This is a genomic window from Bacteroides faecichinchillae JCM 17102 (assembly GCF_000614145.1).
GTDB lineage: Bacteria > Bacteroidota > Bacteroidia > Bacteroidales > Bacteroidaceae > Bacteroides > Bacteroides faecichinchillae.
On record NZ_BAKK01000032.1, the window covers coordinates 1 to 54,588 of the forward strand.

At 37.0% G+C, this 54,588-nt stretch carries 47 protein-coding genes and 8 pseudogenes; 30 read left to right on the forward strand and 25 right to left on the reverse strand.

Translation table 11 applies throughout. The annotated features are described in order from the left end of the window. From JCM17102_RS14830 to JCM17102_RS27835, 5 genes and pseudogenes are all read left to right on the forward strand, one after another. A partial coding sequence (locus JCM17102_RS14830) for a DUF3871 family protein (RefSeq protein WP_025075726.1) occupies positions 1-991 on the forward strand: 991 nt, incomplete at its 5' end. A gap of 311 nt (positions 992-1,302) precedes the next feature. Then, positions 1,303-1,890 carry a tyrosine-type recombinase/integrase gene (locus JCM17102_RS14835; protein WP_025075727.1) on the forward strand — a complete coding sequence of 196 codons (588 nt, stop codon included), beginning with the start codon at positions 1,303-1,305 and terminating at the stop codon, positions 1,888-1,890. A 582-nt stretch (positions 1,891-2,472) separates the two neighbouring features. After that, positions 2,473-2,916, forward strand: a complete 444-nt coding sequence (locus JCM17102_RS14840) for a hypothetical protein (protein WP_136498499.1) — start codon at positions 2,473-2,475, stop codon at positions 2,914-2,916. Positions 2,917-2,928: 12 nt separating this feature from the next. Beyond that, positions 2,929-3,120 carry a hypothetical protein gene (locus tag JCM17102_RS14845; protein ID WP_025075729.1) on the forward strand — a complete coding sequence of 64 codons (192 nt, stop codon included), beginning with the start codon at positions 2,929-2,931 and terminating at the stop codon, positions 3,118-3,120. A gap of 1,087 nt (positions 3,121-4,207) precedes the next feature. Continuing rightward, positions 4,208-5,433 (forward strand): annotated as a pseudogene (locus JCM17102_RS27835) (site-specific integrase). 386 nt (positions 5,434-5,819) lie between these two features. Here JCM17102_RS27835 and JCM17102_RS14865 read toward each other — a convergent pair. From JCM17102_RS14865 to JCM17102_RS14895, 7 genes and pseudogenes are all read right to left on the reverse strand, one after another. Then, entirely contained in the window at positions 5,820-6,680 is an 861-nt protein-coding gene (locus JCM17102_RS14865) for an RteC domain-containing protein (RefSeq protein ID WP_051572934.1), read from the reverse strand. Positions 6,681-6,698: 18 nt separating this feature from the next. Next, a pseudogene (locus JCM17102_RS27840) lies at positions 6,699-7,666 on the reverse strand (permease). Between the two features lie 45 nt (positions 7,667-7,711). Further along, on the reverse strand, positions 7,712-8,161 hold the full coding sequence (locus JCM17102_RS14875; protein ID WP_025075731.1) for an arsenate reductase ArsC: 450 nt from the start codon (positions 8,159-8,161) through the stop codon (positions 7,712-7,714). Further along, a pseudogene (locus JCM17102_RS27845) lies at positions 8,158-8,870 on the reverse strand (aromatic aminobenezylarsenical efflux permease ArsG family transporter). Before JCM17102_RS27845 ends, JCM17102_RS14875 begins: the two are co-directional and overlap by 4 nt. Positions 8,871-8,880: 10 nt before the next feature. Then, positions 8,881-9,285, reverse strand: a complete 405-nt coding sequence (locus tag JCM17102_RS14885) for a nitrophenyl compound nitroreductase subunit ArsF family protein (protein ID WP_025075732.1) — start codon at positions 9,283-9,285, stop codon at positions 8,881-8,883. Positions 9,286-9,296: 11 nt separating this feature from the next. Then, positions 9,297-9,527, reverse strand: coding sequence for a thioredoxin family protein (locus tag JCM17102_RS14890; protein WP_025075733.1), 231 nt, complete (start codon positions 9,525-9,527; stop codon positions 9,297-9,299). 70 nt (positions 9,528-9,597) lie between these two features. Continuing rightward, positions 9,598-9,978, reverse strand: coding sequence for an ArsR/SmtB family transcription factor (locus JCM17102_RS14895; protein WP_175551331.1), 381 nt, complete (start codon positions 9,976-9,978; stop codon positions 9,598-9,600). Between the two features lie 370 nt (positions 9,979-10,348). Here JCM17102_RS14895 and JCM17102_RS32635 point away from each other — a divergent pair, with 370 nt between their 5' ends. The 4 genes and pseudogenes from JCM17102_RS32635 to JCM17102_RS30405 all read left to right on the forward strand — a co-directional run bounded on the left by JCM17102_RS32635 (position 10,349) and on the right by JCM17102_RS30405 (position 11,968). Beyond that, positions 10,349-10,486 carry an Arm DNA-binding domain-containing protein gene (locus JCM17102_RS32635; RefSeq protein ID WP_081800222.1) on the forward strand — a complete coding sequence of 46 codons (138 nt, stop codon included), beginning with the start codon at positions 10,349-10,351 and terminating at the stop codon, positions 10,484-10,486. 347 nt (positions 10,487-10,833) lie between these two features. Continuing rightward, positions 10,834-11,202: a site-specific integrase gene (locus JCM17102_RS31030; protein WP_025075735.1), complete on the forward strand. Its 369-nt coding sequence runs from the start codon at positions 10,834-10,836 to the stop codon at positions 11,200-11,202. Positions 11,203-11,490: 288 nt separating this feature from the next. Continuing rightward, a pseudogene (locus JCM17102_RS31830) lies at positions 11,491-11,748 on the forward strand (hypothetical protein); the annotation flags it as partial. 16 nt (positions 11,749-11,764) lie between these two features. Next, on the forward strand, positions 11,765-11,968 hold the full coding sequence (locus tag JCM17102_RS30405) for a hypothetical protein (protein ID WP_136498501.1): 204 nt from the start codon (positions 11,765-11,767) through the stop codon (positions 11,966-11,968). A gap of 214 nt (positions 11,969-12,182) precedes the next feature. On the opposite strand, the gene pulA is transcribed toward JCM17102_RS30405, so the two are convergent. Then, positions 12,183-14,150 (reverse strand): type I pullulanase, encoded by a 1,968-nt coding sequence (gene pulA / locus JCM17102_RS14915; protein ID WP_025075737.1) that lies wholly within the window; start codon positions 14,148-14,150, stop codon positions 12,183-12,185. A 263-nt stretch (positions 14,151-14,413) separates the two neighbouring features. Between pulA and JCM17102_RS14920 the strand changes: the two genes are divergently transcribed. Beyond that, a complete protein-coding gene (locus JCM17102_RS14920) occupies positions 14,414-15,859 on the forward strand; it encodes an alpha-amylase (protein ID WP_025075738.1) in 1,446 nt (481 codons plus the stop codon). A gap of 88 nt (positions 15,860-15,947) precedes the next feature. On the opposite strand, the pseudogene JCM17102_RS27855 reads toward JCM17102_RS14920, so the two are convergent. From JCM17102_RS27855 to JCM17102_RS14950, 4 genes and pseudogenes are all read right to left on the reverse strand, one after another. Next, a pseudogene (locus JCM17102_RS27855) lies at positions 15,948-17,022 on the reverse strand (mechanosensitive ion channel family protein). Positions 17,023-17,483: 461 nt separating this feature from the next. Next, the gene (locus tag JCM17102_RS14940; protein WP_025075739.1) at positions 17,484-17,999 is read right to left on the reverse strand and encodes an outer membrane beta-barrel protein; all 516 of its coding nucleotides are present in this window, start codon (positions 17,997-17,999) and stop codon (positions 17,484-17,486) included. Positions 18,000-18,096: 97 nt separating this feature from the next. Beyond that, on the reverse strand, positions 18,097-18,393 hold the full coding sequence (locus JCM17102_RS14945; protein WP_025075740.1) for a YtxH domain-containing protein: 297 nt from the start codon (positions 18,391-18,393) through the stop codon (positions 18,097-18,099). 36 nt (positions 18,394-18,429) lie between these two features. Continuing rightward, the gene (locus tag JCM17102_RS14950; protein ID WP_025075741.1) at positions 18,430-18,681 is read right to left on the reverse strand and encodes a GlsB/YeaQ/YmgE family stress response membrane protein; all 252 of its coding nucleotides are present in this window, start codon (positions 18,679-18,681) and stop codon (positions 18,430-18,432) included. Positions 18,682-19,072: 391 nt separating this feature from the next. Between JCM17102_RS14950 and JCM17102_RS14955 the strand changes: the two genes are divergently transcribed. After that, entirely contained in the window at positions 19,073-19,345 is a 273-nt protein-coding gene (locus JCM17102_RS14955; RefSeq protein ID WP_025075742.1) for a hypothetical protein, read from the forward strand. A gap of 190 nt (positions 19,346-19,535) precedes the next feature. Here the strand turns inward: JCM17102_RS14955 and JCM17102_RS14960 are convergent, their stop codons facing one another. Both JCM17102_RS14960 and JCM17102_RS14965 read right to left on the reverse strand, forming a co-directional pair. Continuing rightward, positions 19,536-20,276: a DUF5131 family protein gene (locus JCM17102_RS14960; RefSeq protein ID WP_033886932.1), complete on the reverse strand. Its 741-nt coding sequence runs from the start codon at positions 20,274-20,276 to the stop codon at positions 19,536-19,538. 724 nt (positions 20,277-21,000) lie between these two features. Beyond that, the gene (locus JCM17102_RS14965; RefSeq protein ID WP_025075744.1) at positions 21,001-22,386 is read right to left on the reverse strand and encodes a GDSL-type esterase/lipase family protein; all 1,386 of its coding nucleotides are present in this window, start codon (positions 22,384-22,386) and stop codon (positions 21,001-21,003) included. A 93-nt stretch (positions 22,387-22,479) separates the two neighbouring features. On the opposite strand from JCM17102_RS14965, the gene JCM17102_RS14970 reads away from it, so the two are divergent. The 3 genes from JCM17102_RS14970 (at position 22,480) to mtgA (ending at position 25,416) form a co-directional block, all read left to right on the forward strand. Further along, positions 22,480-23,853 (forward strand): MATE family efflux transporter, encoded by a 1,374-nt coding sequence (locus tag JCM17102_RS14970; RefSeq protein ID WP_025075745.1) that lies wholly within the window; start codon positions 22,480-22,482, stop codon positions 23,851-23,853. Positions 23,854-23,979: 126 nt separating this feature from the next. Continuing rightward, positions 23,980-24,693: a YiaD family glycine zipper/OmpA-like lipoprotein gene (locus tag JCM17102_RS14975; protein WP_025075746.1), complete on the forward strand. Its 714-nt coding sequence runs from the start codon at positions 23,980-23,982 to the stop codon at positions 24,691-24,693. Between the two features lie 78 nt (positions 24,694-24,771). Next, complete coding sequence (mtgA, locus tag JCM17102_RS14980) at positions 24,772-25,416, forward strand: monofunctional biosynthetic peptidoglycan transglycosylase (RefSeq protein WP_025075747.1); 645 nt, start codon at positions 24,772-24,774, stop codon at positions 25,414-25,416. A 95-nt stretch (positions 25,417-25,511) separates the two neighbouring features. On the opposite strand, the pseudogene JCM17102_RS27860 reads toward mtgA, so the two are convergent. Beyond that, positions 25,512-27,286, reverse strand: a pseudogene (locus JCM17102_RS27860) (hydroxymethylglutaryl-CoA lyase-like TIM-barrel protein). A gap of 204 nt (positions 27,287-27,490) precedes the next feature. Then, positions 27,491-27,994: an RNA polymerase sigma factor gene (locus tag JCM17102_RS14990; protein ID WP_025075748.1), complete on the reverse strand. Its 504-nt coding sequence runs from the start codon at positions 27,992-27,994 to the stop codon at positions 27,491-27,493. 240 nt (positions 27,995-28,234) lie between these two features. Here JCM17102_RS14990 and JCM17102_RS27865 point away from each other — a divergent pair. The 3 genes and pseudogenes from JCM17102_RS27865 to JCM17102_RS15005 all read left to right on the forward strand — a co-directional run bounded on the left by JCM17102_RS27865 (position 28,235) and on the right by JCM17102_RS15005 (position 30,448). After that, positions 28,235-28,794 (forward strand): annotated as a pseudogene (locus JCM17102_RS27865) (LemA family protein). 36 nt (positions 28,795-28,830) lie between these two features. Further along, positions 28,831-29,790, forward strand: a complete 960-nt coding sequence (locus JCM17102_RS15000) for a M48 family metallopeptidase (protein ID WP_025075749.1) — start codon at positions 28,831-28,833, stop codon at positions 29,788-29,790. Positions 29,791-29,947: 157 nt separating this feature from the next. Further along, positions 29,948-30,448, forward strand: a complete 501-nt coding sequence (locus tag JCM17102_RS15005) for a DUF4251 domain-containing protein (RefSeq protein WP_025075750.1) — start codon at positions 29,948-29,950, stop codon at positions 30,446-30,448. Between the two features lie 76 nt (positions 30,449-30,524). Here the strand turns inward: JCM17102_RS15005 and JCM17102_RS15010 are convergent, their stop codons facing one another. Further along, positions 30,525-31,157 carry a trimeric intracellular cation channel family protein gene (locus JCM17102_RS15010; protein ID WP_025075751.1) on the reverse strand — a complete coding sequence of 211 codons (633 nt, stop codon included), beginning with the start codon at positions 31,155-31,157 and terminating at the stop codon, positions 30,525-30,527. Positions 31,158-31,240: 83 nt separating this feature from the next. Between JCM17102_RS15010 and JCM17102_RS15015 the strand changes: the two genes are divergently transcribed. The 4 genes from JCM17102_RS15015 to JCM17102_RS15030 all read left to right on the forward strand — a co-directional run bounded on the left by JCM17102_RS15015 (position 31,241) and on the right by JCM17102_RS15030 (position 37,405). Beyond that, the gene (locus tag JCM17102_RS15015; protein WP_025075752.1) at positions 31,241-32,326 is read left to right on the forward strand and encodes a UDP-N-acetyl glucosamine 2-epimerase; all 1,086 of its coding nucleotides are present in this window, start codon (positions 31,241-31,243) and stop codon (positions 32,324-32,326) included. 242 nt (positions 32,327-32,568) lie between these two features. Then, on the forward strand, positions 32,569-35,145 hold the full coding sequence (locus tag JCM17102_RS15020) for a DUF5686 and carboxypeptidase-like regulatory domain-containing protein (RefSeq protein WP_025075753.1): 2,577 nt from the start codon (positions 32,569-32,571) through the stop codon (positions 35,143-35,145). A gap of 5 nt (positions 35,146-35,150) precedes the next feature. Then, positions 35,151-36,422 (forward strand): replication-associated recombination protein A, encoded by a 1,272-nt coding sequence (locus JCM17102_RS15025; protein ID WP_025075754.1) that lies wholly within the window; start codon positions 35,151-35,153, stop codon positions 36,420-36,422. Positions 36,423-36,448: 26 nt separating this feature from the next. Continuing rightward, entirely contained in the window at positions 36,449-37,405 is a 957-nt protein-coding gene (locus JCM17102_RS15030; RefSeq protein WP_025075755.1) for a D-2-hydroxyacid dehydrogenase, read from the forward strand. Between the two features lie 330 nt (positions 37,406-37,735). Here JCM17102_RS15030 and JCM17102_RS15035 read toward each other — a convergent pair whose 3' ends face one another. Genes JCM17102_RS15035 through JCM17102_RS15045 form a run of 3 tightly spaced genes read right to left on the reverse strand, consistent with a single transcriptional unit; the run spans position 37,736 to position 40,717 of the window. Further along, positions 37,736-38,878, reverse strand: a complete 1,143-nt coding sequence (locus JCM17102_RS15035; protein WP_025075756.1) for a cytochrome d ubiquinol oxidase subunit II — start codon at positions 38,876-38,878, stop codon at positions 37,736-37,738. 24 nt (positions 38,879-38,902) lie between these two features. After that, positions 38,903-40,459, reverse strand: a complete 1,557-nt coding sequence (locus JCM17102_RS15040; protein WP_025075757.1) for a cytochrome ubiquinol oxidase subunit I — start codon at positions 40,457-40,459, stop codon at positions 38,903-38,905. A 21-nt stretch (positions 40,460-40,480) separates the two neighbouring features. Beyond that, on the reverse strand, positions 40,481-40,717 hold the full coding sequence (locus JCM17102_RS15045) for a DUF4492 domain-containing protein (protein ID WP_025075758.1): 237 nt from the start codon (positions 40,715-40,717) through the stop codon (positions 40,481-40,483). A gap of 224 nt (positions 40,718-40,941) precedes the next feature. Between JCM17102_RS15045 and JCM17102_RS15050 the strand changes: the two genes are divergently transcribed. From JCM17102_RS15050 to JCM17102_RS15090, 9 genes and pseudogenes are all read left to right on the forward strand, one after another. Beyond that, positions 40,942-42,333: a TolC family protein gene (locus JCM17102_RS15050; RefSeq protein WP_025075759.1), complete on the forward strand. Its 1,392-nt coding sequence runs from the start codon at positions 40,942-40,944 to the stop codon at positions 42,331-42,333. A 23-nt stretch (positions 42,334-42,356) separates the two neighbouring features. Next, positions 42,357-43,580: an efflux RND transporter periplasmic adaptor subunit gene (locus JCM17102_RS15055; RefSeq protein ID WP_025075760.1), complete on the forward strand. Its 1,224-nt coding sequence runs from the start codon at positions 42,357-42,359 to the stop codon at positions 43,578-43,580. Positions 43,581-43,730: 150 nt separating this feature from the next. Continuing rightward, positions 43,731-44,474 (forward strand): ABC transporter ATP-binding protein, encoded by a 744-nt coding sequence (locus JCM17102_RS15060; RefSeq protein WP_025075761.1) that lies wholly within the window; start codon positions 43,731-43,733, stop codon positions 44,472-44,474. A 12-nt stretch (positions 44,475-44,486) separates the two neighbouring features. Beyond that, positions 44,487-45,705, forward strand: a pseudogene (locus tag JCM17102_RS27870) (ABC transporter permease). 18 nt (positions 45,706-45,723) lie between these two features. Then, entirely contained in the window at positions 45,724-46,785 is a 1,062-nt protein-coding gene (locus tag JCM17102_RS15070; RefSeq protein ID WP_025075762.1) for a sensor histidine kinase, read from the forward strand. Positions 46,786-46,798: 13 nt separating this feature from the next. Continuing rightward, positions 46,799-47,497, forward strand: coding sequence for a LytR/AlgR family response regulator transcription factor (locus tag JCM17102_RS15075; RefSeq protein ID WP_025075763.1), 699 nt, complete (start codon positions 46,799-46,801; stop codon positions 47,495-47,497). Between the two features lie 348 nt (positions 47,498-47,845). Further along, on the forward strand, positions 47,846-49,039 hold the full coding sequence (locus tag JCM17102_RS15080) for a tyrosine-type recombinase/integrase (protein WP_025075764.1): 1,194 nt from the start codon (positions 47,846-47,848) through the stop codon (positions 49,037-49,039). 97 nt (positions 49,040-49,136) lie between these two features. Further along, the gene (locus JCM17102_RS30945) at positions 49,137-49,307 is read left to right on the forward strand and encodes a hypothetical protein (protein WP_004313367.1); all 171 of its coding nucleotides are present in this window, start codon (positions 49,137-49,139) and stop codon (positions 49,305-49,307) included. 41 nt (positions 49,308-49,348) lie between these two features. After that, the gene (locus JCM17102_RS15090; RefSeq protein ID WP_025075765.1) at positions 49,349-49,798 is read left to right on the forward strand and encodes a DUF5053 domain-containing protein; all 450 of its coding nucleotides are present in this window, start codon (positions 49,349-49,351) and stop codon (positions 49,796-49,798) included. A gap of 384 nt (positions 49,799-50,182) precedes the next feature. Here JCM17102_RS15090 and JCM17102_RS15095 read toward each other — a convergent pair whose 3' ends face one another. The 5 genes from JCM17102_RS15095 to JCM17102_RS15115 form a co-directional block, all read right to left on the reverse strand. Further along, a complete protein-coding gene (locus JCM17102_RS15095; protein ID WP_025075766.1) occupies positions 50,183-52,231 on the reverse strand; it encodes an ATP-binding protein in 2,049 nt (682 codons plus the stop codon). Positions 52,232-52,256: 25 nt separating this feature from the next. After that, a complete protein-coding gene (locus JCM17102_RS15100) occupies positions 52,257-52,781 on the reverse strand; it encodes a hypothetical protein (RefSeq protein WP_025075767.1) in 525 nt (174 codons plus the stop codon). Further along, positions 52,778-53,350: an N-acetylmuramoyl-L-alanine amidase gene (locus tag JCM17102_RS15105; protein ID WP_025075768.1), complete on the reverse strand. Its 573-nt coding sequence runs from the start codon at positions 53,348-53,350 to the stop codon at positions 52,778-52,780. The genes JCM17102_RS15100 and JCM17102_RS15105 overlap by 4 nt, the downstream gene beginning before the upstream one ends. Further along, a complete protein-coding gene (locus JCM17102_RS15110) occupies positions 53,334-53,819 on the reverse strand; it encodes a phage holin family protein (protein ID WP_025075769.1) in 486 nt (161 codons plus the stop codon). The genes JCM17102_RS15105 and JCM17102_RS15110 overlap by 17 nt, the downstream gene beginning before the upstream one ends. 101 nt (positions 53,820-53,920) lie before the next feature. Continuing rightward, complete coding sequence (locus JCM17102_RS15115) at positions 53,921-54,529, reverse strand: master DNA invertase Mpi family serine-type recombinase (protein ID WP_025075770.1); 609 nt, start codon at positions 54,527-54,529, stop codon at positions 53,921-53,923. Positions 54,530-54,588: the final 59 nt, after the last annotated feature.

The following is a 54,588-nucleotide window of genomic DNA, read 5'->3' on the forward strand; positions in this document are numbered from 1 at the left end:
AGAGAACAGAGAGAGAATGAATTTAGGTGAGTTTGCAGAAGAAGCAACCATTATTGAAGAAACTGCAACGCCTAAAAGGGTAAATCATTTCATTGAGGCAAACACCCAAGAAGTTTCTTTAAGTCATTTGAAAAATGACTGCATTACTCCCGTTTTTGCCAAAGACAATGAGCTTACAGTAAACCATGCTGCATTTATTGAAACTGTTTGGGAAGCTGCAAATTCCTACTACAATGGTGAGACTATTGGAACACCCGATATTCGTGTCTCTCACGTTATTAAGGGTCGTATTCCCGAAGCTATCCACAAACCTGCCAATCAGTTGTTGGAATCTGACAAAACAATCTACTATGAAAGGGCAGCTTTCAGCATTGACATTCCTACAATCTATGAAACGGTTGAGGGTAACAAGTTGAACCTTTCAATAGTGGGGGTTAGAGCCTATAACCAAATGAATCTGTATTCAAAGAAAGTTCCAGAGTTGTTTAGGTTGGCTATTGGCTTTAAGAACCAAGTATGTTGCAACATGTGCATCTTTACCAATGGTTACAAGGATGATTTAAGAGTGAGCAATACAAGTGAACTTTACCGTTCTGCCTTGGAACTGTTCAACAACTACAATCCTGCCAAACATCTGCATTTGATGCAACAGTTAGGCAATACTTCAATGAGTGAACACCAATTTGCACAAATATTGGGCAAGGCAAGACTTTACCAATGTCTGCCACAAAGCTACCAAAAGAGACTGCCAAGAATGTTATTAACTGACACACAAATAAACAGTGTTGCAAAAGCCTACATTAATGATGAGAACTTTGGCAGCTTTGGAAATGACTTGAATATGTGGAAGTTCTACAATTTGCTCACTGGAGCAAATAAGAGTTCATATATTGATTCATTCTTAGACCGCTCTTTAAACGCTACTGAAATGGCAGTTGGAATTAATGCAGCCTTGCATGGGGATGAGCATTACAAATGGTTTATTGACTAATCAATGAGAGGACATCTATTTATTTAGGTGTCCTTTCTTTTTTAATAACTTAAAAATACTACAGAATGAATGATAATGAAAAACTAGTACTATGGAGCATACTAGTAGTATTGCTACTAATAATAATTGGTGTTATCAATCCTTTTTTATTGATACTGATTATATCTATTTTTATCTACATACAATCATAGAATATTCACTAATATGCAAAGTGAATGTTTTGCTAGAAATCAACACATTAACTAATTGGCTAGTATGTTGGTAATGGTAAAATATTCACTTTTATTTATTTACATATAAAACAGAACATTATGAGTTTAAAATATTCAAGCACTACAGCAGATTATCTGGTTTGGTCTGATGCAATGAATTTAATAAGGAAATTGGCTAAAGATGGAAATTACAAAATTTCACTTCTTATTTCTCTAGGCTGTTTCACTGGTCTAAGAATATCTGACATTCTAGCTTTGAGATGGAAACAGATACTATATACCAGTGAATTTACAGTAATAGAGAAAAAGACAAATAAGGTGAGAACTATTAGGATAAATGCCCAACTTGGGCAGCACATTAAAGAATGCTATGAACAGATAAAGCCTATAGGAATTAACGCACCTATTTTAGTGAGCCAAAAAGGAACTGTTTTCACTATCCAAAGAATCAATGTGATACTAAAAGAGATAAAGAAGAAATACCACTTAAAAGTGAAAAACTTTAGTTGTCATTCACTTAGAAAAACTTTTGGCAGACAAGTTTATAACATGAATAGTGACAATTCAGAACTAGCCTTAGTTAAACTTATGGAACTGTTTAATCATTCCAGCGTAACCATAACTAAAAGATACTTAGGTTTAAGGCAGGAAGAAATTCTACAAACTTATGACTGTTTGAGTTTCTAATCTTTAGCTAGGTAGAATTATTCAGAAATTTGCTTTTATATGCCGACTTCTGAATTTTCTACCTACTTGAAGTTATAAGGAAGAACAGCTTACCAGGTGATTTAATAAACAATAGTTCTTGCTAATCAAACGTAATTTAGTAACTTTGTGCCAATTCTAGACACCTAATGAGTTAGGGACTGGAAGGACATATTTAGTTTACGAAGAGCGTTTTACATATTATCCTAAGTTGAAATCTGGACAATTTCAAAGAATGAGGATAATAAGCAAGGACGCTCACGTCAATGTTATATACCTATCTTACAATGATAGCCTATATATCGTTTGGCGTGGGCTATTGTTTATTACTCATTCTTGGGCAGTCCAGAGCCTCAACTTAGTAATATTCAATAGTTCCCACGCTTCTTTTATTTTGTAACAGCCAATAGGGAACATTGGCTATAATACTATGGTAAAAACAGACAGTCTATCTATCAATTAATAAGTATGCAGCTTCTTGTTGTGTTCCTCATGCTTATTCTGAACTTATTTATTAATGCTATCTATTGGGAACATAGAGGCACAAATAAACTTAGATTAAAAATGAAAACATTTAGATTAATTGGAATGGCTTTACTAGCCGTAGTAATGTGTGTGAATTTTGCTTCTTGCAGTAGTGATGAAGATTTGCCCAATGCAAAGGGAGCTATACTTGTATTAGGTGGAAATACCCCTATAGAATATTCTGATTTCTGGATTAATGAAACAGAAGGAATAATACGAGTTAATGATGGTGGGCAATATGGAGGTACGTTCAATTTTCTTCCTTTTACAGAAGAAATATACTTCTATTTAGTAAGTGAACATTTAGGAAAAACAATCACAAATGAAAATTTCAATAAAGAAGTATTATTCAATAATAAAGTTCCAGAAACATGCAAAACTGCATGGCGTTTATTGAATGATTATGAATACATTGCATATATTGGAGGGGACAGCATTAGAAAAGGTGCTAAGATAACTATTTTTATTTATAACAAACGCTAATACATTCCTGCTATGAACAAATACACATTACAATTTACCTATAACGGGAAAGATTATTCTTTTGCATTACAGAATCCACAAGATTTTGATTCAAATTTAAATCAGCTTGATGCAACGGTTATTGTGGAAACAATTATAGAGAAAAAGATTCCATACCTCAAAGGTGAAAAAGTTCACAATTTGTGTTTAGTCAAAAACGAATAGAAGTATAAACATCATTTATTAATAAGCAAAAAGCCAACCTGCCCAATTACGGATAAGTTGGCTTTTTCAGTTCTGAACAAATAACATATTATTAACTTTTTCTCCTTTTGAACTTTATGGATGGGGTAAGTCCATACGCACTTTCAGGAAAATATGTGCGGAGAAATTTATCACTTGCTAATCTATAAGTGATAATAGTGTGCGTTTCCATATAATCAGGTATAAGGCATACCCTTGCATCTTTTTTCATTGAATCTTTCATAGCTACAAAATTTTAAGTTTCACATATACAACTGTATTCATGATTACAGAGAATACCAAGTAATAGGAACAGATTTTCAGCAGGTAGATTTTTAAGAAGATATAGCTTTATATACCCACTACTGATTTCTATACCGCTACTATATTATATAATGGAAATACAGTATATGAATACTTTTTAAGTAAAGAGAAAGCTACACTATACTATTATATACCATATCATTAGATATATAAAAAACTGATGGTCAAAAGCAAAACTATAAGAAAGATTCATTGCATAACAGCGCAATATTGACTAACTTTGTGATGCAGTTCAATGCTGCAAAGAGATTATTAATTTATTGTTGAATCTATATTGGTATTCGCAAATGTGTAAACCGTAGTGTAAACCACAAGGTAAATCGAAAAAAGAAACAAAAAGGTTATAGATAGCTGTAAGATTCGCTAGCTCAGCAGGTTGCCTTTGAAAGTCGAGCCGTAGGCGAGGCTTTTAAAGGTCTTGAGAGACAACACTTTTAATGTTGGGGTCCTGGGTTCGAGCCCCAGGCGGATCACCAAGAAGCTGGACAAAACCAGACAAAGAAAAGACAACTCCTACAATATCAAGGTATTGTAGGAGTTTTTTCTTTGTATACTGTCCGTGACCGAAGACACGAAAAGGTCACTAAAAGACACACTTTCGTGACCAATTCGTGACCTGTCCACCCTCTAAGATTTTAGGTCACGGAATGTCCAAAATTGGCGGTTTGTTGTCTTGATTTGTCCGTACTGCAAATATCTCATTTTCAGTTTATCAATTTAAGTTTGTAACTAAAAAAAAGAGATTATGAGAAGTACTTTTAAGCTACTCTATTTCGTCAAACGAAATGCAGTAAAGAAAAATGGTAACGCACCGATTATCGCACGTATCACTATCGACCAAGTTGTAGCCCAGTTTAACACCAAGTTGGAAATAAATCCGGCTCACTGGAGCGTGGAATTAGGCAAGGCTTCCGGCAGAACCGCAGAAGCCGTACACATCAATTCCATGCTGGAAAGTATTCGTAGCACAGTTCATCAACATTACCATGCGTTAATGGCGCAAGACGGATATGTAACCGCAGAACTGGTAAAGAACGCTTTTTTAGGCAAGATAGCAAGGGAACGGACTTTGATAGAGTTCTTCAAACAGCACAACGAACAGTATTTGCAAAAGGTTAAAATGAATACCGCAGACAAAACCTACTCACGTTATGAACTGACAAAGAAACGACTTATGGAGTTTATGAAGTTTAAATACTCCGTTTCCGATATGCTCATTAAAGATATAAATGTGGTATTCATTGAAGATTTCCTGTTGTATATCAAGAATAACTATGGGTGCAGCATAATACGGCTATGAAGTTCGTACAACGTTTTCGCACGGTAGTAAACTTTGCCAAGAATACGGGTTTAGTGACTGCCGACCCTTTCGGGAGTTATCGGGTAAGGTTTGAACGTACCGATAGGGATTATCTGACTATGGAAGAAATTACCACCATTTACAACCACGAGTTTAGCTCTAAACGGTTGGAGCAGGTACGTGATTTGTTCATTTTCAGTTGTTACACGGCACTTTCCTACATTGATGTATGCGAGTTAAGGCAGGAGGACATTCGCACCGGATTTGACGGTAATTTGTGGATTATACGGAAAAGACATAAAACAAATGTTACATCTACCGTCCGATTGCTGGATATACCAAAAGCCATATTGGAAAAGTACAAAGACAAATTGCCAAACGGTAAGATTTTACCAGTTATCAGCAATCAGAAAATGAATGATTACTTAAAAGAAATCGCAGCCATTTGCGGGATTGAAAAGACCTTGACCTATCATGTAGCGCGCCATTCGTGCGCCACTTCGGTGCTGCTCGCCAATGGTGTACCTATTGAGACAGTATCTAAAATTTTAGGTCATACTAATATCCGGACTACTCAAATTTATGCGAGGATTACCGATTTGAAAGTAAGTGGCGACATGGAAATGTTGGCTCAAAAACTGGACGTTCCAAATCGTACTGCCAGCCGTTAAAATCGTGTTATCGTCAGATAACAGCAAGGTGTGATTTGTGGCACACAAATCTGTTTTCCGTGCCGCAAAACACCTTGGGCAAATTCACTCCGAAGTCGTGTTGCCAATGAAAGAAAGACATTCCCTAACTAAAAATTTTTTCGCTCGTCGGGACGGGTGGTCCCGCCCCTTGCCGCTGGGCGTTCCCCGACCGATGAGTTTATTTCTGTAATTCTACAATCTTGTTTTATTGAAATATTGATAGCTTGATTGATTGAAAGCAAGATTTCAATATGGCAGGATTGAATGAAAACAATAAACCATTCAATATTGATTGAAATACTGAATGGTTTATTTATTGCCAAGAATATAATTACTTGCGAAAAGAAAATAAAATAAAACTCGCATCATGTATCGTTTTCATCCATTCTTCGGAGCAGACTTTTTTGCAATGTTTCCAAATACCGAGTTCTATTTATCTTACGGCTTCGCATTTCCAAATAAGAATGATATAAATCACCAATATCTATACTGAACACATTTTCAAAATATCCTGCAATCTCTTTTAAAGTAGCCGTTCCTTTATTAAAATCCCCATTCGCTTCTAAAGCATAAATCAGTTCTACCAACGCCCTTTTAGAGCCAGTCCAACGCAAAATAGTTTCTACAACCTGTCCGTTATCCGCTTTGCGCTGTACAATACGCTCCAATTCTTGCAATCTGTTAGTCAAATAGATTTTCAACAGTTCGTTAGTAATAATTTTAGCCACTTTAAAATCATATCCGGTTGAATATAGAGGGTCTTTATCAATATGGGAACTGTCTGTACATATTCGTAAATCGTTTTGGTTTCGGGTAAAATAGTATCTATCCAAATAAGTAGATTTAGAACGGTAATACTGGTAAAAGTCCAAATTCCTACTGAAATAGAATGTTAAACTATTTAGTTCATTGTACAGATATTCTTTTTGCGCAACATCACTACCTGTTGGGAATTTGCTTTCTATAACATAAATTTTGTTGTAGTACATATATTTACTTAATACTTCCGGCTTTAGTTCTTTAAAGAAATAGATTTCTTCCGCCTCGTCCCTAAACTGATAATTTACTGTATACTTCCTAAGTTCATCACACAAAGGTCTAATAAAACGCATCATGTGTAACGCCCTATCAATCCCTATACATTCGTCAGAATTAGAAATATTTATTTCGGTCTGTATCTGAAAGAGTAATTTACTAACGTAGCTTTTAATTGCTGCATATTCCATACTCACAACATATTGCGGCTATAACACAATGTTATAAAGATAACCTAACATAATAATAAATAAGGTTATCAATCCAAAAAATATCCCTATCAGCCGCCAAGTCATTACTTTTTTCAACAGCGTAGCTCGGGCAATGACAGCCCAACAACTGCCATCATAAAAGCAAGCGCAGTCCCTATGGGGATACCCTTAGCTACAAAAACTTCAATTACCGGTACTATTCCGGCAGCATTGGCATACATTGGAACAGCCAACACTACTGATAAAGGAACTGCAAACCAATTATCCTTAGACATATACTGCTCAAAAAATCCTTCCGGCACATAGCCGTGCATAAATGCACCGATACCGATTCCGATAAGGATATACAGAAGTACACCTTTGACAATGCCCCATGCTTCTTGCATGATAATCGGCAATCGTCTAAAGAACGGAGTATGCTCTTTTTCCCATGTTCCGGAGTCGGAAGTTGAGTTTTGCTGAATTTGTTTTACCCAATCACTCAAATAAGGCTCCAATTTCATCTTGCCCAAAATAAATCCACCTACCATACCTAACAGAATACCGCTAATCACATAAATAGAAGTAATACGCAACCCAAAAGTGCCGATAAACATGGCAACAGCAACCTCATTCACCAAAGGCGAGGTTATCAAATAGGAGAATGTTACCCCTAAAGGAATCCCCCCTTTCACAAACCCAATAAACAGCGGTATGGAAGAACAGGAACAGAACGGGGTAATAGCACCAAATAAGGCTGCAAAGAAATATTGCAATCCATATAGTTTACGAGAGGTCAAATAATTGCGCAAACGTTCTATCGGGAAATAAGCATTTATAATTCCCATTATCACGCTGATAAAAAATAATAATATCAAAATCTTTATCGTATCGTAAAAGAAGAAGTTTATAGCTTCTCCTAAAGCTGTTGAAGCATCCAAACCGAAGATGTCATACACCAGCCAATCTGCAAACCTTTGTATCATAATCCTATTATTGTTTGTAATAATACGAACATATTACCTAAAAAATTAGCGGTTACAAGCACATTTAGGCAGTTCTTGTTTTTTTATCTCTGTAATGTAGAACTTGGCAAATTCATTCTTGATTTCATTACGCACTCTTTCAAATTCGCTTCTGATGAAGTCCGTTGTCCCTATTACTTCCGAGGGGTCATCAAAACCAATATGCAACCGTTTCCCTACATTGCCCTCAAAAGCCGGACACGTTTCGTTAGCACTACCGCATACTGTTATCACATAATCCCATGTATCACTTAAATAAGCAGTTACATTGGTAGGAATATGCTTACTTATATCAATGCCAACTTCTGCCATTGCCTTAACAGCCAAAGGATTAACTTTCTCAGCCGGATACGTACCAGCGGAATACACTTGTATATTCTTATCAAACGATTGCAGGAAACCATGCGCCATTTGGCTGCGACAGCTATTTCCTGTACATAAAATTAAAATTTTCATATTATACCCAAATTTATCAATCCATAATAAATGCCAACCAAAATAAACAGTATAGCTACCATATTATTAAACCACTTCTGAAAAGTCTGCACACGGTTATAAAACTTTCCTATCCCTGCTACACTGTATGCCAAAATCCAAGCGACAAGCATAACTGGGAGCCTGTTGCCAATGCAAAAATGACAGGTAGCAAATACCCCTCACTTTCCATAGCTGACATGGGAATAAGCATGCCAAAATAAAATAGACCACTGGTCGGACAAAACGCCATGGCAAACAATATCCCCAACAACAAACTACCCCATGAGCCTTTTAGTTTTTCTGTCTTTTCAGTAGCGGAAAATCCGAACTTAGGTAATTGCAATTTATCTCCGAATAGCATAAACAGCCCTATCAACATCAAAGCAGGAGCAAGCAGCAGTTCCCCCCATTCGCTGATACCTTTTTGTATGGCAAACATATCTGCACCCTTTCGGAGTATTGCGATAAGTATTGCGCCTAATGCAGAATAAGCCAATACACGCCCTAAAGTATATAAAACACCATTTGTAAATATCCGGTTACGGTTATTTATATCCTTACTGATAAATCCAATAGCGGTAATGTTGGTAGCCAATGGGCAAGGACTTACAGCAGTCAACAGACCGAGCAGAAAAGCGGTAATAATAGGTATCTCACTATTATCCAACCATGTTTGCAAGTATTCCATAAAACTGTATTTATTTTAGCAACTGATTGATTTTCTGTTTTAATTCTTTCTTGAAAGCCGATGTATTGTTTCGGGCATTCTGAAAGCCAAAGCGTGTCATGTCGTTACATTCTTCTTTACCGTTCTTCCATTTATTAACATAAAGAGAAGACCAATTTACACGATATTTCTCTGCCAGCTTCTCGCCTTCGGGAGTTGAAATATCTACTTCTTTGAAACGTAGTTTGCCATTTTTAACTAACTCTGCCAAATCTGCATTGACCACTTCTTTCGTATATTTCTCAATGGCTTTGCAAGTTACACAACGTTGTTTCCCATGAAAATAAAGAACTTCCACATAGGTATCTGCGGCAATCTGAGCCATTCCCCAAATAGAAAACAAACAAGCAATGGTAAGGAATAAAAAGCGTTTCATCATAATCTGATTTACTTGGTTAATACATCTTTTACTTCTTTGGCAGAAAGTTTGCCCTTTGCCACAACCTTACCGTCAACAACGAGAGCAGGAAGCGTCATTACATTGTATTCCATAATCTTCATCAAATCTTCTTCTTTGGTTACTACCGCTTCCAAAGCCAATTCTTTCACTACTTGTTCAACTGTTGCATACAGAGCCTTGCAACCTGCACAGCCTGTTCCTAATACTTTAATTTCCATAATTTATAAATTTATTATATTAAACGTAATTCGCAAAACAACGAACATTAATATTAAAAAAAGGGGATTATCAGCAACACTCCCCCGATTTACAGATACATTGCCCGAAAAACTCCTTAAAGAGTTCACGAGCCAATTGCCAATTCTCTCGGTTGATACAGTATTTCACTTTAGGCGTTTCAACCTCTCCTTGTATAAGTCCTGCATCTTTCAACTCTTTCAAGTGCTGTGATACGGTTGCTTTGGCAATGGGAAGTTCTTCGTGAATATCCCCAAAATAACACGTTTTCTGCTTTGCCAAAAAGTGCATAATAGCAATTCGGGCAGGATGTCCCAATGCTTTGGCAAATCTTGCCAACTGTTCCTGCGTAACAGTATAATCTTTCTTTTTTTCCATATCTCGAATATCGTTCGCAAATATACGAACAATATTCGAGATAGCAAATTTCATCATATTTTTTTCAGTGCAAGGTGCAAGTGCGTATATATATACGCTTGCACCTTGCACTTGAACTATATATATTCATAATCAACCACTTGCATAATTCAAAAATAATGCGTACATTTGAACCCAAGATGTTGGCAGACAGACACCGGACAACAGCAGACAGTTTTTAAGGACTAAAGCGTGACGGATGCAAAGCCAAAATTTCTGAAAGTGCTGATATTGAGGAAGAAATAACGTTTGGTTCATAACCCAGGCGGATCACTTTTAAAGCACTGAAAATAAAGCGGTTATTTAAATCAGATAATCGTTTTTTTCTTTATATACACTATATTTTGCTACGTTTGTGTAAACCAGTGTGTAAACCGGAAACCGAATGAGCGAAACAATTAAAGTGCTGTGTTACAAATCAAGGACTTTTAGTAATGGTGAACATCCTCTGATGTTATGTGTCTATAAAGACCGTAAAAGAAAGTTTCGAAGTACTGGCATATCCATAAAAACAGAATTATGAGACTTCAAGACAAACCAACCCAAAAACAAAATGTCCGAATCGTGAAAGAATAAACCGTTCTCATAAGTGAAAAAATCAATGAGATACAGAATACCGCTGTGAATATGAGAATACCAGGCAAGGACTTTATAGCTACAACTCTTATTGAATCCACAACAAACAACACTACCAATAAAACGGTAGGCAAATACTATCTAACTTATATTCAAAACTTACAGAAAGAGAGCAGAATCAGATATGCAGGAATGTGCGAGGTGTCTTATTCGTCTTTTATAAAGTTCAACAAGCATCTTGACATACCATTTTCTAATAAAGATGTTGCTTGACTAAAACGGTATGAGAAATGAATGAAAGAGCTGAATCTTTCAGTAAGTACCATAAGCACACGAATCAGACACCTGCAAGCCGTCTCTAATCTTGCGATAACGAAACATCCAATTAAAAGCGACTGTTATCCGTTCCACTCCTATAAAATTTCCAAGTTGAATAAGCAGACCGAAAAAAGAGCTTTGAACAAGCAGGATATACTGAAAATTATACAATATAAAGGCACTTTTCCTATGGAATACTTTGCTATTGACATATTTATATTCTCGTATTTGAATGCAGGTATAAACTTCATAGATATAGCCAAGCTAAAATACTCCAACATAATAGAGAACCACCTCAACCAAAACAGAGAAAAGACTAAGAAACTGATAATCATATCATTGTAAGCGAAAGCAATAGAAATAATTGCAAAGTACAAGAATGTGAAACCCTTTGACTACATACATTGTTCGACACTCTTATGTGACAGTCCTTAAACGTGCAGGAGTTTCAACAGCCATTATCAACGAATCTTTAAGTCATAGTTCTGAAAAGATAACACAAGTTTACTTAGACAGTTTGATAACGAACAGATAAACAATGCAATGAAGAACCTGCTATAACAAAAAGAAGTCTGTAGTCTGAAAAAGATTGCAGACTTTTATTTTGCAGTATAACTAATAGCATAATGTACTATGTCAAAAGTAAAACTGCACCAAATAGAGGAACTGTCCGATTTAAAAGTGGCTTGGCATGAAAGCTACAAATGTATAAACTAACCACTCTTAGAATATGTGTGGGAAGCAGCCGATCACTTCCTGTCCGATCATGCGAAAACAGATACGGGAATGATACCCATAGAATCTTCCGCACCTACCATATTCGCCAACAGATATGCGGAAAGAAACTTATCCGTTGAAGAAAAATACAAGAGAAGCAAAGAGATAAATACCAACTGAAACGGACACTTTGAACGAAAATATAGACTTCCACCTTGAAATACAGAAAGCAATGATTAAAGTTGGAAAGACTACTCAATATGTCCCGCTGTTCAGAGAATATCCCGAATCTATCAGTACGATTCTTCCTTGCTTCAAAGGAAAAATAATGTTCAGAATCAAGCAGACAGACGAAACATTGAACTTTTTACGTGAGCAGGAACAGACTATCTAACTAATTGAGGTTGTGTCAAAGCGCTAACACAACCTCATTTTCTTGATTTTCTTAGATAGCAGAAAATAGTCGTGGTACCATTGCAGGAAAACGAGTGACCGAAAAAGATATTTAAACCATCTGCATTTCACTTACGACAAGGATACTGACACTGTAATCTACCCATAAAGAAAGAAAATGATACAGAATAATTGTGTGTTCCAATTAACTAAGATTATTCTCGATATAGTATAAGAGCCGAAGAAGGCATTATCTGGATATTTCCTCCACGCATACGCTCTTGACCGTCTAAGTCAATTCGCCCATCACGGCAAACTACAATCCAATCCTGTTTTGGAATATTAAATTCTGTCTGATGCCGATTTCCATTATAAGCCACCAGAATTTCTTTCCACTCATCTCCGTTCGCATATTCACCTAACGTATAAGCTATTACACCGGAATCGCCCGTATCCATAAAATGAAGATACTGTTGCACCCCCTCTACTGTTGGAATACGAAAAGCGGGATGCGCTTTACGGAGCATAATCAACCCTCTTATATAATCAAATACATCACGGTTCTTAGCTTTAAATGCCCAATCAATCTGGTTGACAGCATCCGGTGATTTAAAACTATTCGGCTCCCCCTGTTTGTCCTGCATGATTTCATCACCTCCGCGAATGAACGGAATTCCCTGGGATGTTAATAGTACAGTATGCACCAACTTAACAATAGGAACCAACTCATCGGCTGCCTGCTCACCATGAACTGATAGTTTCAGTTTATCTACTAAGGTATATCCGTCATGACAGGATACAAAATTAATCATTTGTGAAGGAGCACCGGCATATGGGGCATCGCAATAGAGTAATCCATCATAAACTACTTGCGGATGCTGTGTACCGCCGACAATCCCGTATTTCACCGGCTCAAAATGTCCATTTATATTTCCAGAGGCATATCCGGGCTCTTGTTCATCAAAAGTACTTCCTTTCAAACCATCACGAAATTCATCATTAAAAACGGCAATACCCTCCATCTGACCGACATTTTCCTTTACCGCCCGTTTCTCTGGTGGTAGAGGAGAATCTGCTGCAAGCCATCCTTCTCCATATATAAAAATAGTAGGATCAATCTTCAGTAACTCTTCTCTCAAGCAATTCATTGTCTCAATATCATGTATCCCCATAAGGTCGAAACGAAATCCGTCAATATGATATTCATTAGCCCAGAACTTAACAGATTCAATGATATAGTGTCGCACCATCTCCCGTTCTGAAGCAGTTTCATTTCCACAACCGGAAGCATCCGAATATGATCCGTCCGGGTTCTGCCTATAAAAATAATCCGGAACCGTCAGATTAAAGTTCGAATGTTTAGTAGAAGCAGTATGGTTGTATACCACATCGAGAACGATACGGAAACCGTTTTGATGAAGACTTTGAACCATTTTTTTGAATTCACGAATGCGGATAACAGGATCAGACGGATTGCTAGAATAACTCCCATCAGGTACATTATAGTTTTTCGGGTCATAGCCCCAATTGTAATTGTTTTCCTCCAATTTTGTTTCATCTACCGTTGCAAAATCGAAAGAAGGCAGGATATGGATATGCGTCACGCCAAGCTCTTTTAAATGATCCAAACCAGTAGCTTCACCTTCGGTAGTTTTAGTTCCAGTTTCGGTCAAAGCCAGAAACTTTCCTTTATTTTCAATACCTGAATCAGGATCAATACTAAAATCTCGGTGATGCAGTTCATACAGAATGATGTCGGAATACATTTTCAGTTCGGGTGCCCTATCCGATTCCCAGCCTTCTGGATTCGTTTCATTCCAGTCGATTACGGCAGCGCGATAGCCATTAACACCGACTGCTTTTGCCCAAATACCTGGTGTTTCATCCAGCCAATTTCCATCTTTTTCTATCTGGAATGTATAGAAAGAACCTTTCAGATCACGATTTAACTCAATACGCCATGTGCCATCATCGGCCATATCCATTTCCAATTGCTCCTCTGCTTCTCCTACTTCACCTGACGAATACAAATTCAGTCGAACTTTGCTTGCAGAAGGTGCCCACAAAGTAAAAATTGATTTTTCAGATGTATACACCAACTCCAAATCACTTCCATAATAACATGGATAACTGTCAAACGAATCCAATTGCTTTGCAGACGGATGATTCTTTATCTTTTCCATATATTAAATTATTTTGATCTCATAAATATTTTTTCACTTTTCAAAACAAACAGCTTTGGAAATTTTGTTTTCTATTATAACAACGTAAAAATCAAAATAATCGTTGCCAAATCAAATAAATATAAATATAAAAAGAATAATTAAGATAAATTCTAATTAAAAAGGCAAGTCTGGCATATTAAAAAAAATAAAACAAACATGTAAATACAAGAACTTTACTATGACATTTTTGTTATGTCTTAGTTCTTAAAAATTTTAGAATTATGGAAAATGGTGTAATGATGCAGTATTTTGAATGGAATCTGCCAAATGATGGAAAATTATGGAAACAATTAAAAGAGGACGCATCGCATTTGCATGATATCGGTGTAACTGCTGTCTGGATTCCCCCCGCTTACAAAGCCGATGAACAACAGGATGAAGGTTATGCAACCTATGATTTGTATGACTTGGGCGAATTTGAGCAGAAAGGAACCATAAGAACCAAGTATGGAACGAAAGATGAACTGAAAGAAATGATTGATGAATTACATAAAAATCATATTTCAGTCTATCTAGATGTAGTATTGAACCATAAAGCGGGAGGCGATTTCACCGAAAAGTTTATGGTTATGGAAGTAGACCCGAATGATAGAGAAAAAACATTAGGAGAACCATATGAAATACAGGGCTGGACCGGATATAGTTTTCACGGACGTAAGGATAAATATTCGGATTTCAAATGGCATTTTTACCACTTCTCTGGAACAGGTTTTGATGATGCCCAAAAACGAAGCGGCATCTTCCAGATACAGGGAGAAGGAAAATCGTGGAGTACAGGTGTAGATAATGAAAACGGAAACTACGATTTCTTGTTATGTAATGACATCGATTTGGATCATCCGGAGGTCGTTGCCGAACTAAACAAATGGGGAAAATGGGTTTCTAATGAGCTGAACCTTGACGGGATGCGCTTAGATGCCATCAAGCACATGAAAGACAAATTCATCGCACAATTTCTGGATGCGGTAAGAAGCGAAAAAGGTGATGAATTTTATGCGGTAGGAGAATACTGGAACGGTGATCTGGAAACACTTGATGCTTACGTGGAATCTGTAGGTCATAAAGTCAATTTATTCGATGTTCCGTTACATTATAATATGTTTCAGGCATCACAAGAGGGAAAAAATTATGATTTACAAAATATCCTAAAAAATACCCTAACTGAACATCATTGCGACTTAGCCGTTACTTTTGTTGATAATCATGATTCGCAATCAGGAAGCTCTCTTGAGTCACAAATCGAAGATTGGTTTAAGCCATTGGCTTATGGACTGATTTTGCTGATGAAAGATGGTTATCCCTGCGTGTTCTATGGAGATTATTACGGCATTAAAGGAGAAAAGTCGCCTCATATTAAAATTATTGACATTTTATTGAATACAAGAAAAAAATATGCTTATGGCGAGCAGATAGATTACTTTGATCATCCCTCAACAATAGGCTTTATTCGTACTGGAGATGAAGAACATCCCGGTTCCGGTTTGGTTTTCTTAATGTCTAATGACGAGGCGGGCAGTAAAACAATGAGTTTAGGAGAGAAACATAAAAACGAAGTATGGCATGAAATAACTGGAAGTATTCAGAAAGAAGTTACTTTGGATGAAGAAGGTAACGGAGAATTTTCTGTTGAGCCTCGTAATATAGCCGTTTGGATAAGAAAAGATTGAGTATTAATAAATTCAATAAATTATGAAGATGCCCTTTACATTGTAAAATTGCATCTTCATAATTTATTTATATCTACTTCATAGACTTTCAAGATACGGTATATGTGTCCGAATTAACAGGTTCGTTCTTATTTATATAAAGAGTTTGAGTAGGGAATGCAAAATCGAGTCCTGCTTTATTAAAAGAAGTAAGTATCTCCAAGTTCATATCCGAAGTAACTTTTAATATATCACCTTGTTTCTTGATATAGTAGTAATATGTAATAATCAGTGCCGAGTCAGTATAATCCGTAAAAACTGCAGTGATATCCGAAGGATTATCAGATACATTTTCCATCCTTTGGGGAATATTCCTCAATATATCCAGAGCCTCTTTCATCTTTTCGGGTGTTGTATCATACGTCAATCCAAGCTTTACAGTTACCCGGCGCATCGGTTCGGAAGAGATATTGACGATTGATGTATCCGTAATCTTATAATTCGGGAGAGTGGTAATACGTTTATCATAACCTAATATTTTTGTACTCCGCACACCAACATCTACTACTGTTCCCTCAGAACCATTTACATTTATTGTATCGCCAATGCTGAAAGGCTTGTCCGTAAAGATGGTAAAAGCACCGAAAATATTCTTCACCGTATCCTGTGCAGCTAAAGCGAAAGCAATACCACCAATACCCAGAGTTCCTAACAATGCACTGATATTAACCCCGACGTTACTTAATGCCATTACAAGTCCGATAATCCATACAACAACCAAAATTGTTCTTTTAATAACCGGCATCATTGTATTAGTCTTTCCGTCAGACTTATACCCCCAATAAATCTGGAGTAAGCCACTGAACAGACGAGCAAAGATCCAAGTGATATCAAGAATAATCAGAATCCGGTAAGCATTGTCAACAACCTTGACAAAACTGTCCGGATAAACCAACCTATGAATGGCTATCCAGATACCAAGTAATATTACAGCAAACTTTATAGGTGATTCCAAAGAATAATAAATAATATCATCTACTGTTAGTGGTGCTGTTGGTAAATGGCTTAATAACCTTCTTCCCCAACAATGATAAAAGTTTTACCAATATGAACGCTCCTACTATAATAAATATGGAAATAACCCAGTTCTCAACGGTATTTCCCCAAATTTCCTGTTCCAACATATTCTCAATATTTTTAATTATTCATTTTAAAAATCATACTCTTATCTACATTCTTCTACCATTTTACTCTTCCCACATTAATATTACCCCAATTGTAATTCTTTTGCAATTCTCTCTCCGCTAAATCACATTGTGTCAATTGGCAACACATTTTTTTTTGTATCAACAATTCTTCCACAGATAAATTCATGAAATCCTGCTTTTGTAAAGTTTGTCATTTTTTATCAAAGTAGAAATTCCATAAGCATAACAACTTTTCTTTTTAAGCTTACCTCCAAAAGTCCAATCGTTTTCGGAACATAAACCATTCTCCAATACCATCCCTTATCTATCTGTAATAGTCAATACCTCGTTCCCCATGGTTGTTTTATATATTATTTATGGTCAGAGTAATCCGTTCCTGAGTGATAACTATTCAGGAATGGGCTCTATTAATGATCTTAGTTCCAAATGAAACATTATTAAAACTTATAGCCATATCCTAACATTATGACTACATTATCTTCATGTGCAAACATAAATTTGGCTTCCGCATTTAAAAAGCTATGAGAGGATAAAGGGAGAGAAATGCCACCACCTAAATTGAATGCAAACTTTGATGTGTTATCGCTCTTTTGCTCAATGTTTTCACCGTTTACCATAATTGTACGTTTTCCGTAAAAATTATTCTGCAGACCAATTCCGGCAAGCGGGTAAACAGAGAATCCCTGTTTATCTTTACTAAAATTAAATACATAGTGAAAGTTGAGGTTAACATCCAGTCCTGTAATTTTATCTTTAGGAAAGAATAGTGTAACATCCGGAGCTAGACGAAGATTGTTTGCTATAACATAGCGCCCCTGTACTTCCAGCCCAAATCTTTCATAATTTGTCTGGTAACCTAAATTCCCCAAGATAGAGCCTTCACCTTTCAATGTCTGAGCATTTACTCCAGCGGTAGCCATAATAATCATAATAAATAATAATAATTTCTTCATGATTTCTTTTTTAGATTTATAACACGCTTAAAAAATACAGAGAGAGCAATGCGAAATATTCTTTCATAATCCTCCCTCTGTAAAAATCAACATCCACTTATTTTTTTGCATTGTCTGCAAAATTGTGGACTTTGTTCTTCACTTCATCAGCTTTCTCTGCAACATTAAAAGTCGTGTCGGCTACCTTATCAGCTACTTTTGCCCCAGCATCTATGACTTTATCTTTAGCAGAACCAACAAAATCTTCTGTCTGATCAGTAGCTACATGAAGAGCATGAGATATTTTATCCTTTACTTGCTTTGCTTTTGAAGATTGACAACAGCGATAAACAATTGCTCCGAGAATGGAACCTAATCCAAGCCCCATCCAGAAATTTGAACATTTACTTTCCATAATTAAAATTCAGTTTAAAAAGTTAATAAACACAATTCAAGAAATACGTGGTTTTCTGAATAAAGAAACAATCCATAACAGCAGAATAGCACCTACAACAGATGTTATAAGGTTACCAAGAATTCCAGCAGTGGCGATTCCTAACAAACCAAAAACCCAGCCACCCAGAAGACCGCCTACGATACCTACCAATAAGTTGATGAGTAATCCGAAACCGCCTCCTCTCATAATTTTGCCAGCAACAAATCCAGCAATAATTCCAATAATAATGTACCAAATAAAATACATACACTTTTAAATTTAGGATTTATAATCAATAAAAAACTTCTGTCTTTTCAGTCTTTTTCAGAAAACAGAAGTTTCAATATATAGTTCGATATACAAAAATACAATTAACAATAATTTCAATATTAGAAAATTATCACTTTAAACCACTAAAAAGTTTCAATTTACAATTAAATAGTGATCTTTTTAAAATTATAGTTTGTTCCTTTTTCGAATTAACCTAAACATTTATAATCATGGATTTACATTAGGTGACTACTTTACTGGATTATCAAAAATCCACAGTTTGATTACTCTCACTCATTATGGGAAGAATATTCTATGGATAGTCATTAGTCAATCGGTTCAGTATTTCCAGCACTCTAATAGTTCTATAAATAAAATAGATATAATTATGGAATGGAAAAATATCCTTAAAGAGAAGTTCTCGCAATCAAGCAAAGCTAATTATGAGGAAATACTTCAAATATGTCTAAACGCTTATTCCGAAGGATGCGAAAAGGAAAAGACTCTAGCTATCGAAGCCTATAGATTGCGTTGTCATAATTTAATAGGGAATCGTTGTATGTGTCCCAGACTTCCGGAAGAAAAACAAAAAAAGATATGCGACGGGAAGTGTATATATCTGAAACAATACGAATTTGATTTATACAAATTAGAATCGTAATATATAGACTTATATCTTAATCAAATTAGTCACATAGAAACAAAAGCAATTGTTAACAGAAAAGCAATATGTTCTGTTAGATAAATCACATTTGTACTCCAAATCCCTTTCAAATTTTAGCATACTCTATAAATTCAAAGTAACACAAAACAAGAAATTAGGGATAATGATAACCTAACAGTCAAACCATTTATTTGAAATTTATTCCAGCTTTTCGTGCTTGTAAATGTTGGAATTGACGTTTGATAGAATATAATTTTTTATCTTTGATAAATTTTGCTCCAGTTTGCTTGAACCAGAATGCAATGTCATTCTCTACACATACATTACGCAGTTCCATCACCCAATCAAAATCGCATGAACGAGCCTCATATCCCGATTCTCCTCCCACAACTACCTGTTCGATCCACATACCAATATCGAAAGCACTCAGGTCTATCCTTTCTAAAAGAGGTTCACAAATTATGATTTTATGTTTGATAGGTGCAGCTTTGTATATAGGCAAACGGTAGTCGGCACACATCTGATTCTCAACCGTACAACAGATAGTTACATTCTCATACCCATCCCCATCTTCAGGTAAATTCTGAGCAAAACGATCAATACGTTTGGTAATCATCATAAAATTAAGATCACTACGCTCACGCATCATCGCCCACGCCTCCATGCGCCAAAGATCAGCATCCTCAATGAAGAAATCGGATGTAAAACAAGTATATACCATTGTTCCTGAAGGAACTTTGTAATCCCCATTACGTTTCCTTCGTAGTGGCAAATCAAAGTTTTTCGTTTGTGCCACTACTGAACTATCCACACCACGCTTGGCATCTCCACGATAAACGTAACAGTGTTTGCAACCTGGGCTTAACTTATGGCAACCATGCCATAAATTCCACATCACTGATCCTTTTACAATAGCGTTCGTTGGCATTAAAATATTTGTCGTTATTAAAATTGATCATTATTATTTTGCAAACAATTTAAATAGGTTTTCAATTAAACTACCTTCGTTGAATCTAAATTTATTGCAATAATTTTAAATCAGGCATTGATCTTTTAATATGAACTCATTGCGTTTCCAATAATCATATGCCTCTTACACCGAGCTTCATAAAACTTTCTATATCAAAGTATAATTTACTTAACATACAAAATGGAGAAACAAAACATTACGTATAAACTTCTTCTTCCAATACCAATTTATAGACTCAAAAACTACTTTGAATACAGTATCTATCCACTCCCCTATTATTCTAATAACTGAAACAAAGAGTTTTCATTGAACAAATCAATCCCTGAGCCACCATCATCCTTACATCCAAACAAGTGATAATATTATATCTTTATTACTATTAAAAAACACCTATAAAGTTAATCATAGTTTCTCGATACTCAAACCAACAAGATGAGAATAATAATCCTGTAGAACTGATTATACGATTAAGGTCATATTTGTACAACACTTTTCTAAATCACGAGATAAAGAGTTATTATAAATATAAAAATACTAGATTGAAGCACTAACTTCCCACATAACCTATTACCAAACCGTTTACATAAACTGAGTACATAACAGTATTTTCACTAAAAAACCTTCCACAGACTCCTGACATTTTACATACCATAACACGTCAGGAGCTATAAAAATAATTAATCTATTTCATTAAAGACTGATACACAGTTTTCGCCATTACCTTTGCGCCCTCTTCGTTAGGATGAATACGGTCCGGGAATAATTGAGACATTCCATCCATTGCTGTATGAAGGTCTATAATAGGTAAATCATTCTTCTTGGCAACTTTCTTGATCATTGGAATAATTTCCTTGACAATAATATCATCGTTTATATGTTCTCCAACCTGATAAGCTTTAGAAGGAAAACAAAGATAAATTTTCGGCTGAACAGGTAATGCTTTAAATGAATCAATCATAGTCTGTAGATCCTTCATGTAATCTGCCTTGTACTTCCAATTAAATGATTTACTGTCATTAGTCCCTAACTTGATAACGACTATATTAGGCGCAAAGGCTAATGCATTTTTATATGCTTGTTCTTTCATATAAGGATGATCACCTTTATTTAATAAAGTACGTGCACTGACTCCGAAGTTTTTCACCCAATAGTTATCCCCTAACAGACGGCTTAATACAGAAGGATAACTATCATACTTCGGATTTCTTGTTCCTACTCCATACGTAATACTGTTACCAATGCATGCCACGCGTACAGCATCTTTACGAATGGCTTTAAAACTACGTAACCAAGAAGTCAGCTCATCAAGCATTTCATTTTTATAGGCAAAATCCTCACGAATCCCCCAACCATGACCACCGCTTGGATAAATATGAAGAACGGCAGGAACCCCCTTTTTATTTAAAGCCAAATAATAATTAACTCCATTGGCAGGAGGAACCGCCTTATCATCATCACTATAAACAATAAAAGCACGAGGAGTCTCTTTCGTCACCTGCTTTTCATTAGAATATTCGTTTTCAAGCTCAGCAGAAGCATCCTTACCCAAAAGAAAATCATGAGAACCTATATGAGTATATGATTTATCCATTGTGATCACTGGATAGAATAAAATCTGGAAATTAGGACGAAGTTCTGGTTTGGTATGTGTAGCAATAGTCGATGCAAGATGTCCTCCTGCAGAAGAACCCATGACACCAATATCATTCGGATTCAGATTCCATACATCAGCACTGTCCCTTGCCATTTTCATAGCTGCTTCCGCATCAGAAATAGGAATTGAATGATCTCCGTTAGGCATACGATATTTCACAACAATCAAAGCAATACCTTGTTTATTAAAGTAAGGCGCCCAATCGTATCCTTCATGGCCTACAGCTAGATTCACATATCCCCCACCAGGAAAAGCAACTACGGCACGACCTGTTGCCAATTCCGGAGCCGGAAGGAAAACTCGTAGTGATGGTTGTTCAATATCAAAAGATTTGGGAGCATTTTGAGCAGCTACCCGCGAACCTGCTATCAATATGATTAATAGCAAAAAAAGAGTAGAAAATTTCTGTTTCATAGTATCTTTATACTTTGATTAATGAATAATTAGATGTGCAAAGATAAGCATTTTATGTATCTTTGCACATCCTTTTAAACAGATAATATTTATATGCAAGGAATAAAAAGCCTTACACAAGGTTCCATTAATCGCCAATTATTCAACTTGGCAATGCCCATTATGGCAACCTCATTTATCCAAATGGCCTATAGTCTAACAGATATGGCTTGGGTGGGACGATTGGGAAGTGAGGCAGTTGCTGCTATTGGTTCTGTAGGAATCTTAACGTGGATGTCTGGTTCCATATCCTTATTAAATAAGGTAGGTTCCGAAGTCAGCGTCGGACAATCCATCGGAGCACAAAATCAGGAAGATGCCCGCCATTTCGCCTCACACAACATAACGATTGCACTTATTATCTCCATTTGTTGGGGCGGATTGCTTTTCATATTTGCAGATCCTATAATACGCATCTACGAACTGGATGAACACATCACAATCAACGCAATCAAATACCTGAGAATTATTTCTACTGGATTACCCTTCATTTTCCTTTCCGCAGCTTTCACCGGAATTTACAATGCTGCCGGACGAAGCAAAATTCCATTTTATATCAGTGGCACGGGATTAATCCTTAACATAATACTCGATCCTCTGTTTATTTTCGGTTTCGGACTAGGAACAAATGGTGCTGCCTATGCAACCTGGATATCAGAAGCAACCGTTTTCCTTATTTTTATCTATCAATTACGTTACCATGATGCATTGCTCGGAGGTTTCCCTTTCTTCACCCAATTAAAAAAGAAATATACTGGGCGTATTTTGAAACTTGGATTACCTGTAGCCACTCTAAATACATTGTTTGCCTTCGTTAATATGTTCCTTTGTCGGACAGCTTCCGAACAAGGAGGGCACCTCGGGCTAATGACCTTTACCACCGGAGGGCAAATTGAAGCTATCACATGGAATACATCACAAGGATTCTCTACCGCACTTAGTGCCTTCATTGCCCAAAATTATGCAGCAGGACGTATTGAACGAGTCATCAAAGCCTGGTATACAACCCTTTGGATGACAGGCATCTTTGGAACGTTCTGCACACTGCTGTTTATCTTCTGTGGGAATGAAGTATTTTCTATTTTTGTTCCCGAACGAGCTGCTTACGAAGCTGGAGGTATTTTCTTACGTATTGATGGATACTCACAACTCTTCATGATGCTTGAGATCACCATGCAAGGAGTCTTCTATGGTATCGGACGTACTGTACCTCCTGCAATAATCAGTATCGTATGTAATTATATGCGTATACCACTCGCTATCTTATTTGTACGTATGGGTATGGGAGTAGAAGGAATTTGGTGGGCTGTCAGTGCTACTACGGTTATCAAAGGATTGATTCTTTTGGGATGGTTCATAATTATTAAACAGAAGTGTTTGAACTTACCTTCTGTAATGCAAAATCAGGTATCGTCTTCCAAAACCTAACAAATCTAAAGGATAGAGATTATTATTTTAACTTAAAAAGTACGTCGAAGACAAATAATATTTATCTTTGCATTGTTATTTATTGAAACATTATAGAATATAAACCTAATTAAAAAACATTGGATTATGAATAAGATGAAATTTATGGTTCTTTTCATGAGTATCACTATGATATTCAGTGGCTGTGCTAGTATGAGCAATACAGGTAAAGGTGCTGCTATCGGCGGTGGTTCGGGTGCTGCGCTAGGTGCTATCCTGGGTGGTGTTATCGGTAAAGGCAAAGGTGCTGCTATTGGTGCCGCTATCGGTACAGCAGTAGGTGCTGGTACAGGTGCACTTATTGGCAAGAAGATGGATAAAGCAGCAGCTCAAGCAAAACAAATTGAAGGTGCTCAAGTTGAACAAATAACTGATAACAACGGATTGCAGGCTGTAAAAGTAACATTTGACTCCGGTATTCTTTTCAATACAGGTAATGCTAGCCTGAGTGCTGCTGCAAAAGCTGCTTTGAGCAAGTTTGCCAACAATGTGTTGAACCAAAACCGAGACATGGATGTAGCTATCTATGGTTATACAGATAATCAAGGTTGGAAAAACAGTACTGCAGAACAAAGTCGCCAGAAGAATATAAACTTGTCACAAGAACGTGCTCAGAGTGTATCAAGTTATCTTTTGAGTTGTGGTGTTGCGGCTAGCCAGATCAAGAGTGTAGACGGAATGGGAGAAAGTGATCCTGTTGCCAGCAATGACACTGCTGCAGGTCGTGAACAGAACCGTCGTGTAGAAGTATATATGTACGCCAGCGAGCAAATGATTAAAGATGCACAAGCAGCTAATTAAAAAATACTTCGTTATACTCGTAATCTGCTGATTTTTTTCTTTGCATCTACTATTCTAGCGGTCCTTGTTTATCGTTTTATGCCGGTCTACATCACACCGTTGATGGTAATCCGTAGTGTTCAACAGATTACATCAGGAGATAAACCCACGTGGAAACACACGTGGGTTTCTTTTGATAAAATATCTCCTAATCTGCCGATGGCAGTCATTGCTTCCGAAGATAATCGTTTCGCAACACATAATGGTTTCGACTTCATCGAAATAAAAAAAGCGATGAAAGAGAATGAAAAACGGAAAAAGAAACGGGGAGCAAGTACTATTAGTCAGCAGACAGCCAAAAATGTATTCTTATGGCCGCAATCTTCATGGGTACGGAAAGGATTCGAAGTTTATTTTACTTTCCTCATCGAATTATTTTGGTCGAAAGAACGAATCATGGAAGTATATCTTAACTCTATTGAAATGGGAAATGGCATTTATGGTGCGCAGGCTGCTGCCAAATATAAATTCAATACTACAGCCGCCAAACTAACCAAAGCTCAATGTGCATTAATTGCTGCGACATTACCCAATCCCATACGATTCAACTCAGCCAAACCTTCTCCTTATATATTAAAACGACAGAAACAGATTCTTAGATTAATGAATCTTGTCCCTAAATTTCCTCCAGCTTCAGCAAAAAAGCCTGTGGAAAAGAAAAAAGCAAAGAAAAGTAAACGATAAGTGGTGAATGATATATAGGATTGTGTCATGACTCCATCAATCTACGATTTTTCATTCACCAGTTATTGTTCACCTTATTATATAGTTATTCATCTTTATGCTGTTTCCTCACATCGTTCAATATATGCCAAAGTATCTCCTTTATTAACCAATGCCCCTTGGTTTGCACAAACTTCAATGATACGTCCACTAAAATTTGCCATCACACGATCATAAGTATTCCATGGAGTAGCAATATAACAAAACACATCATTCGGCTCATACTTATGCCCTACTTCAGGTGGCATAGAAGGTGATTCGACATCTATTTCCCATATAATGCGTCCTTTTTCCATAGCAGTAATAGCTCCGCCTTAGCACGTTTCAGTCGTTTCACTTCTTCCTCTGAAAAACCTTGTTTAGCAAGAGTAACATCTTTGGCACGTTGTAAATCAGTTTCAAAACGTTTTTTGGCAATCCCCGATTTATAATCACGATATTGGCGATCATGCATGGCCAGTTCAAATAATTCCTCATCGTCCGGTCCGAATTCCCACCCGTTCTCTATCATCTCCTTGCGATATTCTTCTAACTGATCCGGATAATTCTTCTGTGGATCTTCATCTGTAAATTCATATCCTTTTTCTTTAGCTAAAGCAATTATTTCGGGAGCAAGACTTCCCGGAAGACGTCCACTCTTACCCAATATCATATCCCAAGTATGATTATCGATCATCATCCAACGCTCCTCCCCTTTAATCAAGGACATCACATTCATCAAGGCTATGTTTTTCACATACTGACTGAAAGGAGTTACCAATGGAGGATAACCAAGTTTTGGCCAGACATACTCAACTTCATCAAACAACATCACTAATAAATCATCAATACTCAATTCCGGTTTATTCTTACTTTTCAATATCATGTTAATACCGGAATGTACTCCTTTCAAATCCGCCATCATGGAGCCCATCATACCACCGGGTAATCCACACTTCAAAAGTAAGGAAGAAGTATGTTTATTGGTAGAATCTATAAAATAACCGAGAAAATCATCTATAAACTCCTGCGTCATAGCACGTGCTTTCATATAAGCTTTCATATTTATTTCCGGCACCTGGAAACCTGCATCTTTAAGCATAGCTTGCACAGAGATTAGATCCGGATGAACTTTTCCCCATGAAAGCGGTTCCATCGCTACATCAATGATATCCGCTCCGTTCTCACAAACTTCAAGAATGGATGCCATCGAAAGTCCCGGACCACTATGTCCATGATATTGAATAATAACTTCGGGATGTTTTTCTTTGATAGTCTTCGTCAGCCGTCCTAACATTTCGGGACGACCAATACCTGCCATATCCTTCAAGCAAATTTCTAGTGCACCAGCTTCTATTAGTTGGTCAGCAATTACAGCATAATACTCCACTGTATGTACCGGAGAGAAAGTAATACATAATGTAGCTTGGGGAACCATTCCCGCTTCGAGTGCATAATGGATAGAAGGAATTATATTTCGGACTTCATTTAATCCACAAAAGATACGGGTAATATCCACTCCCTGCGCATGTTTTACTTTATACATCAAACGACGAACATCTGCCGGAACTGGATACATACGAAGCCCATTCAATCCACGATCGAGCATATGAGTCAGAATACCGACTTCATGAAAAGGTTTTGTAAAAGCACGAACAGCCTCATTCGGATTTTCTCCATACAACAGATTTACTTGCTCAAATGCACCTCCATTGGTTTCAATACGGGCAAAACATCCCATTTCAATAATCAGCGGAGCAATTCTGACTAACTGATCAACACGTGGTTGATACTTTCCAGATGATTGCCACATGTCCCGATAAACGAGACTAAACTTAATTTCTTTTTTCATTGCTTTTAAATAGATGAGATTTATTTATTAGGCTAACTAGTTATTACAAATATACCAAGTCATTTAACATTATGACAAATAAAAAACAATAAAGTTCGCTCAACAAACACATTTAATAACATATTGCTATAAAGTCAAAGGAGCAATCGAAGTTATATTCCGTTGCTCCTTACAAGAACTAAGTTCTAAAAATGTTATCCTCTATTAAACAAAATCTTTCAATTCTTGTTGCAAACGTTGGCGAGTAAAGAAGATACGACTCTTTACTGTTCCAAGAGGCAGATCCAGCTTTTCAGCAATCTCCCGGTATTTAAAACCGGATACGTGCATGGAGAAAGGAACTTTATATTCTTTCGGCAACGCATTGACAATACGGTGCATCTCTTTCAAGTCATAAGCACCTTCTGTACTCTCAAATCCTGAGTCTTGAGGAAGATTCAAATGATATAAGTTATCGGTTTGGTCTACATAAGTCTGATCCCGTACTATCTTACGGTAATTATTTATAAATATATTGCGCATGATGGTATACATCCATCCTTTAAAATTAGTATCCGGGACATATTTTTCCTCATTATCTAATGCTTTTAATGATGTTTCTTGCAATAAATCGTTTGCTTCCTCACGATTAGCTGTTAATTTATATGCAAAACGAAGCAATTCTTCCTGAACTCCAATTAAATCTTTTCTGAAACTTAAACTTTTCATACTCTAAAGGTTTTTGGTTAATATTTCGTTTCTTTCTCAATGGTTGCAAGTTTAAAGGTATTTTCAGAGTCTAACAGGGGAGGATTCAACATTTCATAGGGGGTAAAACTGTCAATTGATAGAATTTAGGTGGTTTTTGATAGTTTTTGGGTGGTTATTAATGTTTTTTATTTGCCTCTTTTTGGTGAAAAAGACTAAATAGCCTACCTTTGACAAATAAATTAAATTAATTAAAAGACTATGGCTACACTTATTATCATTGGGGTAATCGTACTACTGGGAATCATTTTTGCTTCCATGTACAACTCTTTAGTGAAATTGAAAAACAATCGCGAAAATGCTTTCGCAGACATTGATGTACAGTTAAAGCAGCGTCATGATCTTATCCCACAACTAGTAGATACAGTGAAAGGCTATGCCTCACATGAAAAGGAAACGCTCGATCGTGTGATTCAGGCAAGAAACGGCGCAGTAAATGCTAAATCAATTGATGAAAAAATAAACGCAGAAAATCAACTATCATCAGCCTTATCAGGACTGAAAATTACTTTAGAAGCTATCCCGACCTGAAAGCAAATCAAAACTTCCTGCAATTGCAAGAAGAAGTTTCCGATGTGGAAAACAAATTGGCTGCTGTACGCCGTTATTTTAACTCTGCGACCAAAGAATATAATAATGCAGTTCAGACATTCCCTTCCAATCTTATCGCAGGAATGTGTGGTTTCCGTAAGGAAATCATGTTCGATCTAGGACAAAACGAACGTGCAAACCTGGAGCAAGCACCTAAAATTAGTTTCTAACACCGTCATTTACTCAACCACAAAACTTGAACATTTATGCAATACGTCGGGATCCAAACGCAACAGAGTCGGAATAACCGTCGTTCTGCGATTTTACTACTATTATTTCCATGTCTGATAACAATACTCCTTTATCTATCTTGTTATTTAATAATCGTATTCGGATATGGGACAAATATGGAAAGCGAATTGTTGTCAATGGTCAATCAGTTATTCATTTCAGCCTTTCCTTATACTATAGGAATTGTACTGGTCTGGTTCCTGATTGCTTATTGGGCTAATACAAGTATCATCAATACTGCGACCGGCTCCAAGCCACTAGACCGCAAGGAGAATAAACATGTCTACAATTTAGTAGAAAATCTTTGTATGTCACAAGGCATGAAGATGCCTAAAATCAATATAATTTATGATAACTCTCTGAATGCTTTCGCCAGTGGTATCAACGAACGGACCTATACTATTACTCTTTCACAAGGAATCATCCAGAAACTAAAAAATGATGAACTAGAGGCCGTTATAGCCCATGAACTAAGTCATATTCGTAATCGTGACGTTCGTCTGTTAATCATATCAATTGTATTCGTTGGTATATTTTCTATGCTGACACAGATCACCTTTTATACTATTACGCACGTTCGTATACGCAGTAATAAAGGTGGAGCAGGAATCATCCTCTTTATATTTATTGCTTTAATTGTAGCTGCCATCGGTTTCTTTTTTGCAAGTCTGATGCGTTTTGCTATTTCACGCAAACGCGAATATATGGCAGATGCAGGATCTGCAGAAATGACAAAGAATCCATTGGCTCTGGCAAGTGCTTTACGCAAAATATCGGCAGATCCGAATATAGAAGCTGTAAAACGTGAAGATGTAGCACAACTATTTATTCAACATCCCGGAAAGCAAGCCAAAAGTTCTTTCATGGGATTGAGCGGATTGTTTGCTACACATCCTCCTATTGAGAAAAGAATCGCTATTCTAGAACAATTCTAAAAACAAATAGAAAATCGGGAAATTAACACCAATCTCTGCTTATTAATGACAAAATAAGCAAAGATTGGTGTTTAATTTTCATTAAAGGTAACATAAGTCATCTGATTTTTAGTATATTTGAATGTTATAATATATACTCACTAAAAATATAACTGATATGAAAACGAAAAAACAAATCTTGGTGTTATTACTAGCTATACTAGTAGGAGCTCCTACTCTTTCGGCTCAAAGCAAGAAAGAAAAGCAGGAACAAAAAAAAGAAGCGGTTAAACAAGAAATCGTATCAGAGAACTACAAGATAGATGTCAATACCGCCATGCCTATGCGTGGACGTAATATTTCATTGTCATCTCCCTATTCGTTAGAAATCAGAAATGATTCGGTTATCTCTCAATTACCTTATTATGGAAGAGCTTATAGTATTCCTTATGATGGTGGAAAAGGTTTAAACTTTAGTGCTCCACTTAAAGAATATACGATGAAAGTAGATAAGAAAGGTGCTGCACGCATTAAGTTTACAGCACGTAGCCCGGAAGATTTATTCGAATATAATATTAGAATATTCAGTAACGGATCGGCTTCTATCGATGTCAGTATGCAGAATCGACAATCTATCAGTTTTATGGGAGATTTAGTAATTAAGGACAGTAAGAAATAACCAATCTGATCTTTTAATTGTAATGTCACTATCCTGTTAGTATAGTGACATTACAATTAAAAGGATGTCCACCATTTCACCCCTCTTCATTTTCATTCTCTTCATTTCCTTTCAGGATTGGCAAACAGATATGATATTTCACAGCTAAGATACGAGTCACGAAAACGGTTAATCCGCCTATCACTTGGCAACCGTATGAGTGCATACCTATAGTATCGCATATCCAATATGCAATACCACCAACTACACACGCCATAGCATAAATTTCCTTTCGGAAAATCAATGGTATTTCATTGATAAAGACATCTCTTATCACACCTCCGGCAGCACCCGTTATACTACCCATAATAATTGCCACCCAAAACGGATAACCTAAAGCAAGACTTTTACCGACACCAACTACTGTGAATAAAGCCAGGCCGACAGTATCGAATATAAAAAATGTATTATTAAGCCGAATCAACGAACGCCCGAAGAAGATAACCCACAACAAAGCCAGAGCCGTACATATTAAATAAATAGGATTAGTCATCCAAGCAGGGGTAACATCCAGTAAGACATCACGTATAGTACCGCCTCCGATAGCTGTAGCAAGTCCCACTACATAAGCTCCAAACCAGTCGAAACGTTTTGCTGAAGCCAAACGGATACCACTAATTGCGAAGGCAAACGTGCCAATAAAATCAAGAATTTGAACGAATGTGGGCATATATTTGTTATTTTTGTATGCAAAGAAACGAATAAATTCCGTAAGAAGATGTATTTTTGCTTCTTGAAATAGATAGAAAGGATATGAAAATAACAATTGTTGCCGGGGCACGCCCCAATTTCATGAAAATAGCTCCTATTACGCGTGCTATCGAAGCTGCAAGGGCGCTAGGTAAAAGTATTTCCTACCGTCTGGTCTACACAGGCAAAGAAGACGATACAAGTCTGGATGCTTCTCTGTTTTCAGATCTGGATATGAAAGCGCCTGATGTTTATTTAGGAGTAGAAAGCAGCAATTCCACCACTTTGGCAGCCGGAATTATGATCGCTTTCGAACAAGAACTAACTGAAAATCCGGCACATGTTGTTTTGGTAGTAGACGACCTGACAGCAACGATGAGTTGTGCCATCGTAGCCAAAAAACAAGGAATCAAAGTAGCACATCTTGTAGCCGGAACACGTTCTTTCGATATGAAAATGCCGAAAGAAGTAAATCGTATGATTACGGACGGAGTATCAGATTATCTCTTTACTGCCGGAATGGTAGCCAACCGTAATCTCAATCAAACGGGAACAGAAAACGAAAATGTATATTACGTAGGTAATATCCTGATTGACACCATACGATACAGCCGTAACCGTCTGCTCAAACCTATTTGGTTCTCTGTTTTAGGACTGGAAGAAGGAAATTATCTTTTGCTCACTCTTAACCGTCGTGCATTACTGAACAATCGAGAAACTTTGCGCCGTCTGCTGGAAATAATTATTGAGAAGTCGGAAGGTATGCCTATTGTAGCTCCCCTACATACATACGTACGTAATGCTATTAAAGAACTTGGAATTGAAGTTCCTAATCTTCATATCATGCCAACACAGAATTATCTATTTTTCGGATATCTGATCAATAAAGCTAAAGGTATTATTTCGGATTCTGGTAACGTGGCAGAAGAAGCTACATTTCTGGGAATCCCCTGTATTACTCTCAACACCTTTGCCGAACATCCGGAAACATGGCGTATGGGAACCAACGAATTGGTGGGAGAAGATCCAACTGCACTCGCCCAAGCTCTGGACAAACTGATGAAAGGTGAATGGAAAAAGGGAGGATTACCTGAACGCTGGGATGGACGTACAGCAGAACGCATCGTACAGATTTTAACAAATAAATAAACTCTGAGTTTCAAGGAATAAGACTAAGTGTTTCATGCTTTGAAACTTTTAGTTTCATCCCATGAAACCAATAGTTTCAAGGCATGAAACTAAAAGTTCCAAACCACGAAACAAAAAGAGACTATTGATCGTTTTATGATTATGCATGTAAAGAACAAAAAACGATGAGTAAAAAAAGTTATATAATCTGTTATACTTAGAGTTATTTGCTAACTTTGTGTCCCCTACTACGTACGAACGTTATGAAACAACAATACAACAAAATAATTATACTGCTCATATTTATACTGGCAACTTCAAATACTTTTGCACAGCAGATAAAGGGAGTAGTTACGGACTCCATTACCAATGAGCCATTAATGTACATCTCGGTTTACTACCAAGATAAGAAAGACTTGGGCACTATCACGAACATCGACGGTGAATACAAGCTCGAAGCCAGAAAGAACGGGGGGACTCTTATATTCTCAGCTATCGGATACGTCAGTAAGACAGTAAAAGTAGGTTCAGGTAACCAAACTGTTAATGTCAAATTATCAACGGATAATGTACTGATTGATGAAGTCGTAGTGAAACCCAAGAAAGAAAAATACACACGTAAAAACAATCCGGCTGTCGATTTTATGAAAAAGGTAATCGAACACAAAAAGGCACAATCCTTGGAAGTGAACGACTACTACCAGTACGACAAGTACGAGAAAATGAAGATGTCTATCAATGATTTAACACCGGAAAAGCTGGAAAAAGGTATTTATAAAAAGTATTCCTTTTTGAAAGACCAAGTGGAAGTGTCGGAGACTACTAAGAAACTGATTCTTCCTATCTCCGTTCAGGAAACGGCTTCACAAACTATCTTCCGGAAGGATCCCCAAAATAAAAAAACAATTATTAAAGGAAAGAATTCTAATGGTATAGATGAGTTCTTCTCTACAGGTGATATGCTGGGAACAGTTCTGAAAGATGTATTTGCCGATATTAATATTTACGATGACGAAATCCGTCTCTTACAACAACGTTTCGTCAGTCCTATAGGCAATAATGCCATTTCTTTTTATAAGTTCTATCTGATGGATACGCTTGTGGTCAATAAACGTGAATGTGTACATCTTACTTTCGTTCCGCAAAACTCACAGGATTTCGGTTTTACGGGACATCTTTATGTCCTGAATGATTCCACTTATGCAGTTTTAAAGTGTACCATGAATCTTCCGAAAAAAACCGGAGTAAACTTTGTAAATCAGATGGATATCGTACAACAATATGAACAGCTTCCCAATGGTAACTGGGTATTGGCGGACGACGACATGACGGTAGATCTTTCCTGGAATTCCAATAAGACTTCTGGAGGGTTACAGGTAGAACGAACAACGAAATACACTAATTATCTGTTTGATCCTATTGAGCCACGACTTTTCCGATTGAAAGGTGATGTAATTAAAGAAGCAGATATGCTCTCGAAAAGTGATGAGTATTGGGCAGAAGTCCGGCAAGTACCGCTGACAAAGAAAGAGAATAATATGGATATCTTCGTAAATCGTCTGGAGCAGATCCCGGGATTTAAATATATTATATTCGGAGCAAAAGCACTGATCGAAAACTTTGTAGAGACAGGGACCAAAGAACATCCAAGTAAAATTGATATCGGTCCTATCAATACGATGATTTCAAGTAATTATATTGATGGAACCCGTTTCCGCTTAAGTGGTATGACAACAGCTCATTTCGATAAACATTGGTTCCTCAATGGCTATGGAGCTTATGGTCTGAAAGATAAACGTTGGAAATATAGTGGGACTCTAACTTATTCCTTCAACAAGCGTGATTATGTAGTATGGGAATTCCCGAAACATTATATATCAGCGACTTATAGTTATGATGTGATGTCACCGATGGATAAATTCCTGTTTACGGATAAAGATAATATCTTCCTTTCTCTGAAAACGACAACGGTGGATCAAATGTCTTATATGCGTGATGCTACTATCAATTACGAACTGGAAACTCAAGCAGGATTTGGTGTAAAAGCAATGCTTCGCCATCGTAACGATGAACCTTGCGGAAAACTGGAATATTTACGTAATGATGCAGCACAAACGCGTGTACATGATATTACAACTTCTGAAGCCAGCCTTACATTACGATATGCTCCGGGAGAGTCTTTTGTTAATTCAAAGCAACGCCGAGTACCTGTTTCGCTAGATGCTCCCATCTTTACATTGACTCATGCAATGGGATTCAAAGGAATATTGGGGGGAGAATACAATTTCAACCGTACAGAAGCAAGTATCTGGAAACGTTTTTGGCTTCCTTCATCCTGGGGTAAAATTGACTGTAGCGTGAAAGCTGGTGCAGAATGGAATATAGTGCCTTTCCCATTGCTGATTTTACCGGAAGCTAACTTATCTTACATCACCCAGCGTGAAACATTCTGTTTGATCAATAATATGGAATTCCTGAATGACCGTTTTGCTTCCATGTCCGTTTCTTATGACATGAATGGGAAACTGTTTAATCGTATTCCTCTGATCAAAAATCTGAAATGGAGGGAAATGTTTCGTATACGTGCTTTGTGGGGATCATTGACCGATAAAAACAATCCATTCAAGAGTAGTAATCCAGAGCTATTTCGTTTTCCTACCCGCGATGGTAAATTTACCAGTTTTGTAATGGATCCTAAAGTGCCGTACATTGAAGGTAGTGTCGGTATATACAATATATTCAAATTGCTGCACATCGAATATGTGCATCGTTTCACTTATCGTGATAATCCGGGTATTAATAAAAATGGTATCCGCTTCATGGTATTAATGGTATTCTAAGAATTATGCAACCTCTAGCAGAACGGTTACGACCTAAAACTTTAGATGAATATATCGGTCAGAAACATTTAGTCGGACCGGGTGCTATTTTACGAAAAATGATTGATGCGGGACGTATCTCATCTTTTATCCTTTGGGGACCTCCCGGAGTAGGAAAAACAACTTTGGCACAAATCATTGCTAATAAACTGGAGACTCCGTTTTATACTTTAAGTGCTGTAACTTCGGGTGTAAAAGATGTGCGCGAAGTGATAGATCGTGCCAAGAATAACCGTTTCTTTTCACAATCCAGCCCCATTATGTTTATCGATGAGATTCATCGGTTCAGTAAATCACAGCAGGATTCATTGTTGGGAGCCGTAGAACAGGGAACCATTACTTTGATTGGCGCTACAACTGAAAACCCTTCATTTGAAGTGATTCGTCCTCTCCTATCCCGTTGCCAACTTTACGTGCTCAAATCTTTAGAGAAAGAAGATTTGCTAGAATTACTTCAACGAGCTATTACTACTGATGTAGTACTGAAGGAACGGAATATAGAATTGAAAGATACTACAGCCATGTTACGTTTCTCTGGTGGAGATGCACGTAAATTATTAAATATTTTAGAATTGGTTGTAGATTCGGAAACAGAGGATAAGGTTGTCATTACTGATGAAATGGTAACTGAACGTCTACAACAAAATCCGTTGGCATATGATAAAGACGGAGAAATGCATTATGATATTATTTCCGCTTTCATCAAATCCATTCGGGGCAGTGATCCGGACGGGGCTATTTATTGGCTTGCACGTATGGTGGAAGGAGGTGAAGATCCTGCTTTTATTGCCCGTAGATTAGTGATTTCTGCTTCTGAAGATATAGGTCTTGCCAATCCCAATGCATTGCTTTTGGCAAATGCTTGCTTTGATACACTAATGAAAATCGGTTGGCCCGAAGGAAGAATTCCTCTGGCAGAAACTACAATCTATTTAGCGACAAGCCCTAAAAGTAATTCTGCTTACAATGCAATCAATGACGCATTGGAATTAGTACGTTCTAGTGGTAACCTACCTGTGCCTTTACACCTCCGTAACGCCCCTACTAAGTTAATGAAACAGTTAGGTTACGGACAAGAATATAAATACGCTCATAATTACGAAGGGAATTTCGTAAACCAGCAGTTCTTACCTGATGAATTGAAAAACAAACGAATCTGGCAACCTCAGAACAATCCGGCCGAACAGAAACATGCTGAACGCATGCAGCAATTGTGGGGAGAAAAGTTCAAGAAATAGGAATAGACAATTCAAAATATATATTTATGAAAATAGTAGTTTTAGACGGCTATGCCGCTAATCCAGGAGATCTATCTTGGGAAGGTTTGAAAGCTCTCGGAGAATGTACTATCTACGATCGTACTGCCCCCGAAGAAGTGCTGGAACGTGCTGCCGGTGCAGAAGTTATTCTAACTAACAAGGTTGTTATCAACAGTGATCTTATAGCTGCTCTACCCGAACTAAAATATATCGGTGTATTAGCAACCGGATATAATGTGGTAGACACTACTGCAGCTAAGGAACGTAGTATCATTGTGACAAATATCCCTGCATATAGCACTGCTTCCGTTGCACAGATGGTATTTGCCCATATTCTGAATATAGCATTGCAAGTACAACATCATTCAGAAGAAGTTCGGAAAGGTCGTTGGACAAATAGCAAAGATTTTTGTTTCTGGGATACTCCATTAATAGAACTTAGAGAAAAGAAAATTGGACTCATCGGATTGGGAAATACAGGTTATACTACAGCTCGTGTTGCTATCGGCTTCGGTATGCAAGTGTATGCAGTGACTTCCAAATCACATTTCCAATTGCCACCAGAAATAAAAAAAATGGACATAGACCAGTTGTTCAGCGAATGTGATATTATCAGTTTACATTGCCCGCTAACTCCTGATACTCACGAATTAGTAAATGCCCGCCGTCTAGCTACAATGAAATCATCGGCAATCCTGATTAATACTGGTCGCGGTCCTCTAATTAATGAACAAGATCTTGCTGATGCGCTAAACAATGGCAAGATTTATGCAGCCGGAGTAGATGTGCTTTCATCAGAACCTCCTCGTGCTGATAATCCGTTACTTACAGCAAAGAACTGTTACATCACTCCGCATATTGCATGGGCTACTTCAGAGGCACGCGAACGGTTAATGAATATTGCAATCAGTAATTTACAAGCATTTATTGCCGGAACTCCGGAAAATGTAGTGAATAAATAAGGGAGTTGCATATTTTAAAATAATGTAAGGCTACTCGTTCCTGAATACCCCCTAAAAGTAGAACAAAACTTTTAGAGATTCTATAAACAGAATGGAGTAGTCTTATTTTTACTCCCTCCCAATGCCCTTATAAATAAAACACGTTTATTCCGATAGCTACTTTAGTATATTTGCTGAACGCTAAGAGCATTCAAAAACATGACTTATTCAGTCGCATAAAAAAACCTCCTCCTATTTTACTCTACTCCATGCTTAAAGAATGTATAATAAGAAGAGGTCTTTTTATTTTAAAATCTCAAATACAAAATCCTATTTTAGAGAATCCCTATTTTAATAGGCATGTCCACCTTCATCCATTTCTTTCTCTGTGATCTTCTTGTTGTCAATACTCCGCCATGCATAGAAAATATATGCAATCACAAATGGAACAAGAATAGAAACCCATGCCATTGTTTCCAACGTATACATACTGGAACAACTATTGGCTAACGTCAAAGAACTTTGCAAATCCGTAGTAGATGGGTAATAGGCTGTATTATTATATCCTGCTACTAATAGCAAAGCCAATACAGTCAATACAGTTCCAATTCCTGTAAACCAAATACCTTTGTCAAAAGTCTTTTTAAGAACAGTCTTTCCTATTCCAAAAAGTACTAATAAAACTCCAACTAGAAACAGTCCCAATACAACAGGCATCTCTATGAAGTTGGTAAAATACTTAAATGGCTGCATATAAATCTCTTGTGTATCGGGGTTTACAGCAAAGCCATCTGATACTAATGTACGAATTACAAATGCTAAGAAAAATACTAGAAACAATATTGTATTGTTCAATACCGCCCGACGGCACTTTGTGTTTAATTCTTTATCGCTAATATTATTAATAAAATACAGAGCTCCTAATACACGTGCTAAAAAGAACACAGCCAATCCTAAAATCACATTCCAAATATTTGTCAGCGCATCTAATCCATGCCAACCATTTCCCCAGTGACTGATAACCGGCATAATCGTATCCGTAATATTTGATTTATTTACATAAAAATCCGAACCAGTAAAAAAGGTAGCAACTGCTCCACCTAACAACAACGGACCTACCACTCCATTAATTACCAGAAAAGTCTGATAAGTCTTTTTACCTAACAAGTTTCCTGCTTTACTTTGGAATTCATAGCTAACTGCCTGCAAAACAAAGCTAAATAGAATAATCATCCAAAGCCAATAAGCACCTCCGAAACTAGTACTATAGAACAATGGGAAAGATGCAAAGAAAGCACCTCCGAATGTTACTAGTGTAGTGAATGTAAATTCCCATTTACGTCCTGTAGAATTCACCATCATTTTACGATGTTCTTCTGTCTTACCAAGGCAAAACAACAATGAATTTCCTCCTTGCACAAATAACAAAAATACGAGTATGGCTCCAAGCAAGGATACAATCAGCCACCAATATTGTTGAAGAAGTATATACATGAGTTATTAGTTTTAAGTTTCATATTATTTGTTTAATCCCTCCGGTCCCTTCTTAATAGCCCGCAACATTATTCCGATACCAGCTATCAGCATGACTGTAAATAAAAGTAAGAAAATAAAAAATGTAATCTGTACAGAACTCACATCCAATTTTGAAATAGCAACCGTTGTAGGAAGTAAGTCGCGAATAGCCCATGGCTGACGACCACATTCGGCTACTACCCAACCTGCTTGTCCGGCAATATATCCCAAAGGAATAGTTAATAAGGCAATCCAATGTATCCAACGCATTTTACTCAGGTCTTTCTTATATGCAAGGTAGAGCACTACAATAAAAAACAGAATAAAATAACCACCCAATATTACCATCACGCGAAAAGCATAGAAATTCAGAGGTACGTTAGGAACCAACTCATTTACATCTTTAATATATCCGTAACCAAAATAAGGCATATTCTCTTTCAATACTGTATGTGCAATTTCTGCATCCTTTTCATTCCCAGCCTTCTTTGCAGCTTTAAATGCTTTCAATGCACCAATAGCTGTTTTTCCACGATCAATCTTCTCCTGTGCCGAAAGCGCAGTTGAACCATCCTTTAACTGATAACCTCCTTCAATGATATTTGTAATTCCGGGAACGTATGCATTCGCATCTCGTTCAGCTAAAAATGAAAGGAAACTTGGAATTTCTATTCGAAATAGGAAAGGTTCTTTCCCATCATTATATGTTTTCTTCTCAGGATTTAATGCTCCAATAGCTACCAAACCGACATTATTACCTCCTTCATACAAACCTTCTACAGCGGCCAACTTCATTGGTTGGGTCTGCGCTATTTGATATCCGGAACCATCACCTGTCCATGCAGAAAGCAAGGAAGCTACTAATCCAAAGATTGCACCAATCTTAATACTGGCAAGTGCAAATTCACGATTGCGTTTCTTAAGTAAATACCAACAACCGATACCCACTACAAAAACTCCACCCAGTACCCAACCAGATAACACTGTATGAAAGAACTTATTGACAGCCACTGGAGAAGTTGCTACAGCCCAAAAATCTACCATCTCATTACGGGAAGTCTCCGGATTAAATTCCATCCCCACCGGATGTTGCATCCAAGCATTAGCAACAAGAATCCACCAAGCAGAAATAGTAGCACCTAAGCCAGTCAGCCAAGTAGAAGCTAAATGGAAACGTTTGCTAACCTTCTCCCATCCGAAAAACATAACAGCAATAAAGGTGGCTTCCATAAAGAATGCCAGAATACCTTCAATAGCAAGTGGTGCACCAAAAATATCCCCTACAAACCATGAATAATTACTCCAATTCGTACCAAACTCAAATTCCAGAATTAATCCGGTTGCCACACCAATAGCAAAGTTAATACCAAACAGTTTCATCCAGAACTGGGCAGTACGTTTCCAAAACTCATTACCTGTCTTATAATACAGCGTCTCCATTATTCCCATCACCACTGCTAGTCCAAGGGTGAGTGGAACGAAAATCCAATGGTACATAGCTGTCATTGCAAATTGGGCTCTCGACCAATCGATCAGCGAAGTGTCAATACTTTCAATCATAATCTTATCGGATATTTAAATTTAATAATCAGTAGTTTTCTCTGGAAGTGCACGTTGAATTAATTCATTTCCCACATAATCAGCTTTATCTGCATCCGTAGGATGATCGCTGAGAAAATCAGGAAAGAAGAAGAATTTAAGTATAAAGAACATAACAAATAGTTTCACCAGAATAATAAGCCAAAGTGTACGACCTAAGGTCATACTACGGAAACCATCAAGATAAAAGTTCCAGACTCCAAGTAGTGCATTCTTCATATTCGGATACTTAGGATTTGTAATTAGTACAAATATACATTTTTTATAATTAAAACAAATAAGTAGGCTAAAATGTTGAGTGATTTATACACTTTTTCCTATAATACCTTCCTATCGACACAAAAAAATCATTTAACGGGGAAATATCGACATTTGTCTATCGTTTTTGTACCTAATATTAGATGTACATACCTTCGCATCAGTAAAATCAATAGCAGTAAAATATGATAAACGTAAAAAGATTGGCAGTGATAGCAGTTCTGGGAATGGGTATACTGACAGACATATCCGCCCAGAATTCTTCTGTGCAAACTGATACCCAAAACGAAGTGGTAACTCCAGTTCAATGGGATTTGCAATCGTGTATCGATTATGCCTTGCAGCAGAATATTACTATTCGTAAGAATCGGGTTAATGCGGAAAGTACGCAGATTGATGTTAAGACAGCGAAAGCTGCTTTGTTTCCCAGTCTGTCGTTTTCTACTGGTCAAAATATGGTAAATCGTCCATATCAGGAATCAAGTAACACAGTTAGTGGAAGCGAGATCATCAAAAGTACAAGCAAAACCAGTTATAATGGTAACTATGGTTTGAACGCTTCTTGGACTGTATACAATGGCAATAAACGACTTAATACCATTAAACAGGAAAAACTGAATAATCAGGTAGCCGGACTTGAAGTAGCGACTTCGGAAAACAGTATTCAAGAATCTATTGCACAGACTTATATACAAATTCTTTATGCAGCAGAGTCTGTAAAAGTAAATGAAAATACATTGCAAGTTTCTATTGCACAACGCGACCGCGGACAAGAACTTTTAAATGCAGGAAGCATTGCTAAAAGTGATTTTGCTCAATTGGAAGCACAAGTAAGCACAGATCGTTATCAACTCGTTACAGCGCAAGCCACTTTACAGGACTACAAATTACAACTAAAACAATTGCTCGAACTGGATGGGGAGAATGAAATGAATATCTATCTCCCCTCCTTGTCTGACAACAGTGTGCTTACACCGCTACCGACTAAAAAAGATGTTTATGCCAGCGCTCTCGCTATCCGCCCGGAAATAGAAGCAAGTAAACTTAATGTAGAAGCATCTGAATTGGGTATCGATATTGCTAAAGCAGGTTACCTTCCTAGTATTAGTCTTAGTGCAGGAATTGGAACGAATCATACGAGTGGTAGTGACTTCACTTTTGGTGAACAGATGAAAAACGGATGGAATAATTCGATCGGATTATCTGTTAGTGTACCTATCTTTAATAATCGTCAGACAAAGAGCGCCGTACAGAAAGCTATATTGCAACGTGAAACAAGTATGCTATCTTTACTTGACGAACAAAAGGCTCTTTATAAAACAATCGAAGGTCTCTGGCTAGATGCAAATAGTGCACAACAACGTTATGTAGCAGCTAATGAGAAGTTGAAAAGTACTCAAATCAGCTACGATTTAATCAGTGAACAATTCGATTTGGGCATGAAAAATACCGTCGAGCTCCTTACTGAAAAGAATAATTTGTTGCAAGCACAACAAGAACAACTTCAGGCTAAATATATGGCTATATTAAATGCACAATTGCTGAAGTTCTATCAGGGAGATAAATTAGCATTATAAATAAGTAAAAACATAGAAAAAGAATGAAAACAAAAAAGATTATCCTAATCGCTGTGGCAGTCGTCGTGGTAGTGGGTGGAGGAATCTGGTTCTTTACTGGTTCTCCTGCTAAACACAAAGTCACTTATGCAACTGCTAATGTCAGCAAAGGCGACATCTCTAATTCAGTGACTGCTACAGGCACCATTGAACCGGTGACAGAAGTAGAAGTCGGTACGCAAGTATCTGGTATCATCGATAAAATTTATGTAGATTATAATTCAGTAGTAACCAAGGGACAGTTAATTGCAGAAATGGACCGTATTACTTTGCAAAGTGAACTTGCCTCTCAAAAAGCTACTTATGATGGTGCAAAAGCTGAATATGAATATCAACAGAAAAATTATGAACGTAGTAAGGGATTACACGATAAATCATTAATTAGTGATACTGACTTTGAACAAGCATTGTACAATTTTCAAAAAGCTAAAAGTTCTTATGATAGTAGCAAAGCTTCATTAGCAAAAGCTGAACGTAATTTGTCCTATGCAACCATTACTTCACCAATTGATGGTGTAGTTATTAGTCGTGACGTAGAAGAAGGACAAACTGTAGCTTCCGGATTTGAAACTCCCACCCTCTTTACCATTGCAGCCGATTTGACACAGATGCAGGTTGTGGCTGACATTGACGAAGCTGACATAGGTGGTATTGAAGAAGGTCAGCGCGCCAGCTTTACTGTAGATGCTTATCCGAATGATACGTTTAACGGAGTAGTAACACAGATACGTTTAGGTGATGCAAGCAGTTCTAGTAGCAACACTAGTTCTAGCAGCAGTACTGTTGTTACCTATGAAGTAGTAATTTCGGCTCCTAATCCTGATTTGAAATTGAAACCTCGTTTGACTGCCAATGTTACCATCTATATTCTAGATAAGAAAGATGTATTATCTGTTCCAAACAGAGCTTTACGTTTCACTCCAGAAGAACCGCTAATTGGCAAGAATGATATCGTAAAAGACTGTGAAGGCGAACATAAATTATGGACTCGTGAAGGAAACACCTTTACTGCCCATTCAGTAGAAATAGGAATCAGTAATGGAATCTCAACAGAGATCATCAGTGGAATTGCTGAAGGTACTAATGTTGTGACAGAAGCTACTATCGGAGCTATGCCTGGAGAAACTGTTACAGCTGAAACCAATCAGGGAAATACTGAGAAAAGTCCTTTCATGCCTAGCCATCCGGGAAGTAAGAAGAAAAAGTAAAAAGAAACTTTTCCTCAGCTCTCTATTAAAAATTAAAGAACTAAAGATCGGATTCGACTATATACAGAGTATTTAGAGACTAATTATTAATCAAAAAAGTACCCCCCATTCCTTTTCCTTTAGAAAGGGTTGGGGCGAGGCTAATATGAAATGAAAAAAGTAATCGAACTTCAAAATATCAAACGAGACTTTCAGGTAGGAGAAGAAACTGTCCATGCGTTACGAGGCGTTTCGTTCACTATTTGTGAAGGGGAGTTTGTCACTATCATGGGGACTTCTGGTTCTGGTAAATCTACATTGCTCAATACATTGGGTTGCCTAGATACTCCTAGTAACGGAGAATATCTGCTCGATGGAATCTCTGTCCGTACAATGAGTAAGCCTCAACGTGCTGTGCTGAGAAACCGTAAAATCGGTTTTGTATTCCAAAGTTATAACCTGTTGCCTAAAACAACAGCTGTAGAAAATGTAGAGTTGCCACTCATGTATAACTCTTCAATCAGTGCAACAGAACGTCGGCAGCGTGCAATCGAAGCTTTACAGGCTGTAGGGCTGGGTGATCGATTGGAACATAAATCCAATCAAATGTCCGGTGGACAGATGCAACGTGTAGCCATTGCACGTGCTTTGGTAAACAATCCTGCAGTTATCCTTGCCGATGAAGCCACAGGTAACCTCGATACACGTACCTCATTTGAGATACTTGTATTGTTCCAGAAACTTCATGCGGAAGGACGTACTATCATATTCGTAACGCACAATCCCGAAATTGCGCAATATAGTAGCCGGAATATTCGTTTACGTGATGGTCATATCACAGAAGATACTATTAATTCACATATTCTATCTGCTGCTGAGGCTTTAGCTGCATTGCCGAAAAATGAGGAAGATTAAATGATTTAAATTATGAATGGAACCAATTTATTTAAGATAGCTCTCCGGGCCTTAGCTAATAATAAGCTTCGTGCTTTTCTTACTATGCTAGGTATCATTATTGGCGTCGCGTCGGTTATCACGATGCTTGCATCGGGCAAGGATCCAAAAGAAGTATCCAGAAGCAAATTTCTGAAATGGGCTCGAACATGATTATGATTCATCCGGGAGCCGATCGACGCGGAGGTGTTCGTCAAGACCCATCAGCGATGCAAACATTGAAACTTACTGATTACGAAGCTTTGCGTGATGAAACGAATTATCTGGCTGCCATCAGTCCGAATGTCTCTTCATCGGGACAACTCATTGCCGGTAATAACAATTACCCTTCTTCTGTTAATGGTGTCGGATTAGAATATCTCGAGATCCGTCAATTAAGCGTTGAGAATGGGGATATGTTTACGGAAGCCGATATACAAGCTCTGCCAAAGTATGTGTTATTGGTAAAACAATTGTGGATAATCTTTTCCCGGGTGGTAATGATCCTATCGGAAAAATTATCCGTTTTAACAAAATACCATTCCGCGTTGTAGGAGTACTCAAAGCTAAAGGATACAACTCTATGGGACAAGATCAGGATAATATTGTGCTGGCTCCTTATACCACAGTAATGAAACGTCTGTTAGCAGTTACTTATTTGCAAGGTATCTATGCCTCTGCTCTCACAGAAGATATGACAGATTATGCTACTAACGAAATTAGTGAGATTCTTCGCCGTAACCATAAACTTAAAGCCTCGGATGAAGATGACTTCACAATCCGTACACAACAAGAATTAAGTACAATGCTAAATTCTACAACAGATTTAATGACAACTTTACTTGCTTGTATTGCCGGAATTTCCCTTGTAGTTGGTGGTATCGGAATTATGAATATCATGTATGTTTCTGTGACTGAACGTACTCGTGAAATTGGTTTACGTATGTCTGTCGGTGCACGTGGAGTTGATATTCTCAGTCAATTCCTTATCGAAGCTATTATGATCAGTATCACTGGTGGTATTATTGGAGTGGTAATTGGTTGTGGGGCAAGTTGGGTTGTTAAGAGTGTGGCACATTGGCCTATCTTTATACAACCATGGAGTGTCTTCCTTTCTTTCGCTGTTTGTACTGTTACGGGAGTCTTCTTCGGATGGTATCCTGCAAAAAAAGCTGCAGATTTAGATCCAATTGAAGCAATCAGATACGAATAAAAAACTATCTTTGTCTTTATGAAACAAACCTTTACATCCGCACGTCGTCCTCTAGAAATACTGATACATATTATCAGCTGGGGGATTATGTTCGGATTTCCATTCTTTTTCGTTGAGCGGGGAAATGGAAATATAAATTGGATGGCCTATATACGGCATGCTGCTGTCCCACTCTCTTTTATGATTGTGTTTTATATTAACTATTTCCTTTTGGTTCCAAAATATCTTTTCCAAAACCAGACTAAGAGATATATTACATATAATATTCTCCTGCTCTGTACCATTGGAGTATTATTGCATTTCTGGCAAAGTTTAACATTCGATCCATCATTAGCTCCCAAACCTAAACGACCGAATATGCCTCCGGGTTGGTTATTTTTCGTTAGAGATATGTTGAGTCTGGTTTTTACAATTGGTCTGAGTGCTGCGATTCGTATGAGTGCACGATGGAGTAAAGCTGAAGCCGCTCGTAAGGAAGCGGAACGTAGTCGCGCAGAAGCGGAACTGAAAAATCTACGTAATCAATTAAATCCTCACTTCTTGTTGAATACCTTGAACAACATATATGCTTTAATCGCATTTAATACAGATAAGGCACAACAAGCTGTACAGGAGTTAAGTAAATTGCTTCGATATGTTTTATACGATAATCAGCAGACTTATGTTCCACTGTGTAAGGAGGTGGATTTCATACGCAACTATATTGAACTGATGCGTATCCGGTTGTCATCTAATGTACAAATGACAACTCAATTCGATATTCAGCCGGACAGTCAGACACCTATTGCCCCACTCATTTTCATATCTCTAATCGAGAATGCGTTCAAACATGGTATATCTCCTACTGAACCTAGTTTTATCAATATCTACCTTGCTGAAAATGATAAAGAAGTAATATGTAATATCCAGAATAGTAATCATCCTAAAAACATGATGGATAAGAGTGGTTCCGGCGTGGGATTAGAACAGGTAAGCCGACGTCTGGAGATACTTTATCCCGGAGCATACACTTGGTCAAAAGAGATCTATGAAGACGGTAAGGTATATGAATCAAAATTAAGGTTAAATATTAAGTATTAAATATCAAAGTATTATGGTGTTACGTTGTGCTATCGTTGATGATGAGCCTTTAGCGCTCGGCCTACTGGAAAGTTATGTAAACAAGACTCCATTTCTCCAACTTATTGGGCAATATTCTAGTGCAGTGCAGGCTATGAAAGAGTTGCCAGAGCAAGAAGTAGATCTTCTTTTTCTGGATATCCAAATGCCGGAACTAAATGGATTGGAATTCTCTAAAATGGTTGATGCACGCACCCGTATTGTATTTACAACTGCTTTTGGACAATATGCCATTGATGGTTACCGTGTTAATGCACTCGACTATTTACTAAAACCTATTTCGTATGTTGATTTCTTACAGGCAGCCAACAAAGCCCTCCAATGGTTTGAATTGACTCAGAAACCAGAAGAAAAGGATAGCATCTTTGTAAAAAGCGATTATAAACTTGTACAAATAGATTTGAAGAAAATCCTATATATTGAAGGCTTAAAAGATTACATTAAAATATATACGGAAGATGTCCCAAAACCTATATTGTCATTAATGAGTATGAAAGCTATGGAAGAGCTATTACCTTCTAGTCGCTTCATACGCGTTCATCGTTCATATATTGTCCAAAAGGATAAAATCAGGATAATTGATCGTGGACGGATTGTTTTCGATAAGACCTATATCCCCATTAGTGATAGCTATAAACAAGCCTTTCAAGTTTTTCTTGATGAAAGAAGCTAAAGCTAATGTTTGCATATTTATCGGTAAAAATAGGAATTTTGTCGATTATGCTTTGGTAGACCGGGTTTTATCTATATCTTTGCATTGAACAGAAAGGGATTGTGAAATTCCAAGAATAGAATAGTTTAGTTAAGTCTAGTTTAGTTTTTGTGTTGAAGGGCTTCTACCTCGGAGGAGGATTAGAGGCCCTCTTTTTATATCTGATTATCAGTTAATTATAAAAACAATCGAACTATTTCTGTTTTAATTAGTAATCATATTTAAGAGACAAAAACGTCACTTTTGACACTATTTTATTGCCGTTTTATTGCCGTGGCAATTTGAACACTCATTAAATTGTATTTTAATATGGCTAATTTATTCATCACAATCGTCCCTACAAAAGTAATGACTAACGGACAACATAAAGTAAGAATTGCAATAACTCACAATTCTGAAACAAGATACATAGTAACAAACATAATCATTGATTCAATAGATGAATTTAAGAACGGAAAAGTGGTTAAGCGAACAGATAAAGAACTCATGAACGCTAAACTCAAAAGGATATATGATATGTACTATGAACGATGTGAAAAGGTAGAGTATATAGATGCACTCACATGTACACAGTTAGTTAAAATAATAACTAGTCCTATGAATGGAGAAAAGCATCGGAAATTTGAAGACGTATTAGAAGAATATCTATCCCAAATAGATGAAGAAGAAAGAAGGAAATCATATAAGCTCTATAAATTGGCGGCTAAACATTTTATAGACTTTACAGGACCCGGATCACTGATGGAGCATATCACACCGATCCGAATAAATAATTATATCACCTCATTAAAGAAAAGAAAGAAAAAGCTTTCTCCTACTTCAATCAATATCTATGTGACTTTACTGAAGGTCATAATAAACTATGCGATCAAAATGAAGTACGTAGAATATAAAGTAGATCCGTTTGTTACAGCTTCAATCCCGACAGCAAAAAAACGAGATACCTACATCACTGTAGAGCAGATGAGAATCATCCGGGATATGGAACCTAACAAATACAATGTATCAGTAGTGCGAGACATCTTCATGCTCACATATTATCTTGCCGGAATGAATCTTGTAGATATGTTATCATACGACTTCCGGACAACTGAAGTGGACTATATCAGAATGAAAACAAGGAATACAAAAGATGGAGACAGATTAACATCATTTGCGATCCCTGATGAAGCGAAGCCACTTATTAAGAAGTATATGAATAAGAATACCGGTAAACTCGTATTTGGGAAATATAAGACTTATGAATCCTGTTATAATACACTAACACGAAAGATGGTAGTATTGAAAAACACAGCAGGGGTAACGCATGATCTCACATTATATTCAGCTCGCAAGTCCTTCGTTCAACATGGATACGATCTTGGGATTCCTCTTAGTACACTGGAATACTGTATCGGGCAATCAATGAAAGAAGACAGACCAATCTTCAACTATGTCACAATAATGAGGAAGCACGCTGATAAAGCAATCAGAGAAATACTTGACAACTTGAAAAATGAATAATCACATATAAAATAAATCACTAAAAATTTGCACAATAAGCAAATGCTTATTATCTTTGTAGTGTCAAATAAGAGTTCTTAATTTTAATGTTTAACTGATGAAAGATGAAGAAAAAAAAGAATTAGAACAAGAGTATGAGAATTTAAAACTTCTCGCTTCATTTCACGAGGCCTACGGGGTTCCTGAAAATGCCAAAGAACGGGAAGCGCTTATAAATGACATACTCGACCGGATGAATGAAATCCAAGAGAAATTAAAAAAGTTGTAATTAACCTCCCTCCCTTCGGGGAGGGACAAACATTAAAAGTTATGATAGATTGGGATGCTTGCCTGCCAACAAAAGAAATGCAGGCTGACTTTGAAAGATTTAAAGGACTGAAAACCACAGAAGAAAAAGAAGCTTTCAAAAAGGAAATGCAGGATAAATACAACAAACTGCCGGAAGCCCAAAAGGAAGCCTACAAGAAAGCATCTGAAGCCGGGCTAAAAGCAACAGTTAATGCCTGCAATGATTATATAGAAAGAGCGGAAGAAGCCATATTACGTGATAAACTTGGAGAATTGCCCGAAGCAATCTCATTCAGTTATATTGCAAAGAAATATTTTGGTAAAAGTAGAAACTGGCTATATCAACGTATTAACGGGAATATAGTCAACGGGAAAAAGGCTCGCTTTACTGACAATGAACTCAAAACGTTCCTGAACGCTTTGAACGATGTTAGCGAAATGATTCATCAGACATCATTAAAGATCAGTTAAGCTCTTATTTGACACCATCCCTGCATTTGAGCCGATGCAGGGATTTTTATTGTCTAATCGAAAAATAGTAGTATCTTTGCAACATCAAGATAATACAGACATAATTCGGATTATTTTGGTTTGACTTTGGTGAGGGGGTGGTTCCCCTCACTTTTTTATATCCCTACCGAACTTTTCAATTATATATTAGTACTATCTTATGTAACCCTTCTGGAAAGTTTGTTGATTCGTGTGTTGTTGATAGGAAGGATTATAAAACAAAGAGGTAGCCGAATAGCTACCTCTTACAAACTAGCCGAAACTGATGTAAAGGTATAAGAAAGCCCCGAATCAGAGAGACGGGGCAGAATAATTGTTATGGTAGTAAACAATGCAGAAGAAGCCCTAAATGCCTAACTTTTTAAAGAATGCCATATTTTTGCGCCTTGCATTAACTGCCAAAGAATCATAAGTTAAAATCTCTTGTACCAAATTCCCCTCCATCTTAATTAAGCTTTTGTAAGGAGACTGCTTGAATCCACCAAAGCTAGTAGCATCATCTTTTAACTTATTGAATGCATTTACATCACATACATAATAAAAATAGATAGGGGTTGATTCTAAAACACTTATGTGCTTCCCCTTAGTGTTCACTGTCCCTTTCCTCAAGCCTTTAACCTGATCCATCATCTGTTTATTATATTCTAATAAAGAAACAGTTCTATTAGGTCTTTTAAACTCTACAAAAACAACTGACATCAACTCTCCATAATCATTCGCCTCACCATATTTATAATTAACGTCATAAATCGCAATATCAGGTTCTTTTTCCGAATCTGTATCAATTACATTATGCTGATTTTGAGCAATATCAGACCTGATGTATGTATGAAAAGACAATCTTTCATCAATTAGCCATAAATTATGATTTTCAAAAGAAAGAGTCTTTTCAGTAGCCCCCATTGTGAAAAACAAGTTATGTAACGTGTTTTCTTCTTCGTAAGTAAAATCTTCACTATCTATTCCATTAATATATTCAACATATTTATCCAGTAAATCAATTATCACCTTTCTGTGTGATACATATTGAGCTAATTTACTATTAGTCTCATTTGTCAACAGGGGGACTATTTCGTTAAAGAGCTCTCGATATCCTTTTTTTTTAAAATCCCTATTGAGCAGTTTTTCCCTTTTCTTCCTCAATTCTCTACCAATACGATATTGATGATCATGAAAAATATCATCGAGTTTCTTTTCATCTGCATCATTTGGGATTGAATTCAATATATCGCTATTTAACTCTAGCCACCGATACGAAATTCCGTCATCGCTCTTCAGAAAAGATTCCACTTTATTCTTAACGATCATTTGTCTATCAGCAATCAATGATTCATATTTATCAAACAAAATAGTTTTAATTTCTTTCTGAATATCCTCTTCTGATATTCTATCATTGATGTTAAGTTTAGTTTCTTCAGTGTTTGCATCTAATTTTATATCATCTCTTGATTCAGTAACTCTACTATTTAAGAATTCTGAAGTAACATATATATTTATAAAATATGCTTGATCATCTGCTTCTACCTTAGATTTGAAAATTGGTAGTATTTTCTCTATTTTTCTTCCTCTTACACGTCGATTGTGAGCAGCTAACGAATATTCATTAGCGCAGGCTTTAGAATCTTTTACAATATAGAAAACAAAATCCACGTCCTTGATTTTTTTGGTAATTTTCGAAAGCAGAAAATCATTTGGATTAAACTGATTTGATAAATTAATTATGGTATTGTCTTCTTCAACGGTTATCTTTGGTACATTCTTCTCTAAAAAGTAGAGCAAACAATGTTCTAATATTTGATCCGCAATTTTCTCATGCGAGAACATAGAGGATATCTTATAAAACTTGGGTCTTATTTTTGAAAATATTAATTTCGTTCCAATATTCTTGTCCGATTCGGAAACTCTACATTTAGTGTCTTTATCTTCATCGTATTTATCGGTAAATCTAACTTCTCTTTGATGAGTTTTCATATCTTCAAAGAAGACACTTTCAATTTTAATATCTTCAAACACAGAAAGCATACTAAAACGACCAAGCCCTTTGCCGCCAATTTTTATTTTTTTAGTAGAATGTGCAGTATTAAAACTGCCAAAGTTTAAATTATTTAAACCAATACCGTTATCAACTATCTCTATTGATTTTATGGGAGAGAATATTTGTGTTTTATCAAATTCCTCATCACATTCCCCTAATTCAGTCTGTTTGTTATATCTGATAATTTTAATATTAATTTCACCTTCAACAGTTTCGTTCTTTTTCCTTTCATCAATTGCTTGGATGGAGTTCACTACAGCCTCAAACACAGGAAATAACACTTTATCTTCTGAAAGACTTAAACCTGAAATGATGCCTCTAATATCTGCTTTCATATCTAACGGTATTAATTTTGGCATAAAGATATATGTTTTTAATTGAATTTTAAATACCCCTACTTACTTTTATTCTCCACCTATATACCAACCACCCCACAATTAACAAACCTATTGTACCTATATACACTCTATCCTTATGTAAATCCCACCAAGAAAGCTCGACAACTCTCTCTTTTTGATTCAGCAAGGCAGTTACCTTATCGCTTATAGTATCTAGCCGGTTAGAAAACTGTTGTAAGCTTATAGACAATATTTCATCTACTTCCGCCCTTTCCTGCTCCTGTCTGGAAGCGGTAGTAGTACTTTCCTTGACTATATGCTGCCTACCGGTTGAATCCGGATCAGACAAATAAACAGTCGTGTTCTCCACTTTCAGATTACTTAGCCGGTCATTAACAATCTTCGTTTGTTTACTGAGGTCTATTCTCAATTCTTCAATTATCTTCCGTAGATATTGGAGGTCTCCGGAATAGTCAATTTGTTTTTGAGTATCAATATTGCAAGAAGTCCGGCATGAAGCAAACCATATTCCAGCCATCAGGAACATGGTTATATAAATCAAGGCTTTCATAATCCCAGGTATTTAGCGATTCCCTCAATGTGTATCTTGGCGACCGCATCCTTACCACGTGCCGACAATAGAAACTCCACGTCCTCTTTATTATCCTGAAAGAAATTCTCAGTCAAGACAGCCGGACAATTCGTATCCCGGCACATGGCGAGATTCTGTTGCCAATATAACTTGTCCGGAGACGGCTTTCGTACAGGAATACCAATACTCAACACTGTTTCCGATAAGCATTCAGCAAGCTTCTTACTGTTACCGGACGCATTGTTAGACACATACACGCTCCATCCTTTCGCATTCATCCAATTTGTGCCATTACCGGCAGCATTACAATGAATAGAAACAAGAATTGCTTCGGAAGCCTTATACTCGTTCACTCTCCGGCAACGTTCTGCCAATGGTACATCCACTTCTTCTTTCACGACCAGTTCCGCATCAATTCCTAGTTTACGCAATTCAAATACTACACGCCCAGCAATTTCACGGGTATAGGCGTATTCTTTTAACCTACCATCCGGAGAACACTTGCCCGGAGTATTACTACCATGACCATTATCAATTAATATTTTCATTTTTTGTCTCCTTATCTTTTTTCAAATATTCATCCAAAGCTTCTATTATCTCAGTTGGATCGGTTTTATGTTTGACTATCTCTGCTGCTAATAAAGCTACATCCTTGTAATCACTTTTCACTTTTTCGTCTGCCTTCTCATAGATTGACTTCAATTCAACTAACGAGATACCTAAAGCTCCAAGCAATGTAACCACAGGAAAAATAGGTATAGACCAACCATAATACCCATCCAAATACCAGACCCCACCCATCTGCATAGCATCAATAACTGTCAAAGCAATTAGAGCGTTATAATACCGGGCTATCTTGTCAATAGTCTTTTTATACATGAAACTAGAACGTACTTCACCACGTATGCGAGCTTTACGTACACCACTCCATAAGTCGGCAAGTATCATTATAAACACTTCGATATAGATACCAAACAGCATCCAGCCAACAATAAATAGTTCATTTAATCCTTTCATTTTCTTTATGTTTAAACTTTTCGCATAAAAAAGCCCACTAGCAAGCCTGTTAAGGACTGCTAATGGGCATAATCGTTTAATGCAAAGGTAGTAATTATCTGTTAATTTACAACACTTTCACTTATTCTACGCAAATGCCTTTCTAAGGTAATATAAGTACATTTCACTTTCCTGCAAATTGCAGCCTTAGATTTACCATCACTCAGCATTTGCCGAATAATTGTCTCTTTTGCTTCAAGTCTATAATGAGGATTCCTGCTCCCTTTTTCACGACCCAATCTCATCCCTTCAGCTTTACGACGTGCTAATCCTTCTTTAGTTCGCTGGCTGATCAGATCGCGTTCTATTTGAGCTGATAAACCAAAGGCAAAAGCTAATATCTGACTATTGATATTGTTTCCCAATTCATACCTCTCCTTTACAGTGAGCACCATTGTTTCTTTAGTCATACAAAGATTGAGAATAGACATGATCTGCATAAGGTTTCTTCCAAGCCGGCTAATCTCAGATATAAGTAATGTATCCCCTTTCTTCATTTTTTTAAGTAATGAACCTAGTTTTCTATCTCTAGCTGATTTTGTTCCAGATACTGTTTCAGCAATCCACTTATCAATCACGACTCCTTTTTCTGTAGCAAACTTCTGAACTTCAAATCGTTGATTCTCGACAGTCTGTTTATCCGTTGATACTCTAATGTATGCGTAAATCATTTTTTTCACCAAAGATACGGTTTTATAAAAAAGTGAGTTCGAAGCGTTTCTGTCGTCCC

Excerpts from the sequence above, each read along its gene's own strand:
- JCM17102_RS15045 (WP_025075758.1), bottom strand. The coding sequence starts at position 40,717 with ATGAAGAATGCACTACTTGGAGTCTGGAACTTTTATCTTGATGGTTTC.
- JCM17102_RS30945 (WP_004313367.1), top strand. The coding sequence starts at position 49,137 with ATGAAAGATGAAGAAAAAAAAGAATTAGAACAAGAGTATGAGAATTTA.
- JCM17102_RS14965 (WP_025075744.1), bottom strand. The coding sequence starts at position 22,386 with ATGAAACAGAAATTTTCTACTCTTTTTTTGCTATTAATCATATTGATA.
- JCM17102_RS14840 (WP_136498499.1), top strand. The coding sequence starts at position 2,473 with ATGAAAACATTTAGATTAATTGGAATGGCTTTACTAGCCGTAGTAATG.
- JCM17102_RS15060 (WP_025075761.1), top strand. The coding sequence starts at position 43,731 with ATGAAAAAAGTAATCGAACTTCAAAATATCAAACGAGACTTTCAGGTA.
- JCM17102_RS15005 (WP_025075750.1), top strand. The coding sequence starts at position 29,948 with ATGAAAACGAAAAAACAAATCTTGGTGTTATTACTAGCTATACTAGTA.
- pulA (WP_025075737.1), bottom strand. The coding sequence starts at position 14,150 with ATGGAAAAGATAAAGAATCATCCGTCTGCAAAGCAATTGGATTCGTTT.
- JCM17102_RS14945 (WP_025075740.1), bottom strand. The coding sequence starts at position 18,393 with ATGGAAAGTAAATGTTCAAATTTCTGGATGGGGCTTGGATTAGGTTCC.
- JCM17102_RS15055 (WP_025075760.1), top strand. The coding sequence starts at position 42,357 with ATGAAAACAAAAAAGATTATCCTAATCGCTGTGGCAGTCGTCGTGGTA.
- JCM17102_RS14890 (WP_025075733.1), bottom strand. The coding sequence starts at position 9,527 with ATGGAAATTAAAGTATTAGGAACAGGCTGTGCAGGTTGCAAGGCTCTG.
- JCM17102_RS15080 (WP_025075764.1), top strand. The coding sequence starts at position 47,846 with ATGGCTAATTTATTCATCACAATCGTCCCTACAAAAGTAATGACTAAC.
- JCM17102_RS14970 (WP_025075745.1), top strand. The coding sequence starts at position 22,480 with ATGCAAGGAATAAAAAGCCTTACACAAGGTTCCATTAATCGCCAATTA.
- JCM17102_RS15035 (WP_025075756.1), bottom strand. The coding sequence starts at position 38,878 with ATGTATATACTTCTTCAACAATATTGGTGGCTGATTGTATCCTTGCTT.
- JCM17102_RS15030 (WP_025075755.1), top strand. The coding sequence starts at position 36,449 with ATGAAAATAGTAGTTTTAGACGGCTATGCCGCTAATCCAGGAGATCTA.
- JCM17102_RS15040 (WP_025075757.1), bottom strand. The coding sequence starts at position 40,459 with ATGATTGAAAGTATTGACACTTCGCTGATCGATTGGTCGAGAGCCCAA.
- JCM17102_RS15105 (WP_025075768.1), bottom strand. The coding sequence starts at position 53,350 with ATGAAAATATTAATTGATAATGGTCATGGTAGTAATACTCCGGGCAAG.
- JCM17102_RS14835 (WP_025075727.1), top strand. The coding sequence starts at position 1,303 with ATGAGTTTAAAATATTCAAGCACTACAGCAGATTATCTGGTTTGGTCT.
- JCM17102_RS14885 (WP_025075732.1), bottom strand. The coding sequence starts at position 9,285 with ATGAAACGCTTTTTATTCCTTACCATTGCTTGTTTGTTTTCTATTTGG.
- JCM17102_RS14895 (WP_175551331.1), bottom strand. The coding sequence starts at position 9,978 with ATGAAATTTGCTATCTCGAATATTGTTCGTATATTTGCGAACGATATT.
- JCM17102_RS15050 (WP_025075759.1), top strand. The coding sequence starts at position 40,942 with ATGATAAACGTAAAAAGATTGGCAGTGATAGCAGTTCTGGGAATGGGT.
- JCM17102_RS14845 (WP_025075729.1), top strand. The coding sequence starts at position 2,929 with ATGAACAAATACACATTACAATTTACCTATAACGGGAAAGATTATTCT.
- JCM17102_RS14920 (WP_025075738.1), top strand. The coding sequence starts at position 14,414 with ATGGAAAATGGTGTAATGATGCAGTATTTTGAATGGAATCTGCCAAAT.
- JCM17102_RS15110 (WP_025075769.1), bottom strand. The coding sequence starts at position 53,819 with ATGAAAGGATTAAATGAACTATTTATTGTTGGCTGGATGCTGTTTGGT.
- JCM17102_RS14960 (WP_033886932.1), bottom strand. The coding sequence starts at position 20,276 with ATGCCAACGAACGCTATTGTAAAAGGATCAGTGATGTGGAATTTATGG.
- JCM17102_RS15025 (WP_025075754.1), top strand. The coding sequence starts at position 35,151 with ATGCAACCTCTAGCAGAACGGTTACGACCTAAAACTTTAGATGAATAT.
- JCM17102_RS15020 (WP_025075753.1), top strand. The coding sequence starts at position 32,569 with ATGAAACAACAATACAACAAAATAATTATACTGCTCATATTTATACTG.
- JCM17102_RS14955 (WP_025075742.1), top strand. The coding sequence starts at position 19,073 with ATGGAATGGAAAAATATCCTTAAAGAGAAGTTCTCGCAATCAAGCAAA.
- JCM17102_RS14950 (WP_025075741.1), bottom strand. The coding sequence starts at position 18,681 with ATGTATTTTATTTGGTACATTATTATTGGAATTATTGCTGGATTTGTT.
- JCM17102_RS15090 (WP_025075765.1), top strand. The coding sequence starts at position 49,349 with ATGATAGATTGGGATGCTTGCCTGCCAACAAAAGAAATGCAGGCTGAC.
- JCM17102_RS15100 (WP_025075767.1), bottom strand. The coding sequence starts at position 52,781 with ATGAAAGCCTTGATTTATATAACCATGTTCCTGATGGCTGGAATATGG.
- JCM17102_RS15070 (WP_025075762.1), top strand. The coding sequence starts at position 45,724 with ATGAAACAAACCTTTACATCCGCACGTCGTCCTCTAGAAATACTGATA.
- JCM17102_RS15095 (WP_025075766.1), bottom strand. The coding sequence starts at position 52,231 with ATGCCAAAATTAATACCGTTAGATATGAAAGCAGATATTAGAGGCATC.
- JCM17102_RS14875 (WP_025075731.1), bottom strand. The coding sequence starts at position 8,161 with ATGAAAATTTTAATTTTATGTACAGGAAATAGCTGTCGCAGCCAAATG.
- JCM17102_RS14940 (WP_025075739.1), bottom strand. The coding sequence starts at position 17,999 with ATGAAGAAATTATTATTATTTATTATGATTATTATGGCTACCGCTGGA.
- JCM17102_RS15115 (WP_025075770.1), bottom strand. The coding sequence starts at position 54,529 with ATGATTTACGCATACATTAGAGTATCAACGGATAAACAGACTGTCGAG.
- JCM17102_RS32635 (WP_081800222.1), top strand. The coding sequence starts at position 10,349 with ATGAGCGAAACAATTAAAGTGCTGTGTTACAAATCAAGGACTTTTAGT.
- JCM17102_RS15015 (WP_025075752.1), top strand. The coding sequence starts at position 31,241 with ATGAAAATAACAATTGTTGCCGGGGCACGCCCCAATTTCATGAAAATA.
- JCM17102_RS31030 (WP_025075735.1), top strand. The coding sequence starts at position 10,834 with ATGAAAGAGCTGAATCTTTCAGTAAGTACCATAAGCACACGAATCAGA.
- JCM17102_RS14990 (WP_025075748.1), bottom strand. The coding sequence starts at position 27,994 with ATGAAAAGTTTAAGTTTCAGAAAAGATTTAATTGGAGTTCAGGAAGAA.
- JCM17102_RS14975 (WP_025075746.1), top strand. The coding sequence starts at position 23,980 with ATGAATAAGATGAAATTTATGGTTCTTTTCATGAGTATCACTATGATA.
- JCM17102_RS15075 (WP_025075763.1), top strand. The coding sequence starts at position 46,799 with ATGGTGTTACGTTGTGCTATCGTTGATGATGAGCCTTTAGCGCTCGGC.
- JCM17102_RS14865 (WP_051572934.1), bottom strand. The coding sequence starts at position 6,680 with ATGGAATATGCAGCAATTAAAAGCTACGTTAGTAAATTACTCTTTCAG.
- JCM17102_RS15000 (WP_025075749.1), top strand. The coding sequence starts at position 28,831 with ATGCAATACGTCGGGATCCAAACGCAACAGAGTCGGAATAACCGTCGT.
- JCM17102_RS15010 (WP_025075751.1), bottom strand. The coding sequence starts at position 31,157 with ATGCCCACATTCGTTCAAATTCTTGATTTTATTGGCACGTTTGCCTTC.
- mtgA (WP_025075747.1), top strand. The coding sequence starts at position 24,772 with ATGCCGGTCTACATCACACCGTTGATGGTAATCCGTAGTGTTCAACAG.